The organism is Desulfoplanes formicivorans (assembly GCF_001748225.1).
Classification (GTDB): Bacteria; Desulfobacterota; Desulfovibrionia; order Desulfovibrionales; family Desulfomicrobiaceae; genus Desulfoplanes; species Desulfoplanes formicivorans.
In genome coordinates this window covers 230686-287952 of sequence record NZ_BDFE01000017.1, presented here as the reverse complement: position 1 = coordinate 287952, position 57267 = coordinate 230686, and the positions used below count along the sequence as shown (strand labels likewise).

Genomic DNA, 57267 nt, shown 5'->3' with positions numbered 1-57267 from the left:
AAGTCACTATCATACGTATCAAACAGTCTCTTGCTGACTTCGAATTTTTTAACCCATATTCCAAGTTCCTGCCTCAGTTCCTCAAACATTCCTTGCATCAAGCCAGCCATTAGTTCTTCAAGCCTTTGTGTTGTCCTAATGGGTGTAGATAGAGGTTGATATGGGTATTGCGGCGTAGGAGGAGGTAACGGAGTTCCAAATTCAACAGCTACCATATTTCGGCTTTCCTTCCAGCTTTTGAGAAAATCATATCCCATATACTGACTATATTGATAGGTATGACGATCTTCAAGAAGGTTACCTTGGGAATATAAATATTCTGTACTCATATCACAATACCTGCAGAGTTGAGGATTTGTCGGGCCAAAGTCTCTGGGTCTGGAGCTCCGGGGGCAGTGCTGAGCACCAAGTCTGATTTACTTGGTGGTGAAAAATTTATATCCAGGCCTACCACGTTCTTTTCTTGGCCACGCAGAGCCCTGCCGTATAGACCTTTAGTGTCGCGTTTCTTCAATACCTCTATGTCAGTATCAATATAAACTTGAAAGTATTTGTGAAACTTTTTCCTGTTTTCCAGCATAAGTTGGTCAAAAATGCACAGTATACAGCAGATTACATTTATTTTTTGTCTGTCCAATATTGCACATATTTCCACCATACGTTTAGCATTGATAAGACGTCCCTCTATAGTATAGTTAGCCGATTTTGTATCATGCTGAAAAATACTTCTTACATCATCTCCATCCAGCATAACAGTATTGGGAGATTTTTTTTTCCAAATTTGATAGAGTTCTTGCCCGATGGTAGTCTTCCCTGAACCGGATAGTCCCACAAGCCAAACTATCATAAATCTTCCTCCCTAAACAAGGCTTCAGCTACCTTCAAGTCTTCTTGACTATCCACCTCACACCACGTTCCTTGCCATGGTACAGCCATAACGATTTTGCCTTTTTCGATGAGTAATCTGAGTAACGTAGTCATATCTAATGTATCCGAAAATTTTTGATCTTTATCCAAAAGGTCAAATACACTGCTAGATGCATCAGGTGTAAATTTTAAAAGGCCCATATATTGACCTTTAATTTCTGAAAGTTTCACGTTTGTTCTTCCGATATCAGTCAGTACACCGTCATGTGCTACAAAGCTTTCGGCATCACTCAATGGGTCGCTAAATCTTTTTTTCCAAAGACTTAACCAGTTTGGATCATATAAAATAGAAAGCCTTTCAGATTCGAATTCAACCAACGTCTTCACTGCATCGGACGGATAGATAATATCCGAATAAGAAACAATACAGGGCTCCGTTTGTAGCCACTCTCTGGCGGCCATAAGACTGGTAACCATGTTCGTTTCATTCCATCTTAAATTTTCTGCCGTCTCAAAATTACCAACAAGTTGCTCTTTGCAATACCCGCGGACAACTAAAATATCATCAATACCCGCCCCTTTAAGGGCTTCAATTTGCCAATGGAGTAATGGCTTGCCGCCTAGCTCAACCAAACACTTAGGACGATCGTCTGTCAGGGAGAGAAGTCTGGACCCCCGGCCTGCTGCCAAAATAATAGCTTTCACGTATATTTCTCCGAGTTGATAAATAAATTTCTGACCAATATCTGATCATAATCATTGACAGGATTTTCTCTCTCTGGATGCCACATAATCCCCGCTAAAGGATGATTTTCATGATATATACCTTCCACTACCTCGTTATCATCTACCGCAAACGGTTTAAGCGCGTCACGATCACGAAAACAGCTTACATGTTCCGCGCAATTATCATGATATGAATTAACAATAAGTGATTGTTCTGTTTGCTCAGAAGGGGACTTCAACAGAGATATCGCATGGCGCGTCCCCGCATGTTTTTTTGTCAGGCACCGAAAAATTTTTTTACCAAAGAAATGAAGTATAAGCTGAAAGCCACGACACACGCCAAATATCGGTATGTTTTTTTGTAAAGCAAATCGGATCAAAGCGAGTTCGGTTTCATCCCTTTTGGGGTATTCATGTATATCATTACCCCCTGTTAGAATAAAACCATTCAAATCCCAATCCTGAACATGCTGAATTATCCTAATTCCTATATTAGGCAGAGGCATCCAATTTGCTTCTGGTAAAACCTGCTGCATAAAACGAGGCCAATCATGGGCTAGAGCATCACGAGGTTCAGAATAGTTTTGAGCCTCCGTTATCCGCATTGACAATCCAATTCGCAGATTTTTCATAAGCTCAAATAGTTCTTATCGTTTTGCTGCCACAGTTGAGGTCAATTTTACGGGCTTGTTTTAACCTTTGAAAGAGCTCTTCTCCACAACCAATAGCCGCAGGTAATTGTAATTCGGCACAGCGAATGGCCATATGCGAGTTGGCTCCGCCATATTTTGTAATTAATCCGGCAATTCCTTTGGTGAATATCCAATCAAAACCAGGGTCTGCATTCTCGATGCATACAATGCAATTATTTATAGACGTACCATCTAAAGTCGTAGGACTTAAAAAAACGATCGGTCTTTCTATTTGTTTCTGGGTAATAAAATTTGGCTCAGAACGATGGATTGGAACCACATGAATATCACGAACTCCTCTAACAAGATAACTGAGTTTGAATACTCTGGCCAATGATTGATCGATTCTCGCGTGATCTACCTTGTACATCAATTCTGTAGTAATTTTTCCTCGTATTGAGTTATGGCATGTGTCAAGGATATCACAGATTGATAAGAGAGAAAGATCTTCTCTTCCAAGGCCGTAAAAACAACCCCAATCTGCTATTGATTCCAAAATAGCAGATAAATTACGACTGAAAATAAATTTAGCATATTCACGACCTTGGATTGCTATTTTAGCATATTCAAAAAAACTTTCAGAATCAATAAAGGTGACTCCAATTTCGCGCAAAAGATTATTTATATATTTTTTTTCTATGTCTGATAGAATAAAATTTGCATGTACGTTTTTATTTTCAAAATACATGCAATTATCAAATAGATCTGTACGATCCCTATAGCATGGAGACATAATATCAAAAGTTCCCGGTCGTAAATGCCCATATTGTTCCTGAAAAGCATCCACGTCTATTTGACCTTGACACACCCTTTGAATATCTCGAGAAAGATCTCCCATGATGGTGCGAAAAGATGATTTAAATTCAGCTACCCGTTTTTCAGTCAGTGCACAACGTGAAATGGCAGATCTGAGAAAAGTTTCAGCAATAAAAGCATGTCGAGCTATAATGCTAAATGGTATGGTACCATAATAAAGACAGTCCTCCAGCAATGCTTGAATATGTGAAATCAATGCGGTTGGACTTGAAGTTTGAAATTCAAGATATTCAGGTGATTGAAATGCAGATAGTTTTTCGATTTTTGCAAGAGCTTTGTTCAAACTTCCATTACGAGATGTATCTAAAACTTTATTCGTTAAGGTACGAAGTAAGTCTTTGTATATTTTTTTTTCAGAGTTATTCAAAATTTCACTATATCTCTGAGAAAAATTTTTTTCAAATTCAAAATCCAATACGGTATGTAATACGTCGAATTCAACTTTATCGTGAAGGGATGGATTGTCTGCTAGGCGTTGAAGCCATGCGGCAACCAGCTTCTCCCCAATTTTATTCGGGATACCTTCAGGCAAAAAAGAATTAAAACTAGCGCGTATGTCAATATAAGCATGCCCGCCGATCAACACCATAAGCTCTGTATGGGGTATTCGTCGATACCCCATTTGAGCTCTTGATTCACTCCAGGCGTGTGCGGATATAAGCGCTCTGAAAAGGGAAGCCGCAAGCGGAGAAGGGATTACTCCAATAAGTTCTGCGGGATTCCAGTCGGACATGTTGCCAAAAAGGGTATAATCACCAAAAAGAGTTTTACGTCGGTTTGAAAGGTCTGATATAAAACGTTCCATATGTGGGATAGTACGCGAAACGCGATGTTCGGTATCGGGGTGCCAAACCCCAGCTGTGCTTACCCGACGAACTTGCAAAAGGTGCATCACCCCTTTTTTATCAAGAGCAAACTCAATATCCAAAGGAATTAACCCGCAAAGCGATTCGATACATTTCGCGAGTTCGAGCATTTGTAAAACTCTGTTCGAGTCACAATATTCTGGAGTATAGTTTCGGTACACTAAAACTGTTTTGTGAACGCCTTTTCCTCCTGTAATGGATTCCGTATCTCCTGTTTCATCATCATAATTAAGAACGTAATACGGCGACCCATCGTCAACACAACGTGTTAAAATGACACCACTAACATCAACGTCTCGTACCATTTCCTGAATCAGAACCTGATTGTCTACGTGCTGATCTGGATATGATTTAAAAACAGTGTCTACTGCATCTCTTAAATAATATCTATTGTTTGAGTCTACATTTAAAATAGAAGTAAATGCACCTGCAAAAGAATTTTTTGCACCATCTTCGCATGTTGCAGAACTACGAATTGCTATCAGTTCACCTTGAAATAGGCTAGATATTCTATCTATAATAGCTTCATGTTTTTCTCTCCACTCTTTCATATTAAAAAAAATAAACTTCGGTATATTGATAGATTTTGATAACTCTTTGATTTTTTTTAATGTTTCAGCTTTTGAAGAGAATCGAAACTGGAACGTTGATTTTGATGGTGAATGTTTAATGGATTTCATATATTCTCTCTGTATGGTATGTTTGTATTTAAAATACAAATCGATACATGATTTATTTTAAATTTATGTTTCTGTAGAAAATTATAAAATATCATCTAACCTCATGAGTATTGAGGCCGCTTTATCGGCGGAACGACCGAAGTAGTTACCATACGTTTTTTTATAAAAGGGTTGCGACTTTGAATAGATATCTTCCCATAAATTCTCATCTTCAATAACTGATTCAAGGTTATCAATAGTGTTTGTGTCAAGCATAGGGAAATATGTCATTAATTCTTGATTGGAAGAATTTTTGAAAACATTGGCTTTTTCATGTTTTGGAGTTTTCAAAAATATTAGCTTCTTGCGCAGATAAAATGCACCAAAAGGGCTCCCTCCATGATCGCACAAAACAGCCGAAGAAATCTTAAAAATTTCGCTGGTATCTCTCATACTGTCACTATCAATAAGATAACCGTGCTCTTCCAGCAAAGTTATCAAGTGAGGATGCGTTCGGTATGTGATAGGATGAGGGCGAACAATTATGGTATATTTTTTTTGACGACTTAATAAATCAGCGTAAAAAGGGATGGAACATACATCATCGTCAAATGCATCGACTGTTGGCATCCAATAAATTACAGGAGTATTTTCAGATAAGCCAAACTCTTTTCTGGCTTTTTCAGGTGAACAAGCATCACTAAAATAACTATCGTACCTAGGATACCCCATTATTTCGGTCTTTTTGTTGTATTTGGTTCGTATTTTTTCGGCATCTGCTTCTCCATGACAGAGGACAAGGTCGTACATTGAATTCCAAGCACCTAAAGACCACCCATCGCTTATGTCCGGACCGTACATAAATCTTATTTGTTTATCACCCACAGCCTTGGGAGTATACACACGTGGTCTAGGATATTGGGTTGTGTTATATTTTTTTCTTTTCGCAGGATCATCAATAATTTTGTTATTATATAAGTATTTGGCATAATTTTTATAAGAAATCAGAATATTTTTTAATATATACAGGTTATTTATTGATTCAATCGGAGTTTCTCCCATGCAATGATTAGATACCACATGCTTGTAAGCCAAACCCTTTTCAAGTATTTCAGGTAATTCGAACACGTTAATATCGCTTCCGATTTCCTCGATAACTTTTTGTCTAAAGCCGCGATTATTGTCTTTATTTTCTAATAATGGACCTATCAAAACTATGTCAAAACTATCTGGTTCAAGTTTTTTCCATACATTTGAATAGTGAATAAACATAGTAGCTTCATGACACACGAAAGCAATTTTGTTTATATATCTTCTGTTATTTTTATTGAGCATCACAGTAAACCTTTTAGAGAAAACATACATTCGAAAATATCTGAATTAATCACATTAATCGGTCTGTACTATTTAAACTCTTTAATACAAGTAATTAGATTTTTAACTAGATATTGATCAAGAAAAGACCCAATCGGCAAACTCAAAACTTTGTAATGGATTTTTTCAGAAATCTTATATTGTTGATTATTCCACTCCCCATACGCCCCCTGCTTATGTGGCGGCACCGGATAATGAATCAATGTCTGCACCCCACGTTCCCACAGATACTCCTGCAACGCATCCCGTCTCTCACATCTCACCACAAACAGATGAAAAACATGCTGCTCTTCTACTTCCCATGCGGGTAACTTCACAAGCGGATTCTTAATCCCTTCCAGATAGGCCCGGGCCACCGTTCGTCTGGCCTTGATTTCCTCATCCAGGTAGCGCAGCTTTACCCGTAAAAAGGCCGCCTGCATTTCATCAAGACGGCTGTTAACTCCCTGGTAGAGGTTTTCGTATTTTTTGTGGCTGCCGTAGTTGCCCAAAGCCCGGATGGTTTTTGCCAATTCTTCATCATTGGTGGTCACGGCTCCTGCATCGCCCAAGGCACCAAGATTTTTTCCAGGATAGAAACTGAATCCTGCCGCGTGTCCCCAGTTGCCAGCCTTGCGCCCCTGCAAACTTGCACCGTGGGCCTGAGCTGCGTCTTCCAGGATCAGCAAGTCGTGTTCTTTGGCAATGGCCGTGATCTCCGGCATCTCGGCCAGTCGTCCATAGAGATGGACCGGCATGACAACCTTGGTTCTGGAGGTAATGGCCTGGCGCATCAGGCTGGGGGAAAGATTGTAGGTAGCAATGTCCGGTTCAACCAAAACCGGGGTGAGGCGATTTGCCGTGATGGTCAGAATGGTGGCGATATAGGTGTTGGCCGGGACAATGACCTCGTCGCCTTCTATTGAGGTTTGCCAAGTTCTTTCCAGGTGCGAAGGGTGAGAGTGAGGGCGCTCAGACCATTGCCCACGCCGATGCAGTATCTGGTTCCACAATAGGCAGCGAATTCCTGTTCAAAGGCCTGAACTTCCTGGCTCCGAATGTACCATCCGGAATCAATAACCCGGGTGGCCGCCTGGATCAGTTCATCGCGATGTGCGGCATTGATGGTCTTGAGATTGAGAAAGGGAACGTTCATTGTACCTTCATCCTCAAGTAGTCATTGTAGTTTCGGATATATTCATTCTCGTCATACGGAAGAGAGGCCAAAACAAGGCAGTTGGCTCCGGATGAAAAATTAATCAGCTCACGCCAAATCATTTTGGGAACATACAGACCATAATATGCCCGGTCCAAACGGAGGGTCTTTGTTTCCTGTCCGTCATCCACCACAACATCAAAAGCCCCCATCACCGCAACGATCAGCTGCTGGAGTTCTTTGTGGGCATGGCCGCCACGCGATTCTCCGCCTGGAACATCGTACAGATAATAGGTTCTGACTATATCAAATGGAATCTGCTGCTGATTGGAAATGGGGGTAAGTGATCCTCGTTGGTCATACATTTGCGGCAATTCTACCAGTTTGCAGTCATGTATTGTCGTTTTCATGACATTTCCTGCATCAGCCGTGTGTATTGAGCATAATCGCGCACATAATCATTTTCATCATACTGGCAGCTCGCCAGAACATAGGCCACGGCATTGGTAGAAAAGTTCTGCATTCGGCGCCAGATCATTTTGGGGACAAACAACCCATGGTATGCCCGGTTCAAGTGCACGATTTTTTGAGCTTTGCCGTCATCCAACAGCACGTCAAAACTTCCGGACAGGGCAATGATGACCTCCTCCTGCTCACGAAACGCATGCCCACCCCGTTTCTCGCCGCCGGGGACATCGTAAATCCAGTAAACGCGGGATATCTTGAAGGGGATATGCCGTTCCTGCTCGATAAACGTCAGATTGCCCCGAGGGTCACGAATCTTTGGGAATTTAATGAGGGAGACATCGTAGACGGATGCCGATACAGTCAAAGACATTTTATTCGCTCACAGTGTATTGTAGATCTTCTTCTTTCAAGAAACCTATGCTGACCATTTTCTTGAGTGAATCAAAAAAGTCACATTTTTTTATTGTATAAAAATTATCCAATTCGTTGGAGTACTCAAATTGTGCCCCCAATCGGCTATGATACTTTATAACCTTTTTATTCTGTTTCCTCACATCAAAAAAACAGGTATCAAAATCCATTTCATTAAAGGCATAACTTCGCACAAGTAAGTCAATCATAATTGAGTATTTTGGATTTGTGTTGGCAAGAACAACCCAGCTACCATTTGTAAAAGTCTTGCTGTTGAAATTATAAAGTCTCGTGGTACCGAAAGGGCTGTTGTCGAGCGTATGACCGAGAAAGTAAAACTCTTTTTTATGCGTTTCTCTTTCTTTGTATTTTTCCAACCAAAGTTTCTGATCTTCAACTATGGGACTCGTCTTTGATATAAAGCGAGCATTTTTAGCGTCAGTCCGTAATTTCACGATAAATTCAGCATCCTCCAACTGTACGCTACGGAGATATACCTGATGATTACTTATGATCACTCCTACGTCCCCTTACCCTTCCCATCGTATCAACGTCGTTCCCCACGAATACCCAACACCATACCCTATAACCAAAACAAGATCTCCGGCTTTGATTACCCCCTTTGTAACCGCCTTGCTCAGGGCGATAGGCACGGATGCAGATACGGTGTTACCTGTTTCAAGAATATCAATGAAAAACTTGTTCTTATCGATGCCGATCTTCTGCCTTAAATGCTCCACCATATATTTGTTTGCCTGGTGGAACACAAAGTAATCAATGTCATCCAGACCCATCTTAGCCTTTTCAAGAAGTTGATTTATGGCGGTAGGTACGGCTTTGATCGTGAAGTTGAAAATTTCAGGACCGTTCATAAACAGGTTGTCCGGAAATTGCGTTTTCTCGGAAAGTTGCAATGAATCGATCGATGATTGAGAACGGGTTCCACCTTTGGTCATAATCAGGTTGGAGAACCCTGAGCCGTCCGTTCCATAGACAAACGGGCCGATCTGCTGCTCCTTGCTTGCCGTTATCAACGTTGCAGCCGCGCCATCACCAAAAATAGTCCGAACGCTCTTGTCGTCAGGATGGATATACTTGGAATAGGTTTCAGATGTGATCAAAAGCATATTTTTTGCCTGGCCCGAAGCGATCAGCCCCTGGGCAAGCCCGAGTCCATACACGAAACCGGAGCATCCCAGATTGAAATCCAACGCCCCGGCTGTATTCGGGATATTCAATCTGTCCTGGAGCACACAGGCACAAGGGGGAATCGGGTAATCCGGACTTTCGGAACAGAACAGGATAAAATCAATCTCATCCGGAGTGATCGCCCCTGATTCAAACAATTTCATTGCCGCATGATAGCCAAGATCTGATGCGGTTTCATGCTCACCCGCAATATGGCGGACACGGATGCCGGTTTTCTTTTCAATCTTTCCGGCAGACCAGCCATCATAGATCGCTTCCAGTTCCTCGTTGTCCAGCGTCCCTTTTGGCAAATAATACTCAATGGCCTTCACTTTCGCGTTCATCGATTATCCCAGCTTTGTTCTTTGCTTTTAATTCACGTATTTTATTAGAAAAAACAGAATGATAAATACTGTAAACAGAATCTTCAGCACAATTCTGCTTCAAATGGCCGTGTATCCGCCATCCACGACAAGGCTGGTACCTGTAATCCAGCGGGACATGTCGGATAGAAGAAAGGCGATGCTGGAGGCAATATCTTCGGGCTTTCCCAAACCAAGCGGGTGTGCTTCAACGATCTGTTCGTAGAGCTTCACCCCCATTCTTTGCCGCATGGCCTCATCCATTTCTGTCTGGACCTGTCCTGGACAAATGGTATTTACCCGGATGTTTTTCCGGGCCAGCTCAATGGCAAGAGACCTTGCCATTGCGTTCAATGCTCCTTTGCTGGCACTATAAATGCTTCTAGCCGGTCGGCCTGCTATGGCCATAACGGAAGAGATAAAAACAATGCTGCAAGGGAGACGAAAACTTTTTTTGCTGCACACTCCCTTTGCAAGGAGAAGTGCTGCCTTCGTATTGATCCGCAGAACATTCTCTATGGATTCAGGATCAACCTGACGTACAGGAATGGTTGATTCGATTCCCGCACAGTGAACAAGCCCGTTCAACGGACCGTGTTCGCCCGTGATGTACTTCAACCAGTCCGGAATCCCCTCCAAATCTTCGGCAAGATCGAACGGTGCCATGATATGCTGGCCATCGTTCATGGCATCAAGGGTCTCCTCGAGACGTTTTTCATCACGCCCGCAAAGGACAATGTCTGCTCCCAAAGAGGATAGCACTATGGCTGCAGCACGACCGATTCCCGATGAGGCCCCGGTGATGAGCACCCGGCGTCCGCCAAAATCCAGACCCTGTTTTCCGACATCAGTCATTTGGAAACCTTGTCTCCCAGAAGACCGCACAGGTCGTTGACACTTTTGCACTGACCTATTTTTTCCGCGTCAAGAGTCATCGAGAACTGCCTGTCCACCATGGCTATGAAGCCCATGACAGCGAGAGAGTCCCAGTCTTCCAGGTCTTCGAGTAGCTCATCGCCGGACAGGGTCTCGGCATCAACTTCGATGATTTCTTCAATTTCGTTCAGGAATTTTTTTTTGTTCATAATTTTGGTTCTTCGACGTTTTGTGTGGAATTCATGTAGCAACCAGGATCTGAATCGGAGCCGCAATCAGGTAGGCCATGGTGATAAAGTTCTCCACGTTTCGGTAACCTCGGGCTCTGGCCCTTGCCGCTTGGAACAGGCCATTGAAGCCTTCGAGCCTTGCATTGGTGTGCAGGGAATGCCAGCGATGGAGGATGCGTGGCATGTGCCTCTCAAAACTGGCCAAGGCATTTCTTACTGGCTCCAGAAGTGGACAATCCGCGGTATACTCGGTTGCATGCTTGAGAAAATGGGTAATGCGCCACTTGGCAGCCTGCCTTGATTCGGCCCGGCGAATCCAGCGTAAGAGTTCTTTGACGCGGTAGGCCTTGGCGGTAGCAAAGCCCTGTTCAGCGAGCTCAAGAAGAGCATTCTCCTGGTTTTGCGTGCGTTTTTTCTCAGCGCCTTTGAGTACGGCCCAACGGGTGTGATCTGGAAGCTTTGTCTGTCTGCCCTCAAGTTTCCGGACATCATCGACGGCCTTGGTGAAAAGCTGGACAACATGGAACCAGTCGACCGTCACCGAAGCGGACTTGAACTCCTTTTCGACGGCCGAGAGGAACGCAGGGGACATGTCGCAGACAACTTCGGCAATATTCTCGGGATGACCTTTATGTGCCCTGATAAACTCGCAAAACTTGGTCAGGCATTCCTTGCCTTTGCCTGGAGTGGCAAAAATCACGGGTTTGTCGGATCAATCCAGATCAATGAAGACCGTGATGTAATTATAACCACGCTTGGAGGCTGTTTCATCCAGCCCGATCGCCTTGAGATCTTTGAGATCAAGAGTCTCAATGGCTTTGGAAACATAGTGGTATACGATACGCCATAATCGTTTGTCTGTGACCCCGACGTGACGAGCAACAGCATTGATCGGCATCTCGCGAACAAGACTCATGACCACCTGCTCAAAGAGCAAGGTAAAACGACTGCCTTTTCTGGCCCAGGGAACGTCCACCCGACGGATGCCGTGTTCCGAACAATTAATCCTTGGGACTCGGGCGGTGAGGTAACAATGGTGCTGAAAAAAGTTGAGATGCCGCCACGTGTACTCCTTGAAGTCATGAGCCTTGCACATGGCTCCACACTCCGGACACGGGTACAGCGCTCCACGGTCGGCACCGATCTCCAGGTGGAGTTTGGTTGGTGTATGGACAGTATCAAGGCGTTGGCTCGTAACTTCCCACGGCGCGTAAGGCCAAGACCCAAGGCAAAAATTTGTTCAGCAAGCATGAATCATCCTCCTGAGGGGGAGGGCTACCCAAACTCGATACGATCGGTCAATTCCACACAAAACGTCGAAGAACCACTTAATGGAGCCTCTACCTGCCCAGCGTTTTGGGGCCACCTTAAACATTAGCGATCCAAAAAATTTATTAAATTTTTTAATTCTTTTGGGGAAACGTAGTATCTCCCGTGTAAATAATTACTATACGATTTGCAAAAAAAGAAATACATATTGACTTTTGAGTATACTGCCAAAGAAGAAAATACTGAAAAATTTTTTATTTTTTCAGGCAACCATGACAACGCTTTAGTCCCAGGTCTGCAAAAAATAATATTAGTCCATGCTGCTCCTGATGGACCAATAATAAATTCGGCTTGCATAAAAGCAATAATTTGTTCTTGAAGTGTTAAGTCTTCCATAAAGATTGTTTTAAATCCAAAATTTTGCAACACAATTTGTATTTCTTTTTGATTATAATTACGATTACTGCTTTCCTTTCGTGCTAAAAAAATTTTTTTACATATTTTACTTTTATTGAATTTATAGTTAAAAGGTATTGATTGTATTGCATTCTTTTTCGTATATTCTAATGCATCTTTTCGAAAAAAACAGAAATTAATATCAAAAATTAATCGTCGACAATTAAAAACAACATTATTTGCTGTAGTGACGGTCTTTAGACTGCCAACTTTATATACACTGCCTGATTTCATATAAATTAAATTAACGTTATAACCGTTTAACGCTTCTTTAAGCATCTTGTTAAATGAATCAATTTTTTTTGCTTCTTCAGGAACTAATATTGTAACACCATCTCTTAATATTCCTATTTTTTCATAGTAATAAAGTTTAGGCAAGATCTCAATCATCCAATGATAATAATTCCACGATCCGTTACCACCTAAAAAAATAGCGCAATCTATCTCGAAATCGATAGTTGTATCAATTATTGCCCTTTCAGTGTCGTGTCCGATAATAAAACCTGCTTTATAATCAGCAATATCATTTCCAATATGTTTAATCCTTTCAATATAAACTGTATCCCCAGATATTATGCTTGAAGACCGACTCGTGACACATGCATTTTCAAACTCATATAAAAAAATAATAGGACTTCTGACATGAGCTTTTTCTTGTCTTTCTCTAACGTCCTTAGGTCCATACGTCATACAATCTTGTGCATTAGCAATAATTTTGATTTTTTGTTGGTTTGCTTTGTCAAGCCAAACGACTTTTTTACAGGAAAAACTTCCAATTTTTTTTAGATAATTTACTCGACTTTCGGGTTTCATTTTGCTTTCCTGGCGGTAATTGTCAAAGAAGTTGTCGCTTTTTTCCCCGATTACGCAACAATCTTTTCGGGTGATTGCTTGTGGTCTTTGGGGTTGAGTTTCACCTCGCCGACAATAGACCTATTTCGAGTTTTTCCCGACCATCGCTCTGGTCGATTTTTTCGGGCAGCCAAGTAGAGATCATGCCGTGCACCCAGGATCTGCTTGTCACGCCCCTGGTGACGGTCCTCCGGAGTCACAAACCGCAGCCCACTGTGAAGATGCACCGTGTTATACCAATCCACGAATTGGCCCACCCATTCCCGGGCGGCCTCCAGGGTTTCGAAAGGCTTCTCCGGGTAATTTGGACGATACTTGCAAGTCCTGAACAGTGATTCTGGAAGGCATTTCTTACCCGACCACTCACCAAAGACGGCGAGCTCCTTTTACCGCTTGCTTGTCCATGCTCGGTCATTTACACCAATATCGGTACCGGAGAGGCGATAGACGAAGGTTTGCGAAAGATTGGACACGAAGATCTTTTTTGCCCTGAAATTTTGATCAATACCTACCACGGGCGAGGGAACGACGAATTGAATTTTCGCAATTTTAAGCAATTACAGGATGAACAGCTCCCTCTAAAAAAATTCAAACCAAATTGCGCGCTGTATATATTGAGAATCATTACGCTATTTTTGTTTGAGTCGTTTAAACAAAACGTCACCTTCGACGTATTGCCAATATGCACATGTGTCGAAACATTCAGATGTAAATTGATCGTTAGCGCTTGAAGGATTGTTAATCATGCAGGAGTAAAATATTCAATGTGTCAAAAAAAGTATGGATTTCAATGAAATTTGAACAACTCTGAAGAAGCATGTCAGCTTCTCCAATAACCATCTCGCTTTGAAGATATAAAATTACAAAAAATATTTCTTTCCTAGGATTAGATCGTCCAGAAAACAAGAAAATAAGGAAAAATTATCTTGATAACGTAGCTTCGCATAATTCTACAACATAAATATCATTTTATTGATGATTGCACACCAGAATTTTTAAAATTAAGTATGTGCCGATCATTTGAGGACGAACAAAATAAAAATCGCTCAATTTAGGTCAGAGTTAATTGCAACAATCTGAGAAGACATGTTGTATTCAATTTCAGTTTGTATTGCACTTAAGATTCTAACATCATTATTATTGATTTTAATATAGTCTTTATATTGTTGCATGCAATCAAGTAACAAAATATGAGCATGAAGAATTTGTTGAGATAAATTAATCTTAAGTTGGGTGTAACCATTTTGAGAAATTCCACCTTCTCTATATCGAACAAGTGGTTTATCTACGAAAAGAACACCACCAGAGAGACTAGATCTAAATCCTATTGTTCTATCTTCGTGGATAATATCTGTATTTAAATGGCCAAAGCGTTCAAATACTCTTCTTGTCCATGCGTGAGAAGCACCTATAATTATACATTGACTTACAAAATCTCGTGGATCTGAACTTAAACAGTTTTCTGTTTTCCAAGATCCCTTGTACTTTCCATCTTTAGTGATACGCATAACCTGAGAATGTAATGAATCAGCGACATAATTATTTAAACTCCACTGGTCCACTAATGTTTCTACCCTAATAGGGTACGATATATCATCACCAGCAGCGGCAACAATCAATTCTCCTGTTGATAAGTCCATCACTTTATTTACATGACCACCAATCCCTAAATTTTTCTCGTTCCTATTCAAAATCACAGTATGTGGTCCATTATATTCTGCGGCCATTTTCTGCATGATTTCGAAGGTGCTATCTGAGGAGCAATCATCGGAGAGGATAATCTCAAGAGGACTGTAGGTTTGAGATAAGGCGCCGATTACAGCTTTATGGATGAATTCTTCATGATTGTAGGCAAAAAGGGCAAAGGTGACTAAAGGACGTTTATTCTCGTTTTTTTTATCAGTCATTTAATATAACCTTCTTGATATGATATCCAATTATAATAGGTTGTTCGACGTGTTGTGTGGAGTTCATGTGGCAACCAAAATCTGAATCGGAGCCACAATCAGGTAGATCATGGTGATAAAGTTCTTCTTGTTTCGGCAGCCTTGGAATCTTGATCCTGCAACAACCTAGTGAAAATCCCGTTAAGCTTCTCGCTGGGCGACCTGGCGATTTTCGTACTCAAGCGGCGACATTCTCACCCGTTTGCAAAGACGCATGAAACGCTCCTCGTGGTGGGTGCTGTAAATGCTGTCAAAAAAATGCCGTTTTGGTGACGATATGCCTGTTTGTAGCAACTTGAGCACCAAGAGAAAAAATTATTGTAATTCTGGGTTGATAGCGAATATACGGGGGCTGATGGGGAATGATTTTCCTGATGGTCGTGCAGCAGGTCTTGCATGAGATGTGTTGCAGGAAACGGTTGGCCGCTGGCAGGTTCACCATCTTGGTGCTCCCGCCGGATTGACCTCAACAAGAAGCAATCGGTGTTTTAAGCGGGAACAATCTTGTGGGCTTTTTCCCGGACGTTTATGGGTGTATCGTGGACGGATGGATCCATATTTCTCAGTTCACCTTTGCTGCATCCGCCTTGCAATCCAGGAAAGCGCTTCTCCCAAATCGGTTGCCACGGCGTGAGGGGCCTGATCGGATCTGGTTTGCAGTTCCATAACTCCTTGATCCGGTAAAGGGATCTCCAGGGCCTGGGCTTCCTTGCGACCGTGGCCGGTTAATACAAGAATCGTGTAGAGGGACGCGTTCAGCCCGAAGGCAATATCAGCCCGTTTGTCACCTATCATCACTGTTGTTCGGGGATCGAGATGGTCTCTGGCTGCAAGGTGTTTCCACATGCCGGTTGCAGGCTTTCTGCATGAGCAGGCGTCTTGGGGGGTGTGGGGACAGAATGCCTCTCCGGCCAGCGTGATTCCCTGGTCACGCAGGAGTTCCCTGAGTCGCTTCTGCACGGCCTGGAAGTCCTGCATGGAAAAATAGCCTCGTCCGATGCCGCTTTGATTGGTAACCAGGTAGAAGCGCACACCTTGTTCCCTTAGACGGCGCATGGGTGCGGCAACTCCCGGTATGAGTCGGACCTTGTGGGGATCCTTGAGATAGTGGCATTCACGAATGAGTGTGCCGTCCCGGTCCAGAAGAATCGTGTGGACATTGTCAGGTAGGGTTGTCATGGATGCGGGTCCTGAAGATGCAGGTGTGAGCATCAAAATGCGTGGTATTGATCAACATGCGGGTTCACCTGGCCATGAGGAGGGAAAGGTAAACGCCGTGCCTTGTGGTTTTCAGCCAGAAAGAGGCGCACTTGTCCTTGCCATGGAGCGCTCTTGTTGACTATGGCCCTAAGCTGTTTCCAACACAGACCGCAAAGTCTCTTGCCATCGGCCTCGTATCAATCCCTGGATTGCCTGATTTGCCCAGACTGTTTCCTGGCCGTCCTTGCTCTTGGCAGGCACACGTCGTCCTTTACGGATGTATACCGTGTGCCTTGATGGGTCCATCTGCCAGTATGTCAATTGCATCAGACCGACAAGGAAAAATTTTTTTCTTCATCCCGCATAGTGAACCCTGTTGCACACCGGAATACACCCTGCTTGATCAAATAGCATGCTCCCCATTCTTGTGCATGGGGATGTCCTTGGGAAACGTTTTTTTGCAGCATGAACCCAACCTTCTTCATCCAAGCCCCTTGATGTGTCATGACCAATCGATTGCAAGACATTCCTTTTCAACTCGTCAGTCCCTTTTCGCCCCGCGGAGACCAGCCCCAAGCCATTGAGGATCTGGTTGGCAATATCAACAAGGGGGTGAAGGATCAGATCCTCCTGGGCGTGACAGGATCGGGCAAGACCTTTACCATGGCCAACGTCATTGCCAAAACAAATCGTCCCACCCTGGTCATGGCCCCCAACAAGACCCTGGCTGCCCAATTGTACACGGAATTTTCCTCCCTGTTTCCCCACAATGCAGTGGAATATTTTGTCAGCTATTACGATTATTATCAGCCCGAAGCCTACCTGCCCCATTCGGATGTGTATATTGAAAAGGATTCGTCCATCAACGAGGACATCGACAAATTGCGTCACGCTGCCACCCATGCCCTGTTGACCAGACGGGACGTGATCATTGTGGCCTCGGTTTCCTGCATCTACGGGCTGGGTTCCCCCGAATACTATGCCAAGATGCTTATCCCCGTGGAGCAGGGCGATCTGGTGAGCATGGAGTCCATTATCGAACGGCTGGTTGACGTCCAGTATGAGCGCAACGACTATGATTTCCACCGGGGCACCTTTCGCATCCGGGGAGATGTTCTGGAGATCATTCCCGCCTATGAACATGAACAGGCCTTGCGCATCGAGTTTTTCGGAGACGAAATCGACGGCATCTACACGACCGATCCCCTGACCGGAGAGGTCAAGGATCGCTTGGCCAAGACAGTCATCTACCCGGCCAGCCATTATGTCTCCGACAGGGACAACCTGAACCGGGCCATGGGGGATATCCGGGAGGAGCTCAGAAAGAGGCTGGCCTTTTTTCAGGAGAACAATCGCCTTGTGGAGGCCCAGCGTTTGGAACAGAAGACCCAGCTGGATCTGGAGATGATTGAGGAGCTGGGCTATTGCAACGGTATTGAAAACTATTCCCTTCACCTAGACAACCGCCGCCCCGGCCAACCCCCTGCAACCCTGCTGGATTATTTTCCCGATGACTTCCTGCTTTTTGTGGACGAGTCCCACATTACTGTCTCCCAGATAGGTGGTATGTTCAATGGAGACCGGTCCAGAAAGCAGACTCTGGTGGATTTCGGATTCCGTCTTCCCAGCGCCTTGGATAACCGCCCGTTGTGCTTTGAGGAATTCTTGGACAGGATCCATCAAACCGTCTATGTTTCAGCAACGCCAGGCCCATGGGAACTGGAGCGTGCCCAGGGGCTGGTGGTTGAACAGGTCATTCGGCCCACGGGCCTGCTGGATCCCATTGTGGAGGTCAGACCGACACAGGGGCAGATGGACGACCTCATGAGTGAATGTTTCGCGCGTATGGAGCAGGATGAACGGATTCTGGTGACCACACTGACCAAGCGGATGGCCGAAGACCTGACCGAGTTTTTGCAGACACGGGGAATCCAAGCCCGGTATATGCATTCGGATATCGATACCCTGGAACGGGTGGCCATTCTCCAGGCCCTGCAAAAGGGGGAGTTTGCCGTGCTGGTGGGGATCAACCTGCTGCGCGAAGGTCTGGACCTGCCCGAGGTATCCCTGGTGGCCATTCTGGATGCGGACAAGGAAGGTTTTCTGCGTTCCAACAGATCCCTTATCCAGACCTTTGGTCGGGCCGCACGCAATGTCCATGGCCGGGTGATCATGTATGCGGACCGTGTCACCGATTCCATGCGAACGGCCATGGATGAGTGCAATCGGCGCAGGGAGAAACAGGAAGCCTTTAACCGGGAACAGGGGATCGTGCCCAGGACCATTCGCAAGGAGCCGGTCAAGAATATCCTGTATGAACTCCGCAGTGAGGTCCAGGATGCTGCAGAAGGGTCCCTGGCTGAAACCGCTGCAGCCTACCGGGGCAAGCCCAGGGAAAAGGCTCGGGAAATCAAAAGATTGGAGCGACTCATGCGTCAGGCGGCCAAGGAATTGGAATTCGAAGTGGCGGCCCAGCTCCGAGACAGGATTGCGGCCTTGAACAAGGAAGATGCCTGATCCCGGAGATACGCTTTTCAGACATCACAGGGTACCCATGCACAAGAAATCATTTGCTGCCTATTATTATCAGCTCAAGCTCCGGTACGGGAGTTTTCTCCCTTTTGTCATGGGGTGTTTTGTTTTTTTTCTGGTATTCCTGTATGGTCTTTTCATCTATATGCATGTGGAAGGGTGGGGATTCCTCGACAGCTTCTACCAGGTGGTCATCACCCTTTCCACGGTTGGATTCACGGAAACACATGAGCTTTCGGAGACAGGACGGCTTCTGACCTCGACCCTGATTCTTCTCGGGGTCGGCACCTTTGCCTATCTGGTGGGGGCTTTCACCCAGTTTTTGGTCGAGGGAAAGATTCAGGATGTATGGGGGAGACGCAAGGTGCAAAAGATCATCGACACATTGCAGGATCATTTTATTGTTTGCGGATACGGGCGGATCGGGAGCGTGGTCACCCGGGAGATCATGGCTGATGGATGGCCCATTGTTGTCATTGAGAGCGATCCCGCTCAGGTGGATAAACTCAAGGGCAAAGAGGTTCTGACCATTGAGGGGGATGCGACTTCGGACGAGGTGCTTATGGCGGCCGGACTGGACCGGGCACGGGGGCTCATAGCCTGCCTGAATCAGGTGGCCGAGAATGTCTATGTCACCCTGACCGCCCGCCAGACCAATCCGGGCATCTATATTGTTGCCCGGGCGGACAAGGAAGGGTCCGTGCAAAAATTGATGATGGCCGGTGCCAACAAGGCCCTTACTCCGCACATGATCGGGGGGCTGCGCATGGCCCAGATGGCCCTTCGGCCAACGGTCACCGATTTTCTTGAACTGGCGCAACAGGGCGAGGAACTTCAGATGGAGGAGATCGTGATCCAGAAGGGATCGGGTCTGGTTGGCAAGGACCTGATCGCCTCGGGGATCCGGCCCAGGTTCAATCTGATCATCATTGCCATTCGCAAGGTGAGCGGAAGGATGATCTTCAATCCAGGTCCCCGGGAAGTGCTTGAAGAGGGGGATGTCATGGTGGGCATCGGCAAGTACGAGAATTTCGAACGGTTCGCCCAGCAGATCCGCAAGACATAGGCAGGAGAGGACCAAGGCAGGGGCGAGGCTTCACAAGAAACCATCTGGGGATGGCATGGGGCGTCGGCCTTCGTCGGGTTGGCAAGGGTTGCAGGAAGCAACTATCCTGCATGCCGAAAGCAGCATAGGGAAAACCCTTTTACATGGGGGAAATATGGCCACAACCGACAGGATGCGTGACGTTGTCAAGGGGGTTGCCGCCTTGGCAACCCGTTCACGGATGCTGATCTCTCTCAAATGGTGGGGGGAGACCGTTGTCCAGGGGTTCCTGCATGACAATTGTCTATTGCGGGCTTCCGCCTTGACCTATGTAACCGCCTTGGCCATTGTTCCCTTTTTTGCTGTGGCCTTTTCCGTGTCCAAGGGGCTCGGATTTCAGAATTCCATGTACATTCGGGAGCTTTTGCTCCGTGTATTTGCCCAGAACAGCAACCTGGTGGATCAGGTCATCGGCTATATCAACAATACCAACGTGGGAACCCTGGGGATCATCGGGGTGGCCTCCATTGTTGTCACGGTCTTTTTGCTGTTCAACAATATCGAATCATCCTTCAATGTCATCTGGGGGGTCACCACAGGGCGGACACCCGTGCGCAAGTTTACGGATTATCTGACCCTGATCCTCATCTGTCCCTTTCTGGTCATCACTTCCCTGAGCACCACGGCCTATCTCCAGAAGTCCCATGTCCTTGAGCAGATCATGGGGGCAACCATGCTCGGGGGATTCCGGGCGGTGGTCATCGGGTTTGTTCTCCCCCTTTTGCCCGTGGTTCTCGGGCTTTTTGTCATCTACACGGTCATCCCCAACGTCAAGGTCAAGTTTGGCAGTGCTCTGATCGGTGCTCTGGTTTCCAGTATCCTGTTGCAATCCACCCAGATGTATTTCATCAGCAGGTCCATGGAGGGCAGCCAGTACAATGCCATCTATGGAAGTTTCGCCCAGGTGCCTCTGGCGTTTCTGCTCATGTATTGGAGCTGGGTGGTTGTGCTGCTGGGTGCCGAGGTCAGTTATGCCATGCAGAATTTCAAGGAAAGCGACAAGGGAGGGGTGGGAACGGCCATGACTCCCCTTGTGCGCATCCAGGCGGCTCTTGAACTGCTGACCCTGCTGGCAAGGGCTGCCCGACTGGGCGAGCCTCCTCTTGCCAGTCATGTACTGGCCCCCAAAATTCGCCTTTCCCTCAAGGATACCAACAAAATTCTGGAAGAACTGGTGCATCTGGGGTTTGTAGTCCAGATCATCAGGGAGGAAGGGGACGGGTATGGCCTGTATCGGCTTCCCCAGTCATTGACATTGATGGAGATCATCCGTTCCATGCTTTCCTGTGATACCTGCCCCGGTTCACGACCCCTGCGGGAGGTGGACGCCGATGTGGAGCAGGCCTTGCATGCCTTTTACCAGTCCGCAGTTGCAAGCCGGGAGAATGTGACCCTGGAAGAGTTTGCAAAGAAACAGGATCACAAGGGGGGAGAACCAGCCCTGGAGAACAAGGGACAGGTCGTTTGAGCCGGAATATGTCGACGGGATCTGCCCGTCACTCCGGTGAAGGGTAGTAGGTGCTGGTGATGGAACCTTGCCACGGATGGATCCCGGAACTGGATCCGGGAGTTCCTTGCCAGGACCGTGCAGCAGGAAACAAGGGCTGTTGTCTGTTCGGTCAATCCGAACCGGACTTGTCTTCCTGTTGCTTGATCGTATCCCAGAGCTGATCCATTTCCTGAAGACTCATCTCCGAGATGTCCAATCCCCGTTCAATGGCCAGGTTCTCAAGCTTGTCGAACCTGTCGAGAAATTTCTTGTTGGCCCTGCTCAGACAGGTATTGGCCTTGAGATTATGTCTGCGGCCGTATTCCGTGAGTGCAAAGAGGTAGTCGCCGAACTCCTCTTCCATCTGCCGGGGATCGCCGCTTTGTTTGGCTTCGAGCCACTCCTGCCATTCTTCACGCAGCTTGGTCTCCTGATCCTCGTCCTTGTCCCAGGTAAACCCGATCCGGGCGGCCTTGGAATTGATCCGGTAGGCGCGCAGCAACGGGGGAAGGGCTTTGGGCAGTGAAGCAAAAACCTTTTGGGGGCCATCTCCGTGGTCGGCCTTTTCCTGCTTTTTGATGCGTTCCCAGTTGGCGTAGAGTTGGGAAGCAGTGGTGATATCCTGATCAGCAAAAACATGGGGGTGTCTGCGGATCATTTTGGCGGCGTTTTCCTGCCAGACCTGGTCCAGGGAAAAATTGCCTGCCCGGGCGTACCACTGGCCAATGAACGTCAGCAAAAAAAAGACATCGCCGAGTTCTTCCCTGATGCCGTCAATATCCTTGTCCCGAATGGCTTCCACCAGTTCGAAGCATTCTTCAATGACATAGTCACACAAGGTTTCGGGCGTTTGTTGGCGGTCCCAGGGACAGCCGTCGGGAGCGACCAAACGTTCGATGACATCAATGATCTGTTGAATGTTCGTATTAGTTGTTTCCACGCAATGCTTCCTGCTTTTGTTTCAGTTTTTCCATCCAGTCGGCGTGCCAGAGTTCCTTGAGGGAGGAGCTTTTGGAACGAAATTCATCCTGCATGTTGTCGGGCAGAAATCCCGCAAGGGCGTTGTTGACCATGCCTATATACGGGGCCACTTTGGATGTGGAGAGGAGGGATGTTTTGGGGGAGAGAAACGTGGTCAGGACGATGAGGATAACGCTGCACAGGAGCAGGCCCTTGGCCAGTCCCAGTCCGCCCCCGCCCAGTCGGTCCAGCCAGCCGAGCATGATCATTTTGAGAAAGTGCTTGAGCAGGGTGGATACAACGAACACCGCAATCATGGTGCCAAAGAAAATGACCAGATAGGCGGTTGCCCGGGCATACCCGGGTGTTGCGATGAATTTTTGGATCGAGGGCAGCAACTCCTCGTGAAATTTGTTGGCCAGAACAAAGGCCAGCACCAGCCCCAGAATAGATGCAATCTCCCGGACCATGCCCCTGAAGATGCCCCGCAGGCATAGGGTGCCCAGGATGATGACAAAGACGATATCCAATGTGTTCATTGTTTCCTCCTGCATAAGGAAGAGGTTGGAAGAGTGGCAAAAGAAAGGTGATGCCAATGATCACAACCGATTCGCGGCTTTCTAGTACGGAGTCGATCAAATGTACAGCCGGTACTGCCGTCTTGGAAGGAACAGGACGTCTGTATCGGTTGGTGCCGGATTCATTGCTTTTGTCCATGCACGGATCAAGAGTCAACGAACCACTCTTTCTTGACTTGCACCGACCCGTGTTCCTATAGGTGATTGTCTTGGCATAACAACCAACTGGAGTGTTCAAGGCCCGGCTTCTGGGCCGCGAGATGTTTTATGCTCGCTTCCACCTGCAACCAGAGGGAGTAGATATGCTCAACATACATGATTTGCATGTCAAAATCGGTGACAAGGAGGTCCTCAAGGGGATCAACTTGAACATAGAGGATGGGGAAACATTCATCCTGTTCGGGCCCAATGGATCGGGCAAAACCAGTCTGCTCATGACCATCATGGGATTTAACGGCTATGAAGTGACTGCCGGTCAGATCATTTTCCGGGGCAAGGATATCACCCATATGCCCACCTATGAACGGGCCCGTCTTGGCATTGGCATGTCCTTTCAGCGGCCGCCGACCATTCACGGGTTGAAGACCAGGGATCTGGTGCGCCTCTGTGCCCGGGACAAGCATTTTGACGTTCCCGGCATGGCCCGGACAGTCAACTTCGAGTCCTTTCTGGAACGCGACATCAATGACGGTTTTTCCGGCGGCGAGATCAAGCGTTCGGAGCTCCTCCAGCTCATGGCCCAGGATCCGTATCTGGTCCTGTTTGACGAGCCTGAGTCGGGAGTGGATCTGGAGAACATGGCCCTTGTGGGCAAGACCGCACGCAAGCTGCTGGATGGTCCCCTGGAACCTTCCCCCTATGAAACCATGCGGGATCGCAGGGCCAGGCACATCACCTCGGGACTGATCATCACCCATACCGGATATATTTTGGACTATGTCAATGCCGATCGCGGTCAGGTCATGTATGACGGACGGTTGTGCTGTGATGCCAAACCCAATCGACCCCGGGATATTCTCGATCACATCAGCAAATACGGCTACAAGGAGTGTGTCAGATGTCTGAACTAAAAGCGAACCAGGAAAAGGTCGAGGTGGATCTCCAACGGTATGCCTTCTCCGGCGGGGAAGATGATGTGATCAAGGGGATTGACCGGGTCACTCCCGAGGATCGTGAACAGTTGCTCATGGCCGGTGTGGACGTTTCCCAGAAGGGGCGCAGCGGCACCTATCTGCAGTTTGATCACGCCAAGGTGCATTGTTCTTCCTGTCAGAAAGGGGTCGAGGTGCTGGGTATCAACGAGGCCCTGGCCAAATATGATGGCTTGCCCGACTATTTCTGGAAGGCCGTGGACAAGGATCAGGATGAATTCACCCGAGCCTCGGCGGCCCAGAAGACCCAGGGCGGCTATTTCATCCGGACGGAAAAGGGGGCCAAGATCACCGAACCGGTTCAGTCCTGTCTGTTCATCAAGGGGGAAAACACCGGGCAGAACGTGCATAACGTGGTGATTGTGGAGGAAAACTCCGAAGTCCACATCATCACGGGGTGTGCCACGTCCCATGACGTGGTTTCGGCCATGCATCTGGGTATTTCGGAATTTTACATCAAGAAGGGGGGCAGACTGACCTTCACCATGATTCACAACTGGGGCGAGGACGTGGTGGTCAGGCCCAGGACCGTGGGGATCGTGGAGGAAGACGGGGTGTTTCTGAACAATTACATCCTGCTGAACAGGGTCAAGTCCGTCCAGTCCTATCCCACCATCCATCTCAATGGGCGCGGGGCAGTGGCCCGGTTCAATGCGGTCATTGTCACCCCCAAGGGGTCACATGTGGATACGGGCAACCGGATCATCCTCAATGCCCCTGAGACCCGCGGAGAAATCATCTCCCGGACCATCACCACGGGCGGGATGAATATTGCCCGGGGAGAGATCGTGGGCAATGCCGTGCCAGCCAAGGGACATCTCGAATGCAAGGGTCTCATTCTGGGCGACGGGGTCATTCATGCCATTCCCGAGCTCAAGGGCACCCGCACCGGGGTGGAGCTCTCCCATGAGGCCGCCGTGGGCAAGATCGCCCAGGAAGAGATCGAATATCTCATGGCTCGTGGACTTGACGAAGACGAGGCTACCTCGACCATTGTTCGCGGGTTTCTGAACGTGGACATCATGGGGTTGCCCCGGGAACTCAAGGAGAACATTGATCGGACCATTGCCGAGCATGAGGGCGACATGTTCTAGAAGGGCGCTGGGATGGTCCTCTGGAAAGGATGGGGACAGCGCGCAGACATATTGTTCAGGAAAGCTATTTTCAAAAATTGATCATCGTATTGCAGCATTCGTTACCGTGAAAAACGTCACCCCGGTTCTCGGGGTGGCGTTTTTTTGAGGGCGTATTGGTTTTGCAGGGAGGGAACATGCCGGGATACCGCGGGCATTTGGCTGGAGGATTGCTGGCTGGCGCAGGAACATTGGCCGGGTTGATCTGGTTCGGGATATACTTGCCGGATATCAAGACGGCTCTGCTTCTGGTGAGCCTCGTTCTGATGGGCGCTCTCTTTCCGGATGTGGACACGGATTCCAAGGGGCAAAATTTTTTTTATGCCGTTCTCGTTGTCGTGGATCTGGCACTCCTGATCCAGGGAGACTACAAATGGTCGGCCATCCTGGGTTTTTGCGCCCTGTTGCCGGCTGTGGGACGCCACCGCGGGTGGACCCACACCTGGTGGGCCATGCTTCTGGTGCCGCTGCCCATGGTCATTCTGCCTGTTTGGTTATACCAAACTCCGTGGCAGCATCTTCTTCCCTTTTACGGGGCAACCGTGCTGGGGTATTTTTCCCATCTCCTGCTGGACAGGAAGTTCTGATCAATCAAAGGTGCCGTGAGGGGGATCCGGCAGGGGGCTGGTGTGCACGTCCCTGGGGAGCAACAGGACCGTTGTTCTTCTGGGGTTATTCTGGAGCCACGCGTCTGTTGGGTAACGCATGCACGCAGGGGCCTGGTAATGATCAACGAAAAAAGGGACCATGTTTGCACATGATCCCTTGTTTTCTTGTGGCGGGGCCGATGGGACTCGAACCCACGGCCTCCGGCGTGACAGGCCGGCGTTATAACCAGCTTAACTACGACCCCGCGTGAAGCATCCGTTTATTCAGACCGATTGAGCTTGTCAAGGTTTTTTGTGGCGGGGCCGATGGGACTCGAACCCACGGCCTCCGGCGTGACAGGCCGGCGTTATAACCAACTTAACTACGACCCCGCAAACAAACTCTTCTGGTGGGCGGTACAGGGCTCGAACCTGTGACCCTCGGCTTGTAAGGCCGATGCTCTCCCAGCTGAGCTAACCGCCCTTCCGAACAACGGAGAACGCTTTCTATAGAAGCGTGGTGTGGGTGTCAACCCAAAAAAGACGCTTTTTTGTTTTTTGAGCAAAAAATGAAAAAATCGGGGTTTCGAAGGGTTAGATCTGGAAGGATTGGACGGGCCCAATCGTGTCTGTGGGCTTGAAAGTCCTGCAGACCGTGCTTATGGCATGAAGATGCGGGCGCCGCATGGAACGTCCATGGGATGAGCACCCGGTAAGGTCTGTGTCCAGTCAGACAGGGAGGAAGGTTATGGAAGGCGGATTGTTGAACTCGTTGACATGGATTCTGGTTCTTGTGTTTGCAGCGATCATTGTGTTCAGAATCCTCACGGGCAAAGGCGGCTGAGGTGTTGGTAGCTCCAGCTGCTCCCTGGATGGGAGAAAGAAAAAGAACAAAAAATAGAATGCGCTGTCATGCCTGGGAGATATCCTGTCAGCTAAGGACGTGAGCGGAGAATTATCTCAAAGGACGTGTCGGCAAGCCCTGGCCGGCCTGGTTGCTGTGGACACCCGGCAACCAGGCCTTCAGGTTTGGGGTGGTTCCTGATCATGCAAGGTTTTGAGAACCCTGCGGATCTGGTCAAATTCCTGGCGAAAACGCGCATGTTCCTGATCCATGACCGTGGCGTTGCCATGGATCTTGATGGAGAAGAGGTAGTTGTCCCGGGTGATCACATCCATGCCCATGTCCACATAGTCCGTGTCATCCACTGTATACCGCATGGTGAATTCCAGGGCACAGGGGAAAATCGGTATCAATCGGCTGGTGATTGTCTTGTCCGGATGCTTCTTGTGCAGATGCCAGTCGGACTTTTCCAGTTGATGGAGAACGTGTTCGGCAGAAGGGTTGCTCACCTTGTCGGAAAACGGAGACCAGCCCGTAAGGATGAGGCAGCGTTCCTTTTCCAGGCCATGGGCCCTTTTGATATTGGGCAGACTTTGCTCGAGACGTTGGTACAGGGCATCGTTGGCCAGCATGTGCATGGTCAGGTCAATGCTTTCCGTGTACAGCCTGACGGAATCGAAAACAGGTTGGGGGTCCGGAACACGGGTACATCCAAACAGGAAGAGCATGACCGGCAGGAGTAGTGCAAGGCGATGTGGAGTAACAGGCATCATGAGACCTTCCGGGCAAAAGGGGGGATAAGAACACGACATTGTTGGGGCAGGCCGTCAATATATGGTCAGGGCCTGGTCGTCCCGATGCCAGAGGGCAACGGTGCGTTCGCCTTGCACAAAACGAATGCCTCCTGTTTCCGTGACGACTTTTTCAAAATGGATCTTTAATTCCCTGAGTTTGCGATCAATGGCGTGCAGATCGCTCATGCGATAACGTTGAACCGGCATTTTCATGGGTGACTTCCTGGGTTGTGCTAAAGGGTCAAGGACTTGCCTTTGCAAAAGGTATGGACACCCTTGCATCATGCACCAAACAGCAGGATTCTGCCAGCCTTTTTTTGATTTTGCCTTGTGTTCATGCGGTAAAGATGTCCAGGGACACGACGCTGGAGAACGTTGCCATGTAGGGGGAATTCTGGCAGGCCAAGGCCATGCATGTTTTTCCAGTTCAATTGCCGCCAGGTGCACCCGATCAGAACCTGGTTCTTGTCCGCTCAGCACGGGTTCTGACCATGTCTTCCCCATGGGGGACCATTGACCATGGCGGGGTGCTTGTTACCCTGGGGCAGAAGTCGTACCCGGTGGTCAAGAAGATCGGCAGGGCAGCGGATCTGGCCGCCCGGCATGATGTCCCCATCATTGATTGCCACAAGGCATGGCTCATCCCGGGCCTGATCAATGGGCACACGCATCTCGAACTGTCGCATCTGGCCGGGCAGCCAGATGCCCACAAAGGATTCACCGCATGGGCCGAGAGTTTGTTTGCCTTGATGCAGGCCCCTGCCCGTGAGGAGGCCATTGCCCACGCCCTGAGTCAGCTTTACCAGACAGGAACCGTGCTGGCAGCTGATATGGGTGGCCATAACGCCCCCCTGGTGGCGTCCATCATGGAAAGGGATTCCCTGGTGGACGTGTTGTTCATGATCCAGCGCATGGGATTTGCCAAACCAAAGGACGAGTCCTTGCGACCCTATGCTTTTGCCCGGGATCTGGTTGATCGCTACCTGCCCGGCGGCCGGTTTGCCTATGCCGGCCACGCCCTGTATTCCACCCACCCCAGAATCCTGCAATTGACCAAGGCCTGGTGTGAAGAGCACAACCTTCCTTTTGCCCTCCATCTGGCCGAGTCCCTTGACGAGGTGGAACTCATGCGTGACGGCACCGGTCCTTTGGCCGCTGTTCTCGGCAAATCCGGCCTGTTGCCTTCCTGGTTTGTTCCCTCGGGCATGACCCCTGTGGCCTGTGCCCATAAGCTGGGGCTGCTCGGGCCCACTACCCTGGCTGTCCATTGCGTACACGTCAACGATCGGGATGTGGAGCTGTTGGCCTCCACCGGAACATCGGTTTGTCTGTGCCCGCGCAGCAATGTGTATATTGGCGTGGGCACGCCTCCGGTTGCCTCTATGCGTCAGGCAGGCATTCGTCTGTGTCTGGGAACCGATGGGCTCAGTTCCAACAATGACCTGGACCTTGCCCGTGAAATGGATGCGGTACTGAATGTGGACCCGGGCCTTGATCTGGAAGGCGTGCTACGCATGGCAACCAGAAATGCTGCGGCCATCCTGGGGGTTGATGCTCAATATGGAACCATTGAACCGGGCAAACGGGCGTGTTTGGCAATGCTTGAAAGAGAGTGAACCAGCCTGCCAGGAAGGTGGATCATCGCGCATCATGTCCACCTGCAACGGATTCGAGATCCAGGATTCGGTTCAGGCGGGGGGGCGCCAAGATGCCTGGTTCGCAAGAACACATGGATCACACAAGCAGGAACGCCCCTGTACACGGTCGTGTACAGGGGCGTTTTTCATGTCGCGTGGGTGCCTAATCTTCAATGACCCGGACGTCCAGGATGACCACCGGTTTGGCGGGAACATCCTTGTACCCGGCCCGGGTCGTGGTGACCACTTCTTCTATGGCGTCAACCACGTCAGCTCCCCGGTAGACCTTGCCGAACACGGCATATCCCCATGTGGATCCTCTGGTATCCAAGAACGCGTTGTCCGCCGTGTTGATGAAAAACTGGGAACTGGCCGAATGGGGATTGTTTGTTCGGGCCATGGCAACGGTATACTTGGTGTTTTTGAGCCCGTTTCTGCCTTCATTCCTGATGGGAGCGTTGGTCTTTTTGGGCTGCATGTTCGTGTCCAGACCGCCTCCCTGGATCATGAACCCCTCGATGACTCGGTGAAAGATGGTCCCCTTGTAAAAGCCGCTCTGCACATAGTCCAGAAAGTTATCCACCGTGTGGGGGGCATGCTGCTTGTCCAGTTGAAGAACAATGGTTCCCTTGGTGGTTGTCAGCTCCACCAGGGGATTGTCCGCTCCCATGGCCGAAAACGGGACAAGAATGCACATCAGGGTGATTATCCAGCGCATGATTCCTCCGCAAATTGGTGATGCTCTTGATGGTTGTATAACAGGAAGATGACTCCCTAGCCCGATGGTCGGGCATTTTCAAGCCGGATGCAACGGGTTCCTTGACGGAGACCGGCAAACCAACGAAAAGGATGCGATCGCCAGAAATCAATCTGGCGAGTACTTGCTGATAAAAGAGAGACGGATGTCCAGGATAATTGATAAATCGTACGGAACCTGGTGGCCTTCTGTGGCCTTGCTCACGGCCGTGTTTTTGTGGGGCAGTTCCTATGCGGCCATGAAGGTGGTTGTGGCCGCATTCGGGCCCATGGTCACCATCTGGGTCCGGATGGTGGTGGCCAGTGTGATGTTCGGGGCCATTGGCTGGCGGGAACTGGTTGGCATCCGCTTGCGGGATGATTGGAAGTGGCTGGCCCTGCTTTTTTTCTGTCAGCCCTGCATGTACTTTTTGTGTGAGGGCTTTGCCGTCAAGCTGACCTCCTCGTCCCAGGCCGGGATGATATCGGCCATCCTGCCCCTTATGGTCATGTGCGGAGCGTATGTCTTGCTCGGCGAAAAGAGCGGTCTGCATGTTTGGGCAGGGTGCTTGCTTTCCCTGGCCGGAGTGGCCTGGCTGACCCTTGAATCCGTACCCACCCGGTCCGCTCCCAATCCGTTGGCCGGCAACCTTCTTGAGGTCGCGGCCATGGGGTTTGCAGCCGGGTACATGCTGCTGGTGAGAAAGCTTTCCGGCCGCTACCGGCCTTTTGTGCTCACGGGATTGCAATGCATGGCCGGAAGTCTGTTTTTTCTGCCGGGGGTCATTGGATCGGATATCACATGGAAGGCACCTCTTTGGACCTATGTCTTGCTTTTCTATCTCGGTTCCCTGGTCACCCTGGGGGCCTTTGGCCTGTACAATTGGGGCATATCCCGTGTGCCTGCGGGCAGGGCCTCGGTTTTTGTCAATCTTGTTCCGGTGATCGCCCTTTGCCTGGGGGTGATGTTCATGAACGAATCCCTGAACATGGCCCAGACCATGGCCTGCGTCATTGTGTTTGCCGGGGTGCTGTTATCCCAGATCAGGATGCCTCGGGCACATGGCGGTCCAACGCTCACCCCGGTCAGAAAGGCAAGCGAGTAGCAGGCGGTTTTCCGGCAATACATGCAAAAAGGCAGGCGCATGGCGCCTGCCTTTTTGCATGAGTCTTTTGAAATGTGATGGCCCAGCTAGTGGCCAAAGGATCGGGCGAACAGGTCCTCAATGGCTTGCCTGCCGTTTTCCTCGAGGAACCGGGTTCCTGTGCACGCGATGTGGCGATGGCTGATGACCGGGGGTTCGGCAGCCAGCCAAGCGTTCTTGGTCCATTTGAACCAGGCGTTCTTGCGCTGGCCAAAGACGAACAAGGGTTTGTTGCAGATCTTGGCATACTCGGCTCCCCAGCCGGTTCCGCCCTTGACCGTACCGTCTTCCTGAATGGTTCCCACCACATAGACTTCGCGGCCGCTGGCAATCTGCCAGCAGATGGACTGGAGTACCTTGCGAAAAATGGGGGCCCGGGAATATTCACGGTTCATGAGTTTGGACACATAGGAGAGACTGACGTCCTTTTTGGCCAGTTCTTCGGAAGTGAGGACCCGTCGTCCCCGCTGCCGGGAGATCTTGTGACCTTCAAAGGAAAAATTCACTTCCTGGAGGCCGTATTTTTCAGCCATGGTGCCGAAGGCCTCTTCGGTTCCCTGAGCGCCGCCGCTGTAGACAATGCATTGTTTTGGATCCAGCATGATATCCTCATGGTAGGTGAATTGGTTGGTGATGGAAAGCCCATACTGCCAATCAAGGGATTTGTACAGTTTGTGGAAAAGTTCACGGAGGCGTGCTTGCAGGCTGTTCAGCCACCCGTTTGACCTGCTTTATGGACGCGTTTCAGGCGGTGGATCGTATCACTTCGACGTTTTGAAGGATGCGCTCTTGGTGTGCGTTCTGTCCACATGTTTGCCTGAAGACCGCTGGCAAAACGGGTGCTTGCCCCGCTGCTTGGGCGGCTTGGCTTTGACCACCAGGGGTTTTTTGCCCCGTCCCTGTTTTTTGAATACGTCCAGAATGACCCCGGCTTCCCTGAAGGGAACCGTGATAAAGGAAAAACTGTCCAGAATCTGGACTTCCTGAATGGCGTTTTTCCAGACCCCGGTTTCCTTGTGGATCATGTCCACCAGTTTTCTGGGGGTCATCCCGTTGGCCCGGCCCTGGGCCACAAAAAGACGGGTCTTGCCCTTTTTGTCCACGAGAACATCGCGGATTTCATGATATCCGGATTCGTCGAGTTCATCTTTGAAGGCATGCTGCAGGACCGCTGCGAGCACATCTTCCTCCAGATTGTCTTCGAGAAGATGGGCAGCCATGTCCCTGAAATGCTCCTTGATGTCCGTATCCAGGGACTCCTTGATAAGGGAGATGATCCGGTTCTTTTTGGTTTTGATGATATCTTCGACTTTGGGCAGCCGTTCCTTGCGGATGGTGCTCTTGGTGACCCGCTGGATGAGCAGGAGCCGTCTGGACTGGGCCGGGGTGATAAAGGTGATGGCGGTCCCTTCCCTTCCTGCGCGTCCCGTTCGGCCGATGCGGTGCACATAGGACTCGGGATCCTGAGGCAAGGCGTAATTGATCACATGGCTCAGATCGTTGATGTCAATGCCTCGGGCCGCTACATCCGTGGCCACGAGAATGGTGATATGATGCTTTTTGAATTTGGCCAGAATTTTTTCCCGTTGCACTTGGGAAATATCCCCGTGCAGCCCTTCGGCATCATATCCCCGATCCACAAGACGACCGGCGGTTTGATCCACGTCGTTCTTGGTTCGGCAGAAAACGATTCCGTAAAATTCATCGGCCATGTCGATGATCCGGCACAGGGCCTCGAACTTGTCGCTTTCATTGACCTCGAAATAGATCTGATCGGTCAGATCCGCGGTCATCTCTTTCTTGCGTACCGAAACCACATCGTATTCGCGCATGTATCGTTTGGCGATGGCCAGGATTTCCCGGGGCATGGTGGCGGAAAAGAGCAGGGTGGTCTTGTCCGTATTGGTTGCGCTCAGAATTTCTTCGATGTCTTCGATGAAACCCATGTTGAGCATTTCGTCGGCCTCATCAAGGACAAAATGGGAGATATGGTCCAGGCGCAGGGTCTTGCGGTGGATGTGATCCAGAATTCGTCCCGGTGTCCCCACCACAATGTCCACCCCCTGGCGCAGTCCCCTGAGCTGCAGACTGATGGCCTGACCGCCATACACGGGCATAACCCGGATTTTTTTGCTTCCCTTGAGGGAATTGATCTCTTCGGCCACCTGAATGGCCAGTTCCCTGGTTGGGGTGAGCACGATGGCCTGGACAACGCCCCGTTTTTCCACGGCCTGTTCAATGATGGGCAGGCCAAAGGCAGCTGTCTTGCCCGTACCTGTCTGGGCCTGACCTATGAGGTCTCTGGTCCCTGAAAGGAGTAGGGGAATGGCTTTTTCCTGAATGGGAGTCGGTTCTTCAAAACCTTTTTTCAGGAGAGCTGTAACCGTGTTATCGGAAAGACCAAGGGATTTGAATCGTTCTGAAGGGTGCATGCGTAGGGGGTACCTCTTGGGGGAATCCTGCGTTTTTGAAACACCCGGTTGGAGCACGACGTTGTTTCAGGAACGGTCAAGGATTCGCAGATGAAGTGATGGGGAATGGGACGGTTTCGGAAAAGAGAAGAGCCGGCCTGTTGCAGAAGACGTTGGCAAAGGTCAAAAAAAAAACGGTGTCCGCCTGGAGCCCGGACACCGGATCTGTTCCAACCATTACGCATTCTACAAAATAGGCGAAAGCGGGGGGTGTGTCAAGGAGAATGTCTAGTCCTTGTGGGAATAAATGATCTCAAGGGGATCATTTACACTTGTCTCGGCAAAAAAGAATTCCTTGTCAAAGGGTCCGAATCCTCCGGTTTCAGCAATGCGGGTGAAAAAATCCACCCGGTCATAACGCTTGGAGCGTTCGGGCGTTGCTCCGGTCTGTTCATAATAGGTTGGTTGGCGAAAGGGGTGATTGGAAAGGGTCAGGTCATAGACGCCGATTTCACCTTCACCCGCATCAATTTCCACCCATGCATGGACAAACCAGCCCTCATCGCCGGGAATCCACCCATGGACAACCGTACATGAGTCGCTTTCGCTGGCCACTTCCATGGCAGCAGTAAAACATTGTTTCTTGAAGTGCATAGCCGCTCCTTGCGAACGATACAACAATCCAGATCATTTTGACATGGTGTTCGTAATCCCTAGGGGTTCCCCTTGTCCAGACCGAGCCAGGCTGCGCCCACTGCATTGCCCACATCAAAGTTGTCCGGAAAGACAATGGTGGTCCCGAGTTGCTCGGCCACCTCGGGAAGAACATACCGGGAGCAGGCACCAATGCCGATGATGGGCGGTTTGAGCCTGACGGTGATTTCGAGCAGGGGATTGTCGTTGGTGTGAAGAAAGGAGCTCAATCCCTGGTTGACTTCCCTGCCGGCAACATATTGCAGAATGGTTGTGGCGATCTTGTCCCGGGCCAGGGACAGAACGTGGTTTGACAGGGTTACCGGGTCCATGTCCAAGCAGGTCCCAAGGACCCGGGCTCCAAGCATGGCAAGATCGGTATTGCCGATGGCAATGTGTTGCAGGCAGTGCAGGGCGTCGGTGGGGGTGAAGCCGGTCTGAACAATGGACCGGGTTTTGAGCAGTTGTCCAAGTTCCCTTTCCAGGGCGATTTCTCCCTGACCCATGTGTTGCAGGATGGTTTCAGACGTTGTGGGGCCCTGATCTCTAAGCCAGGCCACAAGCGGCGAGTGGGGAGGTGATGCTGGGTCGGGAACAATCACAAGACTTGACTTCAGTTTCGGACCGAGCTGTTGGATGGCATCCGTGAGATGCGCGACGTCCTGCGGGGACACGTACTGGTCCGCCTGGCACAGGGGAATCACCCGTGAAGGGCCTAGGGTGTTGTTGTCGATTCCAAGGGGCGTGAACAGGCTGTCGCCGCCAACACCCACGGTGAACATTTCCACTGCCTGCACATGGGTCTGCCATTGGCCAATGGTCATGCCGGTGGTGTCCATAACGGGTTTGCCTCCGGCAACCATGGTGATATCCGTTGTGGTCCCGCCCATGTCCACTACCAGGGCCGTGTCTGTTGAGGCGATGTGCGAGCCGAACCAGGCCGTGGCCGCTGGCCCGCTTGCAAAGGTGGATGCTGACTGACGAATGGCCCTGTCCAGCTCGATTTCCGTGCAGTCGCCGCAAACCATGCACACATCTCCCTGGACGCCCAGTTCGTGTAAAGCGGTTCGTACCCCTTGAACAAAGGTCTGCATGATGGGGAGCAGCTTGGCGTTGAGCAGGGCTGTGGTGGCCCGTTCCTTCATACCCGGACGGGTGGATGCCTGATGGGAACAGAACACGGGCTTGTCGTCCAGAAGGGACAGGGCCTTGGCCGCAACCAGTTCGTGGGAGGGATCGGCAAAACTCATCAGCGAAGAGATGCCATAGGCCTGAACATGGCCTTTCATGGCCTTGATGCCGTCGTACAGCTCTTCCAGGCCAAGAGGTTCCCGTTCAATGCCCTTGGCCTTGTGACCTCCGGGAATGTAGCGCATGTCCTCGGCAGGGACATCAAGGCGCTGGTTGAACCCGATGACGAAAAGGCCCACGTCAGCGCCCTTGCCTTCAACCAGGGCGTTGGTGCCCAGGGTGGTGGAAATGACCGTGCGGGCGATGCTGGTAACGGGTATGGTTCCCTTTGCAAGGAGTTGCCGGATGCCGTGCACAATACCGATTCCCGGATTGGCATGGGTTGTGGGCACCTTGACGCTTGCCAGAACCGTGCGGGTGGCGCGGTCCATGATGACCGCGTCCGTATAGGTTCCGCCAGCGTCAACGCCGATGATGCAGGATGATGTGGTGGTCATAAGCGAGAGGATTGAAAGAAGGTGGATACAGAATTTACCAATTATCGCAGGCGTCTCTGTATCCCTTGTGGCCGTGGCAGTCACGAAAAAAATGGGAACTCAGCCGCTGGAGAGGGTGACAGCAGCAAGGCAGGTTGTGAGGCGTATCAGGACTGGACCAGTTTGACATGGTCCTGCTCAAAGGGAAGCTTGATAACGAATCGTGTCCCTTTGCCAGGCGTGGAATCAACGTACATCATGCCATTGTGATTGTCGGTAATGATGAAATAGGACACTGAAAGACCCAGTCCGGTGCCTGTACCCACATCCTTGGTGGTGAAGAACGGTTCGAAAATGCGCTTGCGCAGGGATTCTTCGATGCCTGGTCCATTGTCTTCGATGGTTACTGTGGCGGTATTTCCAGTCTGGGTGATGGCGATGGTGAATGTGGGGGTGTAAGCTGCATCGGCCATGGCCTTCTTGCTCGCCATGGCGTGCGCACCATTCTTGAGGATATTGAAAAAAACCTGCTGGATTTTGCTGCCTTCGCAGGGAATGTCGGGCAGATCCTGGTCATACGTGCGATTTATAATGATGTTTTTGAAATCATAGTTTTTTTTGAGATCGTAATCATTTTTGGCCAATTCAATGGTTACGTCCATGAGCTGGGTGATGTCCTGCCTGGCCATTTCCGAGCTGCCCTTGCGGCTGAAGCTGAGCATATTTTCAACGATCCTGGCTGCCCGTTCTCCCCCCTCGCGTATGGACGTGAGCATCTTCATGATCCGGCGGTGTTCCATGTATTGGTGCATGGCTTCCATGGTGGTGCCGCATGTTGTGGCGACCTGGACATTCTTGGGAAGCTGGGGATCAAAACGCATTTCAATGACCTGTGCCGCCTGAAGAATACCGGCAAGGGGATTGTTGATTTCATGGGCCATCCCTGCTGCAAGCCCTCCCACGGAAAGCATCTTTTCCGACTGGATTATCATTTCCTCAATACGCATCTTGTCGGTGATGTCGTCGATTCTGATGACGGCCCCTTCCACACTGTTGGTAATCAGGGGAAATATCGTGATGTCCGTGAACCGTGATTCATGGTTCAAGGGCAGGGGAACCTTGTGCTTTTCGCAGGACCGCTGGAAATCGATGGCCTGCTGGATTTCTTCGCTTATTTGCGCAAGAACGGGAATGGCCCTGGCCAGAGAGGTGCCCTTGGCAAGATCGGATCTGATGCCCAGTTTGGCTTCGGCCTGCTTGTTCCATTGGGTGATCATTCCCTGGGGGTCCACGGCGATGAGGATGGAGGGCATGGAATTGACGATGTTGTCCAGATACATGCGCAGCCGATCCCGGTCCATTTCCGTGTGTTTGCGGTCGGTTATGTTGGCAATGTTCCCTTCGATATAGGTGGCTTCCTCGGTTTCAACGACACGGGCATTCACACTGACCCAGGCCTTGAAACCGTCCGTGGTAAAAAGAGGGGTTTCAAAATGTCGTCTTTCGGGATTGTCCCTGAGGGCAGAAAACAGCGAGGTTGTTCGGGTTGCATCAATATATAATTGATGGAAGATGGATGGGGCGTCGTGCTGCAGCTCCTTTTGGTCCGTGTAACCGAAAATGTTGGCCATGGAGTCATTGACGTTGCGAAGCTCGCCCGTCATTTCCATTTGGAAAATGCCGTCAGGGGCGTTGTCCACGATGGCCCTGTATTTGTGTTCGGAATCACGCAGGGCCTTGTAGGAGGATTCGAGCTTTTCCGCCATGGTATTGAGTGCCTTTTGGATATGGGCCCATTCATCATGGCGATCCATGACAAGGGGATCGGAAAAATCACCATGCTGGAACCGCTTGATTCCCTCGAGGATAATGGAAAGCGGTGATTGGACATGGGCTTTGACAAAGCGCGTAGTGAAAAAAAACAGGGTGAGAATGATGAATCCGAACAGGGCAAAGACTGCCATGAGAGATCTGCCAACCGCGACATCAATGTCTTGAACGATTTTCCGGCTGCTCTGGGCGATGCGGGCGTCAATGGTTGCCATTTTTTCCAGCAGAACGGCCTTGGATTGGGTCAGGATGTCAATGTGCTCCCGCAGACGCTGCATGCTGCTGTGCAGATGACGGACATTGCGTTCATAGGCATCGCTCTGGAGTGATAATTGTTGTCCGTACATGGCGATATGTTGTTGGGACGTGGTCAGGGTTCTCAGGTGGCGTTTGAAATGTTCCAGGGCCTGGATCAGGGGATGCGATGAGCTCATGGCCATGGAGGAGAAATGGTCAAAACTGATCTGGGCGGCGATGTTTTCAATGCGCAAAAGGTTTTCCCGGTATCCGAACACAAGGAGGGAAAGCTGCTCCATGAAGGAGGTGTCCTCTCCATCAAGGGACTGGCCGATCATGGTTTCGGAGATGGTGTCTTCAAGACGGGACAATGTCGCGTCCATGTCCTTTTCGATGCGTACCCGTTCCGCTATGGATTGATTGACCGTGGTGCACGCATCAAGAAAGCTGCGCATGTGTTTTTGCAGGATCTGCAGATCGCTTTTGATGGTCGGCAGGGTGGTGCGGGATGCCGATTCCTGGATCAGCTTCAGGATTCGATCCCCCCGGGTCAGCAGGTAGTCGCCCTGGCCGTAAAAATTGTTCACCACCAGATTGATGTCCGCAAAGACCTTGGACAGATCACGGGCTACCCGGGAGTTGGCGGCAATTTCCTGGAGATGGTCATTGGTGATTTGGGAGCTCAGCTCCTTGATGCTGTGAGCCGCGATCATGATAACGATGAGTATGGCCAGGCAGGCAATGCCAAGGCCTATACTCAAAAGGGAGAGTCGTGTGCTGATCTTGATGCGGGATTTTTTGTGAGAGCCTGTCATGGTGGACCGTCCAGCGGTATTAGTGTGTATGATTCCGGAATGTTCTGGTTCTCACCAGTGTGGTCCCTCGGAGAGCTGCCGGACGGGGATGCAATCCGAGTTGCTTGATGGCGGTCACGTTGACATAGCGTTTTCCCTCGAGATTTCTGGCAATGGGCAGGAAGGCAATGGGGGTTCCTTTTAACGCGCGCAACAGCATGGATGAAGCCATGCGCCCCTGTTCCTCGCCAGATTGTTCCACCGTGCACAAGGCACCGCTGGCAACGCCAAGGCTTGTATCATTCAGGACGGGAACGGGGTAGCGATCCGTGAAACGGTGTATCAGGGTTTCAAGGGGGATGACGGAACCGTTGGCGTCCTTCACGCCCTCTATGCCCAGAAGAAAAACAGCATCAATCTTTTTGACAAGGGAATCCATGACCGTGGTCATTTCTTTCCAGTTGGCAATGGTCATGAACCGCGGGGAGGACAGGCCAAGGGTTTGAGCGGTCTTGGTGGCCTGATCACGCATGGCATGGCCGGTGGTGTTGTTCGGGGTTATGAAAAGTATGTCGGATATGTTCGGATCGAGGTTGCGGCTCAGGGCAATGGTTTCCGCAATATGGGGGCGTTCGATGATTCCGGAGATATGCTTGGTGGGATAGCCGTATATTGCCGGATCGGCATTGACCCCGCAAAAGATCACCGGAAGTTCCGCCTTGTTCTTGAGGTAGGGCAGCACAAAGAACCTTTGGGCGTTGTCGTCGGCAGCAATGACGCCCGAAGGACGCAAAGACCTGAACAGGTCATAGGCTTCCCGAGCCTTTTGGGACGTCTTGGGGAAATGTCGTTTGGAGTCGAGGTAGAAAAAGACCGGAGTGCACTGGGCCCCAAGGTGCTGCTTGATGGCTTTGCGCAGGGATATGCTCCCGTAATATGACTCATGATAGCTCATAACCACCAGAACAGTGCATGCGTCGGGCACCAGGGCCCGGGGTGCTCCATGGATGGGCATGGCAAGCACGCCAAGAAGCAGTAAGGTGGTCAGCAAAAGTTGTTTCATGGTATGGTCAGTGACCGGGAAAAAGGTGTCTGTACAAAGCGTTTTTGCAGGCTGGTTGTGGTTTTAGCGATTACCTTGCATGAAAAATGGCCAGATTGTCTTTCTGGGCCTGCCAAAGTTTACGGCCTGGGATTGGCGTGCAGCCGCATCCCAAACAAACGGTTGATATGCTCATGGCTTGGGCAGAACCAGGCGCGTTCCAACCAGGACGGCGGGCTTGGGGTTGATCCCCAAGGCGCGCATGGCCGCGATGTTTAAGATGCGTTTTCCCGGAATATCCGTCCTGATGGGAATATCCTGTATCGGTGTGCCATCAAGGGCCTCACGCAGCATGGATGCGGCGATCTTGCCCTGAATATGTCCATCCTGGGTTACTGCCAGAAGGGCTCCCTGGAGAACCTGCCGCTCGGTTGCCCCGAGGATGGGCTTACCAAAGGCCAGGTCTATGCGTGACAAGATGTCCCTGGCCAGCAGGGGGGTCCCTTTTTCATCAACCAGTCCGTCCAGGGACGCGACAAAGAGAAGATCGGTTTTGCCGCGCAGGTCCGCAGCCATGGTCAATGCTTCCTCAAGGGTCGCCGGCTGGTTGATGGAGATCAGTTGCAAGGGAAAGGTCCGGCTTTGATCGTGAATCTCCTGTACGAGTCCCTGCTGGGCTTCGGTTTCCCGGAGCATGAAGGCCACGGAATACGCGTTCGGGATGAGCATTCTGGCAAAGGACAGGGTTTGGGCAAGGTGATGACGTTTGAGAATGCCGGTGACGTTTTGGGCCGGATACCCATAGGTCAGGGGGGACTTTTCAACGCCCACGAAAATGGTGGGAAGCGCGCTCTTGTCCTTGATGAAGGGAACGACAAAATGGGCCTGGGCAGCGTCATCTGCTGCCAGGATGCCTGCAAGGGGGGTGTGCCTGAATTTTTCGAAAATCTGCTTGCCCTTGCGGGACAAGGCCTGGGGGTGTGTTGTGGCGTCCATGTACTCCCACGAAAGATCGCAGGTTGTACCAAGGACCTCTTGGATGCCTGCGGACAATTCCTGGACCCAGGGACAGTCTTGTTCATGGCTCATGACAACCAGGATGTGCGGTTTGGAGGCCTTGGCCGGCATGGCTGTCCCTGGGCCCACCAGGACCGCTGACACGCAAAGGAACAGAATCATAAACGGGTATGGAAGAAAACTTTTGGTCATGGCAGGCACTGTGTCCGGATGATGGTTGTGTTAAAATGAGGCTTCATTGATGTTCTCTGCATCAAAGGAAATGGGATCGCCCGGAATGATGAACAGTCCCCTGGAGTCCTTTTGGGGTACAAACGTACCCAGTTTACCGGCCGCAAAGGGTTTGCCAGCCGCTATTCTGCCCCGGGCGAGATTGTACGCGGTGTAAACGCTCAGGTACCCGTGATTGGGAACGTCCCATGCCCAGAAGCGTTTGACAATGCCGTTCTTGACATAGGGCTTCATGATATTCGGCGTGGAATTACCGGTCAGGGCAATGGCCTGTTCGCGTTGCAGGGAGGCCAGGGCCTGGGCCGCACCCGGAAGATTGGGTGCACCAAGGGCGATTATTCCCTTGATGGCGGGAAAGTCGCGTATGATGCCCTTGGTGATGCGCATGGCGTTTTCCGTGTTTTCACCAGCCGGCCGTATGGTTGCTATGGATATATCCGGATAGGACGTGGCAATGGTCTGTCTGATGGCCTCGATCCAACGTGACTGGTTGGGGGCGGCAAAGCTCGTGGTCACGATGGCGATTTGTCCACGCGGGCCCATTTGCTGGACAAGGGTTTTGACCAGGTTGTGGCCGAATTTCTGGTAGTCCACGAGATTGACAAAGATCTCACGAAAACCCGTATCAGCGTCCCAGCTCATGATATGGCAGCCCTGGCTGGCGGCTTTTTTGAGTATGGGTTGTATTTTTTGGGCATCATTGGCGGCCACGGCAATGACATCGGGCCGCAGGGGCAGGATTTTTTCAATGAGTCGGATCTGGCGTTGCACCAGGGGCTGGGAGGGACCGATCCAGATGACGCGGGCATCGGGAAGTTCTGCAGCCGCCTTGTCGACTCCGTCGCGCTTGACGGAAACATAGTAGGGAATGCCCACGATCTTGGGCATGATGACGATGGTTACTGTTTGTTGCGCCAACACTTCAGATGGGTCGGCTGCCAGCAGGATGCACAAAAGGAAGATCACACAAAAGGGACGATGAGTGCTCCACGGGTGCATACGGGGTCCTTGAGCAAAAAGTACACGATGAAACGCAAAACAAGTCATGACGCGGCAGTCTTGTCTGGCTGGTTGAAGGCAACTTGTGTACCTGCCTATCATGTTTTTGAGGAAAAGACACCCTAAAAATGAAGTTACGGAAACGTCATGTCCGTGCTGATCATCCCGTTCCCACGGGAAGGGTCCTTGGCGTAACGCGCCGGTGGCTGCAGAAGGATCCACAGGGGTCGCGGGGATATTTTGTGTTGTTTTTTGCATCGGCCGGGACCATGGTTTGATTGATTGCGGAAAACAGGTGGTAGGGTTTGGCGAGGATCTTGGTAGGGTTTTGATCCTGGGCAGGACAAGCTGGGCAAACCAGGCAATCTGGTTTGTCCAGCATCAAAAGTCTGATAATTGGGGACAGATGGCTTTGGAAATGTCTGATGAAAGCCGTGTGAAACTGTTTTTTATGGATACCTTGTTCAGCGTTTCCGGCTGATTGGCAGGGAGTAATGTGCCAGGTATGAGTTTGTAACTATTTAAGATAATGATATAAATAAAAATGCTTTAACCTGTGCTGCAGGCAAAAAAAATCATGGTGGTTGCAATGTGTGTGATTCGGCATTGATTTTGTATGACTGGAGGTAAGGGAACGTTATCATCTGCAAGAGGGATGCTTCCCAAAGAAGATATGGCGGGATGGCTGTCTGGTTCAGGGGACAACCAAAGGTAGGATTTGTGCAAGTGAACCTACAGGGTAGGCCTACATGAAAAAGATTTTTTAAGAAGGCTGTCCTTTTTGATGAGCGTATGTTAAGAAATGTCATACATTGCAAAACAAAAGTGTCAGGCAGATATCGGCTTTTGTGTCGGATTGTTTGGTGACAAGAAGATCAACCACGGGGGAAGTATGGGCAAAGATGTCATGATTTCATTTCGTACCAACGGGAAATTGCGCGAGGCTCTCAAGCGCAAGGCCAAGGAAGAAAAGCGTTCGCTCTCGGCCATGATCGAAGTCATTTTGTACCAGAAGATGGCGGAATTTCCCACTGCCAAGCCTTCGGATCGCAGGGGTTACCCGCGCAAGAAGGATACCCTGCCAGTGATCATCCGGGCGGGCAATGGAAGTGGCAAGGTTGTGGAAGGCGGTACCATCACCAATATTTCTTTTGGTGGCGTACGCATCAATATGCCCAAGGATGTTGCTCACCGCATTGTGGAAGAGGAAGGAGAAAAGGATTTCGATATTCTGTTCACCTTGCCGGATGAACCTAAACCTGTTTCTCTTCGGTGTCAGGTCAGGAATGTGGCCGAAGCAGGCGATACCCTGATTGTTGGTGCCACATTTTTGCAGCCTGATTCTCCCAGTTGCCAGTCGGTGCAACGGCATCTTATGTAACCGGCCTGTATAATAACACATTGCCCCTGATTCGGTCTCTGCTGACAGCGGCAAGTCCTGATTGATCCCCGCATCTTGGTATGGCTCACGCATACGTGATGAGCCACATCAAGATGCGGGTTTTTGGTTGATCAGGAAATGTGCAGGTAGAGGGAAAAGGAAGGGCGAGACAAGATCAGCAGGCGACTTTGTTGATGGTTTGCTCGAGCTGTAAACCAATGTGGGTTTTTTTGGAGATCTCGCGTTTGACAAAGTTGATGCCCTTGAGGACGGTGGAATGGCGTCTGTTGAACTGTTTGCCGATTTTTTCAAGGGAAAGATCCGTATACTTTCTGGCGAGAAAAAAAGCCGTATTCCTGGCCAGGACATTTCGTTTCTTTCTGCTTCTTGATGCCAATTCCTGGGCTGAAATGTCATAGGCTTTGCAAATAAACGAAACAATCTGCTGCAAATCCATCCCGGTTATGCTACATTCATAGTTTTGCAGGATCTGCAAGGCCATTTCCTGGCAGATGTTTTCCTTGAGAAGTTGCGCCTTGAGAATGAGGTTGTGCAGGCAGCTTTCCAGTTGTCGCACGTCCTTGCTGAGTTTATAGGCAAGCAGTTCTTCCACGTCATCGGGAATGACAACATGGTACTTTTTCGACTTGTAGCGGATGATACGAGCTCTTGTTTCAAAGTCGGGAGGAGTGATAGTGCTGATGAAGCCCTGACAAAATCTCGAGGAAAGTTCCGGATTGATGCGATCAAGATCCTTAGGAAGACACGAAGATGTTAAAACAATTTTTTTTCCGTGTGATTGCAGAGACTTGATTGTGGCAAGCAGCTCATCCTGCATTTTTTCTTTACCCTGCAGGAAATTGATATCTTCCAAAAGAAGAATATCCGTGTGATCCCTGTAAAGTGCCTTGAAATGATCAATGGTTCGGGATTTAAGGGCATGGACCATCTGGTTGGCAAATTCTTCGGCTGTCAGGTAAATGGTCCGAATATGGTCGCGGTTGGAAGCCTTGGCAACAGCCTTGCCAATGGCCTGAATGAGATGGGTTTTGCCAAGGCCTGGTCCGGAACAGAGAAACAACTGGTCCGAAGCAAAGGTTTGGGTGGCAAAATTGTGTGAAGCCATGAAGGCCATTTCATTGCTTTGGCCGACTACAAAGTCGTTGAAGGAAAATTTCCAGGAAAAATCTGTACGCACCGGCTTTCTGGGTAGAATGGGGAGGCCAAGGTGCGTTTCCTGAAGGGGTTGAGTTGAGGAACCCGACAAGGTGTGGGGCGCCGGGCTGGAGGATTGTTTTTTGGTGGTTGCTCCATGGACCGAAATGGAAGGCGTAAATCCGAGAACCTCTTCGGCAGCCTTGACAATGGCATCAAGGAGTCTGTCCTTGACCCAAGACGCCACAAAAGAATTCGGGGCGGTCAGCCGAAGGGTTCGGGAATCGCACTCGCCCTCAAGAGGCTTGATCCAGACCTGGTATATGCCAGGGTTGAGGCGGTTCTTGAGATTTGTTTGTATGACGGGCCATGAATTGTTCATCATGGCTGGGGTAATTATCGACAAAGCATATGCGAGGCAAACGGAATTTTTCTGTACTTCCTGAACTTGCTTCTTTTTTTTTATACAAGTTAACCACACGTATTTTAAGTGCTTTTTTTATACTCCGCATAGTTGGCGCAAAAATGACATATCCCTGTAAACCCCTATGTGGTGGGGTTTTCGGGATGCCGACGATTTTTTTTCCACAAGTTGTTGGAAAATTTTCCACATGCTTATTTTGATTTTTCTTTAGTTTAATCCGAATTTCAAGAATATTTTCCAAGTCATCAGTGGAGGCTGCAAGATTCTTTTCAGTTACAGACGGAATTATTTTCTGATAATCCAGCAGCATGTTGTTGTTTCCTGCAGGCAATGCGTATCAGAGAGAGTATCGCGTAACACGCTCGCAATGATCCCTGGTACAAGGTCGTGAACAACCTTACCTTTGCCGGGATTTCGGTTCAGTCCTGATTTCAAGGAGCGCAAGGATTCAGCCCAGCCCCACTTTGGGATATAGCTTATGCTGTTTCTTCTCTGGGTTCGAACAGCTTGACCAGCTCCGTGAAAAGTTGCGGGATTTTATCAGGATCTGCTGATGCCGATCCTGCATAAATCTTGGTGATGGCCAGGGCATGGTCGATGCCCGTGGTTTTACCAAAACCTGAATTGAAATACGAGTCCAAGCGTTTGAGCAGATATTCTTCCATCATTCCTCCCAGCAGGATGTGCCGCATTGACGAGAAAAGCATGTTTGCCCGGAATGCACGCATGCATTTGGCAGCAGGCATACGCCAATGTGGTGAGGAGAACAAGACCATACCATTGTTTTGACGAGCCTTTCATGCAGCAAGGAGTCTTTTGGAGAAGGGCCTAAGGCCTCGGGGATCGGTCCAACGGGTTGACGTTGGAACTTGCCTTGGTGAGGACAATTCCGTAGGTGTAGCCAATATGGCAATTTTCCCCCGGCCAACCGTCATTTGGTGTCATAGGGGGCGGATCACGTTATGATTTCGGCTGGTTGCCTACAAAGAACAGGCACCCGGGATCAACCATCCCTGCAAACAGGCTGGTGAACCAATGGCAAACAAGACAACTCTGGTAGTTGGGGCAAGTCCCAAAACGGAACGCTATTCCAACATGGCCCTGCATATGCTCAAGGAGTATGGGCATGAGGTTCTTGGAGTCCATCCGACCCTGGACGACATTGATGGTATTCCCTGTAAACGGCGCATCGAGGAGGTTGATCAGCCCATCCACACGGTGACCCTGTATGTGAGTCCCCAACGCAGCGAATCCATGCAGGATGCCCTTGTGGCCCTTCGTCCCCGGCGGGTCATTTTCAATCCGGGTGCCGAATGCGAACCCCTCAAGACAAGGCTCCAGCAGGAGGGGATTCACTGTGAAGAGGCCTGCACCATGGTTCTTTTGAAAACCGGTCAATATTGAGATCCGGAAATCGTGATGAACAGCCTGATGAGGTTGCCATGATCCTGCATCTTGATATGGACGCCTTTTTTGCCTCGGTGGAGCAGGCGGATAATCCGGAATTACGGGGCAAGCCCGTGATCATCGGCACGGGATCCCGCGCTGTTGCCTCCACCTGTTCCTATGAGGCGCGGGCCTTTGGCGTGCGTTCGGCCATGCCCTTGTATAAGGCTCGCAGGCTCTGTCCCCACGGGATCTTTCTCCCGGGGAGGATGCACAGATACAAAGAGATTTCCCGGACCATCTTCAAGCTCCTGCACGAGTTTTCACCCATCATCGAAAAAGCCTCCATTGACGAGTGCTATCTGGATATTACGGGCACCAGCAGGCTGTTTGGTCCTCCAGCAAGGCTTGCCCGGCTCATGCAGCAGCGCGTTTGGGAAACATGCAATCTGACCTGTTCCATCGGGGTGGCCCCGGTGAAATTTCTGGCCAAGATCGCCTCGGACTGGCACAAACCCCGGGGAATCACCATTATCGAGACGGAACAGGTTGCCCCTTTTCTTGCCCAGCTGCCCGTGTCGAAAATTCCCGGTGTTGGTCGCAAGACCTTGCCACTGCTCCAGCGACTGGGTATAGTCTATGCCTCTCAAGTTCTTGATTTTTCGAAACAATTCTGGGAAGATCGATTGGGCAAGCAGGGGGCGGTGTTGTATGCCAGGGCCCAGGGAAAGGATCCCGGCAGGGTGGTGACCCAAACGGCCAGAAAATCCTGCAGTGCCGAAAACACCCTGGCCGAGGACACCTCGGATCCGCACCTGTTGCGTTCCTGGCTTTTGACCCAGAGCCGCGATGTGGCGAGTCAATTACGCCGTATGGGGGTCAGGGGACGCACCATCACCCTGAAGATCAAGTTTGCGGATTTTACCGCCATGACCCGGAGTAAAACACTTGCCGCTCCGACCCGATCCAGCGGGATCATTTTTGAAACAGCCAGCTTGCTGCTTGAAAGTTGTTCTCTGGGCAAACAGGTACGCCTGATCGGTGTGGGGGTATCCCAGTTTGCAGAGAACACGCCGGGATTGCCGTTTTTGCAGGATCCCCGCAAGGCCAAGCTCGACAAGCTCGACGAAGCCATGGACGCCATTGCCAAACGTTTCGGAGAAAGCATGGTCCAGTCGGCATCCCTGCTCACCTTTCAGGAGCGTACCAGGGATTGACCGGATCACGGCTGCACCCCTGTTGCCACTTTTAACCGAGTATACACATGTTTGAGCCACATATCTATCGACAACGACGTGACACCCTGTGCCGGGCCATGGGCTCCGGCATCCTCTTGTTTGTGGGCCATGAGGCCGTGGCGGTGAATGCGCCCGACCATGTTGTTCCGTTCAGGCAGGACAGCTCCTTTCTCTACTATTTTGGGCACAATGTGCCGGGTTTGGTGGGGATCATGGATGCCGGGTCCGGCAAGCATCTGCTTTTTGGGCCCAATCCCGATCCCGAGGCGTTCATCTGGACGGGGCCGCAACCGAGCATCCAGGACCTCGCCCTTGCGGCGGGTGCGGACGAGGGGCTGGATATTGCCGTATTGCCGGGACACCTGAACGCGTTGATGCAGCACCATGCCGTGGTTCACTTTTTGCCACCCTACCGGCCGGATACCAGGATTGTGCTGGGGCACTTGTTGGATCTGCCCTTGGAATCTCTGGATGAGCGGGCTTCCTGCGATCTGACCCGGGCAGTCATTGCCCAGCGCAGCGTCAAGTCCGACCTGGAGATTGCCGAGATCGAAGCAGCCCTTGACATTTCTTCGGCCATGTATGCCCGGGTCTTTGCCTATGCCTGTCCCGGACGGACGGAGCAGGAGGTCAAGGCGGCTCTTGAAGGGGAGGTCCTTGCCCGGGGCAGCAGAACCTCCTTTGCAAGCATTGTGACCACCCGGGGGAATGTCCTGCACAATCACAATGCCAATCGCACCCTTGCTGCCGGTGATCTGCTGCTCATTGATTCGGGTGCCGAGTCCCCCAACGGGTATGCTTCGGACATCACCCGAACCTTTCCTGTTGGCGGTGAGTTTTCCCCGCTGCAAAAAGACCTGTATGCCATTGTGCTGGAAGCCCAGAAACGGGCCATTGATGCCCTTGGTCCGGGGGGCATGTTCGTGCATGCCCACATGGAGGCGGCCCGGGCCATTGTCCAGGGACTCAAGGACATGGGGGTGATGCAGGGGAACACGGACGATGCCGTGCGCGAAGGGGCTCATGCCCTTTTTTTCGTACATGGCATCGGTCACATGCTGGGGCTTGATTGCCATGACATGGAAAGCCTGGGCGAGGATCTTGTGGGGTATGATGCAACGATTGCGCGAAGTACCCAGTTCGGATTGCGTTCCCTCCGTCTTGCCCGCAAGGTTCAGCCGGGATTTGTGGCCACTGTGGAACCAGGCATCTATGTCATTCCCGAACTGATCGCCTCATGGCGCAGTCAGAACCGGTGTGCCTCTTTTATCCGCTATGATGCCATCGAACGGCTGAACGGATTCACGGGGATACGCATTGAGGATGATGTGGTGGTGGAGCAGGGCGGAGCACGCGTTCTTGGCACACCCATTCCCAAGGAGCTCTGGCAAATGGAGCAAATTGGGGGTTGATTTTTCGGGCATAGCAGGACATTGCTTTTGCTGTACGTCCCGGCAATCGTTGGTCAAACTCGTGACGCTTACCAAATTTTTGAGGAGGAATCTCATATGCTTGTGAAGAATTGGATGACCGAAGGCTGCATCAATCTCAGTGGCGAGACAACGGTCCTTGACGCCAGTGACATCATGCGCAGGTCCAATGTACGACAGTTTCCTGTCATTGACGACGAAGGTGCACTCGTGGGGATTGTTTCGGACCGTGATATCCGAGATGCCATGCCATCCAAGTATCTGCCCGGCGATGTGGTTCCCAATCAGGAAAACAATCTGCTGACCTTGAAGGTCAAGGACATCATGACGGTGGACCCTCTGGTCACGGCACCCGATGAGACCGTGGAAACCGTTGCAGCCATCCTGTTACAGAATAAGATCGGGGCGTTGCCCGTTGTGGGCAAGGGTAACGCTCTCGTGGGGATCATCACCGAGGTGGATGTGTTCAGATATCTGTGCGCCACGTCGGGTGGTTCCATCATGGCCGGCATTCAGCTGATCTTTGAGATCGAGGATACGCCTGGCGCGGCTATTGATCTGTTGAGCTACCTGCGCGGAGAAAAGATTCGACTCACAAGTGTTCTGACTTCCTATAAAAATGTGAAAAAGGGCTATCGCAGGGTTTCCATCAGGGTCCAAAGTACGGGCGAACATTCCCTTGAATCCTTGGCTGATCTGTTGAAGAAAAAGTTCACCCTCACCCATTATGTCAAGGATGGCCGGGCCGTGGCCATGCCTGCCTAGCCATAGCAGGCCGGTTTGAACCCCTGCGGGGCGACGTTGCCGTTGTCTGGCAGCAAACAGCCCGCCTGCCTGAACATTGCGGTCAGGCAGGCGGGCTGTTTGGGCACAAGCTCTTCCAATCAGTGAGAAAGGAGTGTTGACGTCTCCATGAAACCTCTTGATCAATTGTCTTTGTATGCGTTCTCCGATGTTTTAAAACGTATGGAGCACCTTTATGAGAGCGATCCCCAGCTGTATGAGGATTTTCTCGGCGAAGTGTGCGCCGAGTTTCCCCTGGTCCGGGATTACGTGCTGGCCATTGAGCACATGGCAAGCCAGGGTGCCGACAAAAGGGCCATTCAGCAGGCTGATCTCAATATGCGCCATCTGATGGCCCTGTGGATCATGACCGAGGAAAAGGACCTTCCAGTGAGCACGGAAAGCGGGCCGTATTGATTTTCTGGGCGAAGCTCCGGGCAAGCCCTGCCCTCATGAAAAATCGATGAACCGCCAGGCCCCAGATAAAGGCCCTGGCGGTTCAATGCGTTCTGGCGTTGTTGCTTCGGGGGAGAAAAGGGAAGCGGGTTCAGATGTCCATGCCTGCCAGGGCCATGAGCACGGCCGGTTTGGTATATTCCATGCGGGTAACCCGACCCTGGGTCATGATGCCGATGATCCCCTGATCATACCCGATGCGCGGATGGTCGGACATGCCTGATGCGTTCACGGCCTGGTCGAGTTCAAGGCCGCGCACGGTTACGTGCTCGACAACCTTTTCGGGCAGTTCAAAGGCAGGGCCAAGACCGGTATAGGCCGTGGTTCCATCAAAGATGACGCAAGCCGTCAGATTCATGAAGCCAGTTCGGGTCAGGGGCACGGGAATGATCCCGGATTCAAGACCAATGCCCCAGTCGCCGTGACAAAAGGCTTCCCGGGCGCGATTGCGGGCCCCGAGGATGGTTTCTTCAAACCCGCGTGGCTGATCGGGAACTCCGGAATCTGCCTTGACGGCCTGGATTTCGGCCGAGGCCAAACCGGGAATGGTCTTCATGACTTCCTTGACTGCCTGCAGTTTGACCGGATTGTGGGAACCGAGGATGATGTGCATGTCGATCTCTTGGCGGATTATGCCCGAAACAGTGTCAAAAGACGGAAAATCCTGCCGGTTGGAGATGAGTGACTTTAACCAATATATTGATATGTATCATTAAAATGATATTGGAACAGGGCTTGAAATACATTCCTCCAAAAGGGAGGCATCATGATGCAAACTATGGGAATACACACTTCCACATGTGCTGAAACACATACTTTGAGCTCTCGTCAACATCCGGAAACCAGGCAGACCCCTGCGCAGCCGACCAGTGATCACATTGAGCTGCGTTCGTCCGGAGACACCTTTGCGGATATGGACGCTTCGCAAGTCAAGTGGGACAGCGCCGACATGAACACTACTTTGGACATGATACGCTCAGGTGCAGGGATGGGCATCCATGGCCATCTTGATCCTGCAAGGGTGGCTGGTCTGCTGGGTGATGCCAGTATGATAAGCGTATAATCTCCTGCAACCCGAAGTTGCAGGAGATGGTGAGCCGGGTTGAGCTGACCGGGTCATTGTCTGGGAGTTGACAAAATCGCAAATGCCGCGCGGCAAATCGCCGTAGCGGCATTTTCATGTTCTTGGCGGACGAGGGTCCCCTGTTCATCGGTGAAAATGGCAGCCCAGTTGTCGTGTTCAATGTCTTTGGGACAAAGATCCTTGAGCTTGAAAGTATAACCGAGTGTTTGGAGTTTTTCCGCAACGGTCAGGGCCAAACTGATATTGGTAGCAAAAGGCACATCTGCTTCCTGATTCATGAAGGCGGCCATGGCGCTGTTGAGCCGGGGGGGGGCTGTATGGGTCATGAGATACTCCTTGGTCAAAGGCAACGTGAACACCACTCCTTTACGTGTAGGCATAATAAAAGAGGGCGCAGTATAAGGTGGTTGGTTTCTTGGCACCGGGAACATCCCGCGTCAACCCCGCACGCAGCTCTCCAGGTGGCGAGATTGTTCGTTTTCTTGACAAAATGTCATGTTTGTTGCCTTGATAGGTCGGTGTAAGCAGCAAGGCATCGGGTCGTTCTGCTGTGGTGGAGAGGACCACGTGACCCAGGAAACGGGTTTTGTCACCATTATGTGCTTGATTTCACAATATCTTGGCCGTATCAGGGAATCGGAGGAAAAATGGCAATTGAAAAACAGATAGTTACGGAACAGGAAATGCAAAGAACCATCGAACGGCTTGCCTGTGAAGTGCTCGAGCGCATGGGAGATGGCAATGATCTGGTTCTTGTGGGCATTCAGCGGCGGGGTGTGGAGCTGGCCGATCGGCTGCGCGGCATCATGGTGGCCAAAACCGGCACGCCCTTTACCATGGGCAAACTGGATATCAACCTTTACAGGGATGACTGGACCTCGAGAAGCGGTGTGCCCTCCATCAACAGTACCCATCTTCCCGTGAGCATCAAGGATCGAAATATCCTTCTTGTGGACGATGTTCTGTTTACCGGCAGAACCATTCGGGCCGCCCTGGAGGCCATCCTGGATTTCGGTCGGCCGCGAAGCGTCCGGCTGCTTGTGCTTGTTGACCGGGGAAACCGGGAATTGCCCATTCAGGCCGATTTTGTAGGCAAGAAGATTCAGACCGGACTGGACGAACAGGTGGATGTTCGGGTTCGGGAGGTGGACGGTCAGGACAAGGTTGTTCTTCTTGCCCCGGGGAGCTGAAATCTGAAAGCAGGGAAGAACCCGGGATGACGGCATGTGTTGTATCGGTCCAACCGGATGACCTGGCGCTTATCAGATCGTTCACATTTTTTTCTGCCATGAGATATCGAACATGTATGACAGCCTTGGGGTGGTGATTTGGTGAAACGTTCTCGCTTTTTTTTCGACAACAGGGATTATGAACTGCTGGCCATTGTGCGGGATGTGCTTGAGCGCGATCCTTCCTTGCAGGAAGTGCGGACCCTGCTGGGCGCACATCTCCATCCTCACGGCATCAAGGAAATGGCGGCTTCCAGCGGGCTGCGTATTGCCTATGCAGCCATCCATCTTCTTGGATCGCTCCAAAAAGGGCAGGCCGGACAGCGGCTTGATGCCTTGCGTACCTTGCATGCCGAGGCCCTGTCGCGGGCTCACAGTACACTGCGCAAGAATACGGCCAGGGTCCTTTTGCAGATCATGAAGGAACTTGTCCGGGCAGAGGGTGATGATGAGCGACGGCTCATGCTGGCCAGGGATTTTCGGGCCGCGGCATCGGGCAAGCCCAGGATCATCAAGAACGAACTGGCCAAATATCATCTTCTGGAAATGCCCGAAGAGTGGAACCAGCTGGCCTTTGATCACCATGTTCATGATTTCAATACCAAGGGACGCAAGTCGCCTACCCACCTGATCATGGATGCCTGGATCAAGGGGATCAGGAATCTCACGGTGGTCTACTACAATTATGTTAAGCCCGATGTGGTCACCGAGCTGCTTGAAGCGGCCTCCATCATGGACATCAAGGTGCGCATAGGCATTGAACTGCCGGCCCTGTTCAGGGGCAAGTACATTCAGATTGTCTGGGCACCGCGCGGATTTACCGATCAGCAGGACTTCATCAATTTTTTTTCCAAAATGCCGGTCAGGGAATTTTTCAAGGAACAGCAGCGCGTTTTCGAGTATCAGCAGCGCTATACCTTTGAAACCCTGGACGTGTTCAATGCCAGGCACCGCCAGACCATTTCACAGCTTTACGGGATCGATTGTCCCACTCTGGATATCAAGGGGTTTCTCGAGTTCGTGGGCGTTGGTCAGGTTTCCCTGTATCATCTGGCCAAGTACATCTACACGCTGCTCATGCCCCTCATGCACCAGCGTGTGGAAGAGCTTCGCGAAGTTTACAAGGAGGCCGATCAGGACGAGCGGGAAAGGATATCCGCCCTTGTCACCGAGATGAACTGCATTGATTCGGAATCGATCATTGCCCGCTGGCTTGCGCCCCGCAATAATCCCGAAGTGCGTGATCCCCTTGTGTATCGGGAAGATGATGACCTGCCTCCGCTGTTGCGGCTTTCCGCCCAAGAACTGCTGACCATGCTTGCCCACCTGCATTCAGGCTACAAGGCAACGTTGAAGCTGACCAACCTGTTTGTCGAGGATGTTCTTGAGCTCCTCTATGATTGCAAGGGCATGATTACCCACCTTGAAATATGCAACCTCAAGGATGTTACCGAAGGAAAGACCTCGCCCGATCTTTGCACCATCAATGAATTGCAGCTGGCCCTCAATCATGGAAATGTGGTGGAGCTCAAACGCATTGTTCATTCCATTATTGAAAAATTTGATGACAACAGGGTTGGTCGGCCGGGTGATCCCCAGGATGCAAGAAAGGTGAAGCTGGTGGAGATCCTTTTTGATATTGAAACCCTCCAGTCCTATTATCGCGATCTGGCCCTTAAATCGAGAATAGGCAGCGATTCCACGGGGCGTTCCCGCCATCTCCACGGCATGGGGCTGGTTATCGAGGATACGGTGCCGGCGCTGGCACGGGGCAAGGATGGCCGTGACCGGGAACGGATTCCGGTCACCGCAACCGTGTACAAACGCATCACCTATATCCCCAAGACCAGCTTCATGCATTTTGCCAATGCCTTCTACAGGATGATGCGTTTGCTCCCCGGAGGAGGCTGGCTGGGCTACACAACCATCAAGGACTGGGTGATCAGGGACTATGCCCTGCATCCCGGTCTTCAGGGGAATATCACCACCCTGGGAGGCATTCAGAAGGAATGTGACAACGGGCTTGTACTTGAAAAACCAGCTCACAAGCCTGATCGGCGCATCCCGTTCAAGTATCTGAACAGCGGGCTCAAGAACGTGCTCAAGGTGCTCATCGGGTTCATTCCGGCGTTTTTGACCTTTGCCCTGACCAAGGATTGGTGGCTTCTGGCTTACTGCGGGGCCTTCATCTGGTTTGGCATCACCGGATTGCGCAACATTCTCCAGTCGGTTCTGGGCGGCGGGGGATTCAAGCGCTCCCCCCTGTTGCGCTGGAACAGTTACGTAAGCTGGGACCGGATCACGGATTCATTGTTTTTCACGGGATTTTCCGTTCCCCTGCTGGATTATCTGGTCAAGTACCTGCTGCTCGACAAGACCTTGGGGATCAATACCACGACCAATCCGATCATGCTCTACACCATCATGGCCTTGGCCAACGGATTGTACATCACGAGTCACAACCTGTTTCGGGGGTTGCCCAAGAGTGCTGCGTTTGGCAATTTTTTCAGATCCATTCTGTCCATTCCCCTGGCCGTGGCCTTTAATGCGATTATCGGCGGCATCCTGACCATGGGGGATGTCCAGGGAGTGAACATGATCCTGCAGCGCTGGGCCGCGGTCATTTCCAAGGCGGCCTCGGATTGTGTGGCCGGCGTCATTGAAGGGTTGGCCGATCGCGGCAACAACATGCGCATGCGCTTTCTCGACTACAAGGAAAAGCTCAATCAGCTTTACGAGACCTTTTCCTGTCTGGAACTCCAGTGCCCGGAAGTGGATCTCCTGGAGGTTCTCAAAACACCCAAGGAATTTTTGTGCCTCATTTCAACCCAGGGCAAGGAGCTTGAAACCCTGCTGTGTGTCCATGCCCTGGATTTCCTGCATTTCTGGATGTACAAGCCGCGGGCGCGCAGCATGCTCAAACGGCTCATGCTGAACATGTCGCCGGATGAGCGGCGGATTTTTGTGGGATCGCAGAAAATTCTCCTGCGCAAGCGGGAAATCAGCCAGATCTTTCTCGACGGGCTGGTGGGCAGACATTTTTCAAAGCCCCTGGCCTTTTATCTGGACCGGTCGGGAGAATATCTCGAAGCCCTGAGCCGTCTCAACCGCAACATCGAGCAGAGTCTTAAGTGGAGAAATTCCAGGTTCGGTTTTGTCTCGACCCTGTTGACCAGGTAAAGCCTAACATGGTGGGCCCGGACATGAAAAAAGGACGTTCAGTTTGAACGTCCTTTTTTATATGCTGCGTCATCCGGCAAAAAGGGGCCGGAACGGATCTAGATGAGCTGGTGTTCTTTGAGAACGGTTTTGAGGGTTGCCAGGTGTTCGACAGAAAGAGGCGTCATGGGCAAACGCAGGGTTGGCTCCATTTTGCCCATGAGGGCAACGGATGTCTTGACCGGAATGGGGTTTGATTCAAGAAACATGGCCCTGTTGAGGGGGGCCAGTTCATAAAAGAGGGCCCTGGCGGTCTTCCAGTCGTTGGCCTGACATGCCGCACACATGGCATGAGTCTTGGCGGGTTCGATATTGGAGATGACCGAGATGACCCCTTTGCCCCCAAGGGCCAGAAAGGGAAGTATGGTAAAATCATCGCCCGAGAGCAGGGTAAAGTCTTCTCCGCACTCCTCAACGATTCTGGCGGCCTGTTTCATGTCCCCGGTGGCTTCCTTGACCCCGATGACCGTGGGAATTTCCCGGGCCATGCGACCCAGGGTCGAAGGCAGGAGATTGGTCCCGGTTCTTCCCGGAACGTTGTACACGACCATGGGCAGGGAAACCTCGCTGGCAATGGCCTTGAAGTGGGCGATCATCCCGTTCTGGGTGGGTTTATTGTAGTAGGGGGTGATCATCAGCGCCCCGTCGGCTCCGGCCGACTTGGCAAATCTGGTCAACTCGATGGCTTCCCGGGTGTTGTTGGAACCGGAGCCCGCCAGAACGGGGACCCGTTTTTTGACCTGATCAATACAGATGCGAATGACCTCTTTATGCTCGTCGTGGCTCAATGTGGCGGATTCGCCGGTGGTTCCGCAGGGAACCACGCCATCAATGCCCGATTCGATCTGCCATTCGATGAAGGCCCGGTAGGCGTCTTCATCAATACCTTCATTCTTGAAGGGGGTCACAAGGGCGGTCAATGCGCCTTTGAATTCCATGGATTCCTCCTGTTAAGGCTGATTGAAGGATGGAGACATGATTCAGCCGACCGTGAGGCCGAACGTTTCCGGATTCATGCTTCCCGTATACACGATGACGGCGTCACCCTGAAGGAAGATGTCGTCATTTTCAAGGTGGACAACAAGTTTTTCTCCGCCAGAGGTGGTTACGGATACATGCTCGGAACATTTTCTCAGGGCATGGGCCACATAGACAGCCGCGCAGGCCCCGGTACCGCAGGCATAGGTTTCATTTTCAACCCCCCGCTCATAGGTGCGCAAGAGTATATGGTCCAGGTCCTCTATCTGAACAAAATTCACGTTGGTTCCGTTGGGGGCGAAATGGTCATGGAACCTGATGGTGTTCCCGAGATCAAGCACGTTGATGGCCTTGACATGGTCGGTAAGCACCACCGTGTGGGGCACTCCGGTGTTGACGAAATGGACCTGCATGGCTTCCCCGGTATCCATGGCAAGGGAGATATTGAGCTTGAGATCTTGGGGTCGGGTAAGCTGTACCTTGATGTGTCCGGTTTGTTC

General features: G+C 50.8%; 56 protein-coding genes, 3 tRNA genes and 1 pseudogene (2 of these 60 cut by a window edge). 18 read left to right on the top strand and 42 right to left on the bottom strand.

Annotated elements, in window-relative coordinates; translation table 11 throughout:
* The 19 genes and pseudogenes from DPF_RS10545 to DPF_RS10460 form a co-directional block, all read right to left on the bottom strand.
* Nucleotides 1-329, bottom strand: the 5' portion of a protein-coding gene (locus DPF_RS10545; RefSeq protein WP_069859619.1) for a hypothetical protein. 247 nt of this gene lie to the left of the window's left edge; only the first 329 of its 576 coding nucleotides appear in the window; the start codon lies at nucleotides 327-329; its stop codon lies off the left edge, out of view.
* Complete coding sequence (locus DPF_RS10540) at nucleotides 326-847, bottom strand: adenylyl-sulfate kinase (RefSeq protein ID WP_069859618.1); 522 nt, start codon at nucleotides 845-847, stop codon at nucleotides 326-328. The genes DPF_RS10545 and DPF_RS10540 overlap by 4 nt, the downstream gene beginning before the upstream one ends.
* Nucleotides 844-1572: a phosphocholine cytidylyltransferase family protein gene (locus DPF_RS10535; protein ID WP_069859617.1), complete on the bottom strand. Its 729-nt coding sequence runs from the start codon at nucleotides 1570-1572 to the stop codon at nucleotides 844-846. Before DPF_RS10535 ends, DPF_RS10540 begins: the two co-directional genes overlap by 4 nt.
* Nucleotides 1569-2225: a gamma-glutamyl-gamma-aminobutyrate hydrolase family protein gene (locus DPF_RS10530; RefSeq protein ID WP_083254645.1), complete on the bottom strand. Its 657-nt coding sequence runs from the start codon at nucleotides 2223-2225 to the stop codon at nucleotides 1569-1571. Before DPF_RS10530 ends, DPF_RS10535 begins: the two co-directional genes overlap by 4 nt.
* 4 nt (nucleotides 2226-2229) lie before the next feature.
* The gene (locus tag DPF_RS10525; protein WP_069859615.1) at nucleotides 2230-4647 is read right to left on the bottom strand and encodes a PEP/pyruvate-binding domain-containing protein; all 2418 of its coding nucleotides are present in this window, start codon (nucleotides 4645-4647) and stop codon (nucleotides 2230-2232) included.
* An 81-nt stretch (nucleotides 4648-4728) separates the two neighbouring features.
* The gene (locus DPF_RS10520) at nucleotides 4729-5961 is read right to left on the bottom strand and encodes a CDP-glycerol glycerophosphotransferase family protein (protein WP_069859614.1); all 1233 of its coding nucleotides are present in this window, start codon (nucleotides 5959-5961) and stop codon (nucleotides 4729-4731) included.
* Between the two features lie 68 nt (nucleotides 5962-6029).
* Nucleotides 6030-6992 (bottom strand): DegT/DnrJ/EryC1/StrS family aminotransferase, encoded by a 963-nt coding sequence (locus tag DPF_RS10515; protein ID WP_218069985.1) that lies wholly within the window; start codon nucleotides 6990-6992, stop codon nucleotides 6030-6032.
* A complete protein-coding gene (locus DPF_RS14400; RefSeq protein ID WP_218069984.1) occupies nucleotides 6899-7135 on the bottom strand; it encodes a DegT/DnrJ/EryC1/StrS family aminotransferase in 237 nt (78 codons plus the stop codon). The genes DPF_RS10515 and DPF_RS14400 overlap by 94 nt, the downstream gene beginning before the upstream one ends.
* Complete coding sequence (locus tag DPF_RS10510) at nucleotides 7132-7545, bottom strand: sugar 3,4-ketoisomerase (protein WP_069859613.1); 414 nt, start codon at nucleotides 7543-7545, stop codon at nucleotides 7132-7134. Before DPF_RS10510 ends, DPF_RS14400 begins: the two co-directional genes overlap by 4 nt.
* Nucleotides 7542-7973 (bottom strand): sugar 3,4-ketoisomerase, encoded by a 432-nt coding sequence (locus DPF_RS10505; protein WP_069859612.1) that lies wholly within the window; start codon nucleotides 7971-7973, stop codon nucleotides 7542-7544. Before DPF_RS10505 ends, DPF_RS10510 begins: the two co-directional genes overlap by 4 nt.
* A 1-nt stretch (nucleotide 7974) precedes the next feature.
* A complete protein-coding gene (locus DPF_RS10500) occupies nucleotides 7975-8532 on the bottom strand; it encodes a GNAT family N-acetyltransferase (RefSeq protein ID WP_069859611.1) in 558 nt (185 codons plus the stop codon).
* A 12-nt stretch (nucleotides 8533-8544) separates the two neighbouring features.
* Nucleotides 8545-9546, bottom strand: coding sequence for a 3-oxoacyl-ACP synthase III family protein (locus DPF_RS10495; protein WP_069859610.1), 1002 nt, complete (start codon nucleotides 9544-9546; stop codon nucleotides 8545-8547).
* 99 nt (nucleotides 9547-9645) lie between these two features.
* On the bottom strand, nucleotides 9646-10419 hold the full coding sequence (locus DPF_RS10490) for an SDR family NAD(P)-dependent oxidoreductase (protein ID WP_069859609.1): 774 nt from the start codon (nucleotides 10417-10419) through the stop codon (nucleotides 9646-9648).
* Entirely contained in the window at nucleotides 10416-10649 is a 234-nt protein-coding gene (locus DPF_RS10485; protein ID WP_069859608.1) for an acyl carrier protein, read from the bottom strand. The genes DPF_RS10490 and DPF_RS10485 overlap by 4 nt, the downstream gene beginning before the upstream one ends.
* Before the next feature lie 31 nt (nucleotides 10650-10680).
* A pseudogene (locus tag DPF_RS10480) lies at nucleotides 10681-11921 on the bottom strand (ISL3 family transposase).
* A gap of 123 nt (nucleotides 11922-12044) precedes the next feature.
* Complete coding sequence (locus DPF_RS10475; RefSeq protein WP_069859607.1) at nucleotides 12045-13208, bottom strand: glycosyltransferase family 61 protein; 1164 nt, start codon at nucleotides 13206-13208, stop codon at nucleotides 12045-12047.
* A gap of 50 nt (nucleotides 13209-13258) precedes the next feature.
* On the bottom strand, nucleotides 13259-13579 hold the full coding sequence (locus tag DPF_RS13775; protein WP_083254643.1) for an integrase core domain-containing protein: 321 nt from the start codon (nucleotides 13577-13579) through the stop codon (nucleotides 13259-13261).
* A gap of 714 nt (nucleotides 13580-14293) precedes the next feature.
* Nucleotides 14294-15154, bottom strand: coding sequence for a glycosyltransferase (locus DPF_RS10470; RefSeq protein WP_069859606.1), 861 nt, complete (start codon nucleotides 15152-15154; stop codon nucleotides 14294-14296).
* 606 nt (nucleotides 15155-15760) lie between these two features.
* Nucleotides 15761-16372 carry a D-glycero-alpha-D-manno-heptose-1,7-bisphosphate 7-phosphatase gene (locus DPF_RS10460; protein WP_069859604.1) on the bottom strand — a complete coding sequence of 204 codons (612 nt, stop codon included), beginning with the start codon at nucleotides 16370-16372 and terminating at the stop codon, nucleotides 15761-15763.
* 525 nt (nucleotides 16373-16897) lie between these two features.
* Between DPF_RS10460 and uvrB the strand changes: the two genes are divergently transcribed.
* The 3 genes from uvrB to DPF_RS10445 all read left to right on the top strand — a co-directional run bounded on the left by uvrB (nucleotide 16898) and on the right by DPF_RS10445 (nucleotide 21498).
* Nucleotides 16898-18910 carry an excinuclease ABC subunit UvrB gene (uvrB, locus tag DPF_RS10455; protein WP_069859603.1) on the top strand — a complete coding sequence of 671 codons (2013 nt, stop codon included), beginning with the start codon at nucleotides 16898-16900 and terminating at the stop codon, nucleotides 18908-18910.
* Between the two features lie 37 nt (nucleotides 18911-18947).
* The gene (locus DPF_RS10450; RefSeq protein WP_069859800.1) at nucleotides 18948-19991 is read left to right on the top strand and encodes a potassium channel family protein; all 1044 of its coding nucleotides are present in this window, start codon (nucleotides 18948-18950) and stop codon (nucleotides 19989-19991) included.
* A 154-nt stretch (nucleotides 19992-20145) separates the two neighbouring features.
* Entirely contained in the window at nucleotides 20146-21498 is a 1353-nt protein-coding gene (locus tag DPF_RS10445; protein WP_069859602.1) for a YhjD/YihY/BrkB family envelope integrity protein, read from the top strand.
* Nucleotides 21499-21649: 151 nt separating this feature from the next.
* Here the strand turns inward: DPF_RS10445 and mazG are convergent, their stop codons facing one another.
* Both mazG and DPF_RS10435 read right to left on the bottom strand, forming a co-directional pair.
* Nucleotides 21650-22459 carry a nucleoside triphosphate pyrophosphohydrolase gene (mazG, locus tag DPF_RS10440; RefSeq protein WP_069859601.1) on the bottom strand — a complete coding sequence of 270 codons (810 nt, stop codon included), beginning with the start codon at nucleotides 22457-22459 and terminating at the stop codon, nucleotides 21650-21652.
* On the bottom strand, nucleotides 22446-23018 hold the full coding sequence (locus DPF_RS10435; RefSeq protein WP_069859600.1) for a CvpA family protein: 573 nt from the start codon (nucleotides 23016-23018) through the stop codon (nucleotides 22446-22448). Before DPF_RS10435 ends, mazG begins: the two co-directional genes overlap by 14 nt.
* A gap of 341 nt (nucleotides 23019-23359) precedes the next feature.
* On the opposite strand from DPF_RS10435, the gene DPF_RS10430 reads away from it, so the two are divergent.
* From DPF_RS10430 to DPF_RS10420, 3 genes are all read left to right on the top strand, one after another.
* Nucleotides 23360-24127, top strand: a complete 768-nt coding sequence (locus DPF_RS10430; protein ID WP_069859599.1) for an ABC transporter ATP-binding protein — start codon at nucleotides 23360-23362, stop codon at nucleotides 24125-24127.
* A complete protein-coding gene (locus DPF_RS10425) occupies nucleotides 24115-25302 on the top strand; it encodes a SufB/SufD family protein (RefSeq protein WP_069859598.1) in 1188 nt (395 codons plus the stop codon). The genes DPF_RS10430 and DPF_RS10425 overlap by 13 nt, the downstream gene beginning before the upstream one ends.
* Before the next feature lie 176 nt (nucleotides 25303-25478).
* Nucleotides 25479-25928 carry a metal-dependent hydrolase gene (locus tag DPF_RS10420; protein ID WP_069859597.1) on the top strand — a complete coding sequence of 150 codons (450 nt, stop codon included), beginning with the start codon at nucleotides 25479-25481 and terminating at the stop codon, nucleotides 25926-25928.
* Between the two features lie 189 nt (nucleotides 25929-26117).
* Here DPF_RS10420 and DPF_RS10415 read toward each other — a convergent pair.
* The 5 genes from DPF_RS10415 to DPF_RS10395 all read right to left on the bottom strand — a co-directional run bounded on the left by DPF_RS10415 (nucleotide 26118) and on the right by DPF_RS10395 (nucleotide 27779).
* Nucleotides 26118-26194 (bottom strand) — tRNA-Asp (locus tag DPF_RS10415).
* A gap of 50 nt (nucleotides 26195-26244) precedes the next feature.
* Nucleotides 26245-26321: transfer RNA gene (locus DPF_RS10410), tRNA-Asp, on the bottom strand.
* Nucleotides 26322-26336: 15 nt separating this feature from the next.
* Nucleotides 26337-26412, bottom strand: a tRNA-Val gene (locus tag DPF_RS10405).
* 539 nt (nucleotides 26413-26951) lie between these two features.
* Nucleotides 26952-27545: a hypothetical protein gene (locus DPF_RS14110; RefSeq protein ID WP_069859596.1), complete on the bottom strand. Its 594-nt coding sequence runs from the start codon at nucleotides 27543-27545 to the stop codon at nucleotides 26952-26954.
* Between the two features lie 54 nt (nucleotides 27546-27599).
* Entirely contained in the window at nucleotides 27600-27779 is a 180-nt protein-coding gene (locus tag DPF_RS10395) for a hypothetical protein (protein ID WP_069859595.1), read from the bottom strand.
* Between the two features lie 197 nt (nucleotides 27780-27976).
* On the opposite strand from DPF_RS10395, the gene DPF_RS10390 reads away from it, so the two are divergent.
* Nucleotides 27977-29182 (top strand): amidohydrolase family protein, encoded by a 1206-nt coding sequence (locus DPF_RS10390; RefSeq protein ID WP_069859594.1) that lies wholly within the window; start codon nucleotides 27977-27979, stop codon nucleotides 29180-29182.
* Between the two features lie 184 nt (nucleotides 29183-29366).
* Here the strand turns inward: DPF_RS10390 and DPF_RS10385 are convergent, their stop codons facing one another.
* A complete protein-coding gene (locus DPF_RS10385) occupies nucleotides 29367-29921 on the bottom strand; it encodes a peptidylprolyl isomerase (RefSeq protein WP_083254640.1) in 555 nt (184 codons plus the stop codon).
* A gap of 184 nt (nucleotides 29922-30105) precedes the next feature.
* Here DPF_RS10385 and DPF_RS10380 point away from each other — a divergent pair, with 184 nt between their 5' ends.
* Nucleotides 30106-31044, top strand: a complete 939-nt coding sequence (locus DPF_RS10380; RefSeq protein WP_069859798.1) for a DMT family transporter — start codon at nucleotides 30106-30108, stop codon at nucleotides 31042-31044.
* An 86-nt stretch (nucleotides 31045-31130) separates the two neighbouring features.
* Here the strand turns inward: DPF_RS10380 and DPF_RS10375 are convergent, their stop codons facing one another.
* The 8 genes from DPF_RS10375 to DPF_RS10340 form a co-directional block, all read right to left on the bottom strand.
* The gene (locus tag DPF_RS10375) at nucleotides 31131-31685 is read right to left on the bottom strand and encodes a hypothetical protein (protein WP_069859593.1); all 555 of its coding nucleotides are present in this window, start codon (nucleotides 31683-31685) and stop codon (nucleotides 31131-31133) included.
* Nucleotides 31686-31844: 159 nt separating this feature from the next.
* Entirely contained in the window at nucleotides 31845-33515 is a 1671-nt protein-coding gene (locus tag DPF_RS10370; protein WP_069859592.1) for a DEAD/DEAH box helicase, read from the bottom strand.
* 267 nt (nucleotides 33516-33782) lie between these two features.
* A complete protein-coding gene (locus DPF_RS10365; RefSeq protein ID WP_069859591.1) occupies nucleotides 33783-34148 on the bottom strand; it encodes a hypothetical protein in 366 nt (121 codons plus the stop codon).
* A gap of 59 nt (nucleotides 34149-34207) precedes the next feature.
* Nucleotides 34208-35875, bottom strand: coding sequence for a hydantoinase/oxoprolinase N-terminal domain-containing protein (locus DPF_RS10360; RefSeq protein ID WP_069859590.1), 1668 nt, complete (start codon nucleotides 35873-35875; stop codon nucleotides 34208-34210).
* A 146-nt stretch (nucleotides 35876-36021) separates the two neighbouring features.
* Nucleotides 36022-38736: a PAS domain S-box protein gene (locus tag DPF_RS13770; RefSeq protein WP_083254638.1), complete on the bottom strand. Its 2715-nt coding sequence runs from the start codon at nucleotides 38734-38736 to the stop codon at nucleotides 36022-36024.
* A 19-nt stretch (nucleotides 38737-38755) separates the two neighbouring features.
* On the bottom strand, nucleotides 38756-39778 hold the full coding sequence (locus tag DPF_RS10350; RefSeq protein ID WP_069859589.1) for an ABC transporter substrate-binding protein: 1023 nt from the start codon (nucleotides 39776-39778) through the stop codon (nucleotides 38756-38758).
* Nucleotides 39779-39949: 171 nt separating this feature from the next.
* On the bottom strand, nucleotides 39950-40936 hold the full coding sequence (locus DPF_RS10345) for an ABC transporter substrate-binding protein (protein WP_176724236.1): 987 nt from the start codon (nucleotides 40934-40936) through the stop codon (nucleotides 39950-39952).
* A gap of 60 nt (nucleotides 40937-40996) precedes the next feature.
* Nucleotides 40997-42004 (bottom strand): autoinducer 2 ABC transporter substrate-binding protein, encoded by a 1008-nt coding sequence (locus tag DPF_RS10340; protein ID WP_176724235.1) that lies wholly within the window; start codon nucleotides 42002-42004, stop codon nucleotides 40997-40999.
* A 274-nt stretch (nucleotides 42005-42278) separates the two neighbouring features.
* On the opposite strand from DPF_RS10340, the gene DPF_RS10335 reads away from it, so the two are divergent.
* Both DPF_RS10335 and DPF_RS10330 read left to right on the top strand, forming a co-directional pair.
* Nucleotides 42279-42485, top strand: a complete 207-nt coding sequence (locus DPF_RS10335; protein ID WP_069859587.1) for a hypothetical protein — start codon at nucleotides 42279-42281, stop codon at nucleotides 42483-42485.
* 426 nt (nucleotides 42486-42911) lie between these two features.
* Nucleotides 42912-43385 carry a PilZ domain-containing protein gene (locus DPF_RS10330; protein WP_176724234.1) on the top strand — a complete coding sequence of 158 codons (474 nt, stop codon included), beginning with the start codon at nucleotides 42912-42914 and terminating at the stop codon, nucleotides 43383-43385.
* 175 nt (nucleotides 43386-43560) lie between these two features.
* On the opposite strand, the gene dnaA is transcribed toward DPF_RS10330, so the two are convergent.
* From dnaA to DPF_RS10320, 3 genes are all read right to left on the bottom strand, one after another.
* Nucleotides 43561-44925, bottom strand: a complete 1365-nt coding sequence (dnaA, locus tag DPF_RS10325) for a chromosomal replication initiator protein DnaA (RefSeq protein WP_369689593.1) — start codon at nucleotides 44923-44925, stop codon at nucleotides 43561-43563.
* The gene (locus DPF_RS13920) at nucleotides 44837-45274 is read right to left on the bottom strand and encodes a hypothetical protein (RefSeq protein WP_141721111.1); all 438 of its coding nucleotides are present in this window, start codon (nucleotides 45272-45274) and stop codon (nucleotides 44837-44839) included. Before DPF_RS13920 ends, dnaA begins: the two co-directional genes overlap by 89 nt.
* Nucleotides 45275-45440: 166 nt before the next feature.
* A complete protein-coding gene (locus tag DPF_RS10320; protein WP_141721110.1) occupies nucleotides 45441-45671 on the bottom strand; it encodes a hypothetical protein in 231 nt (76 codons plus the stop codon).
* Nucleotides 45672-45999: 328 nt separating this feature from the next.
* Here DPF_RS10320 and DPF_RS10315 point away from each other — a divergent pair, with 328 nt between their 5' ends.
* From DPF_RS10315 to DPF_RS10295, 5 genes are all read left to right on the top strand, one after another.
* Nucleotides 46000-46368 carry a CoA-binding protein gene (locus tag DPF_RS10315; RefSeq protein WP_069859583.1) on the top strand — a complete coding sequence of 123 codons (369 nt, stop codon included), beginning with the start codon at nucleotides 46000-46002 and terminating at the stop codon, nucleotides 46366-46368.
* 38 nt (nucleotides 46369-46406) lie between these two features.
* Nucleotides 46407-47567, top strand: coding sequence for a DNA polymerase IV (locus tag DPF_RS10310; RefSeq protein ID WP_218069983.1), 1161 nt, complete (start codon nucleotides 46407-46409; stop codon nucleotides 47565-47567).
* A 47-nt stretch (nucleotides 47568-47614) separates the two neighbouring features.
* Nucleotides 47615-49000: an aminopeptidase P family protein gene (locus tag DPF_RS10305; RefSeq protein ID WP_069859582.1), complete on the top strand. Its 1386-nt coding sequence runs from the start codon at nucleotides 47615-47617 to the stop codon at nucleotides 48998-49000.
* 96 nt (nucleotides 49001-49096) lie between these two features.
* Nucleotides 49097-49783, top strand: a complete 687-nt coding sequence (locus DPF_RS10300; protein ID WP_069859581.1) for a CBS and ACT domain-containing protein — start codon at nucleotides 49097-49099, stop codon at nucleotides 49781-49783.
* A 147-nt stretch (nucleotides 49784-49930) separates the two neighbouring features.
* The gene (locus DPF_RS10295) at nucleotides 49931-50218 is read left to right on the top strand and encodes a hypothetical protein (RefSeq protein ID WP_069859580.1); all 288 of its coding nucleotides are present in this window, start codon (nucleotides 49931-49933) and stop codon (nucleotides 50216-50218) included.
* A gap of 130 nt (nucleotides 50219-50348) precedes the next feature.
* Here the strand turns inward: DPF_RS10295 and yjjX are convergent, their stop codons facing one another.
* Nucleotides 50349-50870 (bottom strand): inosine/xanthosine triphosphatase, encoded by a 522-nt coding sequence (gene yjjX / locus DPF_RS10290; protein WP_069859579.1) that lies wholly within the window; start codon nucleotides 50868-50870, stop codon nucleotides 50349-50351.
* Nucleotides 50871-51074: 204 nt separating this feature from the next.
* Between yjjX and DPF_RS10285 the strand changes: the two genes are divergently transcribed.
* Entirely contained in the window at nucleotides 51075-51320 is a 246-nt protein-coding gene (locus DPF_RS10285; protein ID WP_141721109.1) for a hypothetical protein, read from the top strand.
* Nucleotides 51321-51373: 53 nt separating this feature from the next.
* On the opposite strand, the gene DPF_RS10280 is transcribed toward DPF_RS10285, so the two are convergent.
* Nucleotides 51374-51619, bottom strand: coding sequence for a hypothetical protein (locus DPF_RS10280; RefSeq protein ID WP_141721108.1), 246 nt, complete (start codon nucleotides 51617-51619; stop codon nucleotides 51374-51376).
* A gap of 369 nt (nucleotides 51620-51988) precedes the next feature.
* Here DPF_RS10280 and pyrR point away from each other — a divergent pair, with 369 nt between their 5' ends.
* Nucleotides 51989-52531, top strand: a complete 543-nt coding sequence (gene pyrR / locus DPF_RS10275) for a bifunctional pyr operon transcriptional regulator/uracil phosphoribosyltransferase PyrR (RefSeq protein WP_069859576.1) — start codon at nucleotides 51989-51991, stop codon at nucleotides 52529-52531.
* 141 nt (nucleotides 52532-52672) lie between these two features.
* Nucleotides 52673-55750 carry a hypothetical protein gene (locus tag DPF_RS10270; RefSeq protein ID WP_231702170.1) on the top strand — a complete coding sequence of 1026 codons (3078 nt, stop codon included), beginning with the start codon at nucleotides 52673-52675 and terminating at the stop codon, nucleotides 55748-55750.
* A 98-nt stretch (nucleotides 55751-55848) separates the two neighbouring features.
* Here DPF_RS10270 and dapA read toward each other — a convergent pair whose 3' ends face one another.
* Together dapA and dapF are read right to left on the bottom strand one after the other, a co-directional pair.
* A complete protein-coding gene (dapA, locus tag DPF_RS10265; protein WP_069859574.1) occupies nucleotides 55849-56727 on the bottom strand; it encodes a 4-hydroxy-tetrahydrodipicolinate synthase in 879 nt (292 codons plus the stop codon).
* Nucleotides 56728-56769: 42 nt separating this feature from the next.
* Nucleotides 56770-57267: the 3' portion of a diaminopimelate epimerase gene (gene dapF / locus DPF_RS10260; RefSeq protein ID WP_069859573.1), read on the bottom strand. It continues 357 nt past the right edge of the window; only the last 498 of its 855 coding nucleotides appear in the window; its start codon lies off the right edge, out of view — the gene reads right to left on this strand; it ends in the stop codon at nucleotides 56770-56772.

Bases quoted from the DNA above. Each gene is read 5' to 3' on its own strand.
- DPF_RS10530 (WP_083254645.1), bottom strand. From the start codon at position 2,225: ATGAAAAATCTGCGAATTGGATTGTCAATGCGGATAACGGAGGCTCAA.
- DPF_RS14400 (WP_218069984.1), bottom strand. From the start codon at position 7,135: ATGAACGTTCCCTTTCTCAATCTCAAGACCATCAATGCCGCACATCGC.
- DPF_RS10470 (WP_069859606.1), bottom strand. From the start codon at position 15,154: ATGACTGATAAAAAAAACGAGAATAAACGTCCTTTAGTCACCTTTGCC.
- DPF_RS13770 (WP_083254638.1), bottom strand. From the start codon at position 38,736: ATGACAGGCTCTCACAAAAAATCCCGCATCAAGATCAGCACACGACTC.
- DPF_RS10385 (WP_083254640.1), bottom strand. From the start codon at position 29,921: ATGCGCTGGATAATCACCCTGATGTGCATTCTTGTCCCGTTTTCGGCC.
- yjjX (WP_069859579.1), bottom strand. From the start codon at position 50,870: ATGCACATCATCCTCGGTTCCCACAATCCGGTCAAACTGCAGGCAGTC.
- DPF_RS10445 (WP_069859602.1), top strand. From the start codon at position 20,146: ATGGCCACAACCGACAGGATGCGTGACGTTGTCAAGGGGGTTGCCGCC.
- pyrR (WP_069859576.1), top strand. From the start codon at position 51,989: ATGGCAATTGAAAAACAGATAGTTACGGAACAGGAAATGCAAAGAACC.
- DPF_RS10370 (WP_069859592.1), bottom strand. From the start codon at position 33,515: ATGCACCCTTCAGAACGATTCAAATCCCTTGGTCTTTCCGATAACACG.
- DPF_RS10420 (WP_069859597.1), top strand. From the start codon at position 25,479: ATGCCGGGATACCGCGGGCATTTGGCTGGAGGATTGCTGGCTGGCGCA.
- DPF_RS10525 (WP_069859615.1), bottom strand. From the start codon at position 4,647: ATGAAATCCATTAAACATTCACCATCAAAATCAACGTTCCAGTTTCGA.
- DPF_RS10390 (WP_069859594.1), top strand. From the start codon at position 27,977: ATGCATGTTTTTCCAGTTCAATTGCCGCCAGGTGCACCCGATCAGAAC.
- DPF_RS10380 (WP_069859798.1), top strand. From the start codon at position 30,106: ATGTCCAGGATAATTGATAAATCGTACGGAACCTGGTGGCCTTCTGTG.
- DPF_RS10475 (WP_069859607.1), bottom strand. From the start codon at position 13,208: ATGAAACCCGAAAGTCGAGTAAATTATCTAAAAAAAATTGGAAGTTTT.
- DPF_RS10450 (WP_069859800.1), top strand. From the start codon at position 18,948: ATGCACAAGAAATCATTTGCTGCCTATTATTATCAGCTCAAGCTCCGG.
- DPF_RS10330 (WP_176724234.1), top strand. From the start codon at position 42,912: ATGATTTCATTTCGTACCAACGGGAAATTGCGCGAGGCTCTCAAGCGC.
- DPF_RS10305 (WP_069859582.1), top strand. From the start codon at position 47,615: ATGTTTGAGCCACATATCTATCGACAACGACGTGACACCCTGTGCCGG.
- uvrB (WP_069859603.1), top strand. From the start codon at position 16,898: ATGACCAATCGATTGCAAGACATTCCTTTTCAACTCGTCAGTCCCTTT.
- DPF_RS10460 (WP_069859604.1), bottom strand. From the start codon at position 16,372: ATGACAACCCTACCTGACAATGTCCACACGATTCTTCTGGACCGGGAC.
- DPF_RS10375 (WP_069859593.1), bottom strand. From the start codon at position 31,685: ATGCTGGATCCAAAACAATGCATTGTCTACAGCGGCGGCGCTCAGGGA.
- DPF_RS10300 (WP_069859581.1), top strand. From the start codon at position 49,097: ATGCTTGTGAAGAATTGGATGACCGAAGGCTGCATCAATCTCAGTGGC.
- DPF_RS10495 (WP_069859610.1), bottom strand. From the start codon at position 9,546: ATGAACGCGAAAGTGAAGGCCATTGAGTATTATTTGCCAAAAGGGACG.
- DPF_RS10485 (WP_069859608.1), bottom strand. From the start codon at position 10,649: ATGAACAAAAAAAAATTCCTGAACGAAATTGAAGAAATCATCGAAGTT.
- DPF_RS10395 (WP_069859595.1), bottom strand. From the start codon at position 27,779: ATGAAAATGCCGGTTCAACGTTATCGCATGAGCGATCTGCACGCCATT.
- DPF_RS10430 (WP_069859599.1), top strand. From the start codon at position 23,360: ATGCTCAACATACATGATTTGCATGTCAAAATCGGTGACAAGGAGGTC.
- dapA (WP_069859574.1), bottom strand. From the start codon at position 56,727: ATGGAATTCAAAGGCGCATTGACCGCCCTTGTGACCCCCTTCAAGAAT.
- DPF_RS10505 (WP_069859612.1), bottom strand. From the start codon at position 7,973: ATGTCTTTGACTGTATCGGCATCCGTCTACGATGTCTCCCTCATTAAA.
- DPF_RS10340 (WP_176724235.1), bottom strand. From the start codon at position 42,004: ATGCACCCGTGGAGCACTCATCGTCCCTTTTGTGTGATCTTCCTTTTG.
- DPF_RS10350 (WP_069859589.1), bottom strand. From the start codon at position 39,778: ATGAAACAACTTTTGCTGACCACCTTACTGCTTCTTGGCGTGCTTGCC.
- DPF_RS10280 (WP_141721108.1), bottom strand. From the start codon at position 51,619: ATGAATCAGGAAGCAGATGTGCCTTTTGCTACCAATATCAGTTTGGCC.
- DPF_RS10345 (WP_176724236.1), bottom strand. From the start codon at position 40,936: ATGATTCTGTTCCTTTGCGTGTCAGCGGTCCTGGTGGGCCCAGGGACA.
- DPF_RS10490 (WP_069859609.1), bottom strand. From the start codon at position 10,419: ATGACTGATGTCGGAAAACAGGGTCTGGATTTTGGCGGACGCCGGGTG.
- DPF_RS10320 (WP_141721110.1), bottom strand. From the start codon at position 45,671: ATGCTTTTCTCGTCAATGCGGCACATCCTGCTGGGAGGAATGATGGAA.
- DPF_RS10295 (WP_069859580.1), top strand. From the start codon at position 49,931: ATGAAACCTCTTGATCAATTGTCTTTGTATGCGTTCTCCGATGTTTTA.
- DPF_RS10520 (WP_069859614.1), bottom strand. From the start codon at position 5,961: ATGCTCAATAAAAATAACAGAAGATATATAAACAAAATTGCTTTCGTG.
- DPF_RS10425 (WP_069859598.1), top strand. From the start codon at position 24,115: ATGTCTGAACTAAAAGCGAACCAGGAAAAGGTCGAGGTGGATCTCCAA.
- DPF_RS14110 (WP_069859596.1), bottom strand. From the start codon at position 27,545: ATGATGCCTGTTACTCCACATCGCCTTGCACTACTCCTGCCGGTCATG.
- DPF_RS13920 (WP_141721111.1), bottom strand. From the start codon at position 45,274: ATGCTGCTGGATTATCAGAAAATAATTCCGTCTGTAACTGAAAAGAAT.
- DPF_RS10315 (WP_069859583.1), top strand. From the start codon at position 46,000: ATGGCAAACAAGACAACTCTGGTAGTTGGGGCAAGTCCCAAAACGGAA.
- dnaA (WP_369689593.1), bottom strand. From the start codon at position 44,925: ATGATGAACAATTCATGGCCCGTCATACAAACAAATCTCAAGAACCGC.
- DPF_RS10510 (WP_069859613.1), bottom strand. From the start codon at position 7,545: ATGAAAACGACAATACATGACTGCAAACTGGTAGAATTGCCGCAAATG.
- DPF_RS10360 (WP_069859590.1), bottom strand. From the start codon at position 35,875: ATGACCACCACATCATCCTGCATCATCGGCGTTGACGCTGGCGGAACC.
- DPF_RS10435 (WP_069859600.1), bottom strand. From the start codon at position 23,018: ATGAACACATTGGATATCGTCTTTGTCATCATCCTGGGCACCCTATGC.
- DPF_RS10540 (WP_069859618.1), bottom strand. From the start codon at position 847: ATGATAGTTTGGCTTGTGGGACTATCCGGTTCAGGGAAGACTACCATC.
- DPF_RS10310 (WP_218069983.1), top strand. From the start codon at position 46,407: ATGATCCTGCATCTTGATATGGACGCCTTTTTTGCCTCGGTGGAGCAG.
- DPF_RS10365 (WP_069859591.1), bottom strand. From the start codon at position 34,148: ATGCACTTCAAGAAACAATGTTTTACTGCTGCCATGGAAGTGGCCAGC.